We start from the raw sequence: 57,266 nt of genomic DNA on the forward strand, positions 1-57,266 counted from the left end.
GGGCAATATGGTCCCTGAAACCGCAGGCTGTCGCAACAAAAGCTGCATATGCCGGCTCCCAGGGGAAGATTTGAAGTACAGCAAGGCTTTGCTGCTGTCGAAGGCGTAATAACACGCGAAACAATGAGGTCTGCCGTCCCCATCCACACAGCAGATCGAAGCGCATGTTTGCCGCTCGATAAACCGAATGATCGACTCTTCCATATAGTTATTGTTTTAGCCACCCTGCTTCCCTGTACCAGCCGATGGCCTGCCTGAGACCTTCTTCCAGCCCAAAACAGGGCTTGAATCCGAGCTCTGTCATCTCCGGGCAACAGACGCTCCAGTTAAGCGCCTTGAAATCCCGGAGACGGTCCCGGTTCAGGAAGGTAGCCCTCCCTGTGATATACCCCATTGCCTCTGCGATACTTGCGACGCCTGATACCATCCAGGCCGGCAGTGCCACCGGGATGGCGCTCTTGTTCAGAACAGAGCCTGCGATATGGGCAAAACTCTTCTGCGTATACACACGGAGATCGGATATCAGGAATTGTTTGTGCAAAACCGGTGATTCCACGCATAAAAAAACTGCCTGGCAGAGATCATTCACATGCAGGAAACTAAGCAGTCGACCCTCATCCCTCAATCCGATATCAAGCCGCTGTTGTAAGCACTTCAGTACTGGTAAAAAGCCCGTGTCCCGCGGGCCGTACACGGCAGTGGGATTGATAATGACAAACGGAAAATCCCTGAGAGCGAAAAGAAACTGTTCGGCTTCCAGCTTGCTTTGCCCATATTTCGACACAGGGTTTCGCTCCTGGGCAAGAGAAATAGGCGTTCTCTTGACGCCAGGCCCGAACGAGGCCAGGCTGCTGAGGTAAACAAATTTACGGGGAATAAGGCCATTCCGCATCAGCGCATGGACCAAACGCCTCGTGTGCCCGCAATTCACCACGCGGTAATCAGCCGGGCGAACGGCTTTGGTTACACCAGCGGCATGAATGACCACGTCCAGTTTGTCATACCTATCCCTGAACCCTCGCAGGGCAAGATCCAGCGCCTCGTCGTCGCTAAGATCCAGTTCCAGGAAGCGGATACCGGGATGCGCCAGGTATTTGCGTCGGCTGCTGTTCCTTATTCCCGCAAAGGTATTGAAGCCTCTTTGGAGAGCTTCGTCCACTAAAGCGCTGCCGATAAAACCGCTTGCTCCCGTGATCAAAATATTACGCATGCTCGTTCAGGTATCTTATATAACAACGCCGCCGTTTATGCTGCGTGGCCTCATAGTGTTCCCAGATGGCGCGGATGTTGCGATTGGTTTCCAGTTCGGGGTTGGACTCGGCATAGGCAATGCCATTTGCGATGTACGATTTTGTGATCTCATGCATCAGCAAGGCAACGGCTCCCTTCCCTTGCCATGCTTTATCGACGGCTACCAGGTACAGGTCGGCGAGGTTGTTTTTTCTCAATGCCTTCAGGATATACGCAAACCCAAAAGGCAACAATCTCCCCTTTACCTTTTTCAGGGCGGCGGAGAGCGAAGGCATAGTGATCCCACACGCTATCAGTTTGCCGTTCTCATCGGTCACCAGCGGAACGAAATCGGTACGGATAAACGAAAAATACTGTTTGGTGTAATATGCGATCTGCTTTTCCGTCAGAGGGACTACTCCATATAGATGGGAATAGGTTTCATTGATCAGGTCGAAGATAGCATTTGCGTAAGGAAGGATGTCTTTGGGTCGGCGCGCCTTTATTACCTGCAATCTGAATCGCTGCCTAACAACGGCGGCCATCCTCTCCAGTTTCTCCGGCATTGTTGACGGCACCTTTATCTGGTATTCGACCCAATCGGCATCCTTTACATAGCCGGCCTTTTCCATCAGGGATGGGTAATAAGGATAATTGTAAATGGCAGCCAGTGTGCCCACCTGATCGAATCCATTCACTAGCATTCCTTCGCGGTCCAGGTCGGTAAAGCCCATCGGGCCGTGGACCGCGGTCATGCCTGTTTCACTGGCCCAGATCTCGACCTGGGCGAGCAAGGCAAGGCCGACGCTGTCATCATCTTCAAAATCGAACCAGCCAAAACGCATATACTTGCTGCCCCATTTGTCGATATAGGCCTGGTTAAGGATGCCCGCAATGCGCCCGACTATTCTCTCTTGCCGGTATGCCAGCCAATAGCGAGCTTCGCAATAGTCGAAAGCCGGGTTTTTGTCCTTCCGCAATGTGGCCATCTCGTCAAAACGCAAGGGAGGCACATAAAAAGGATCATTCTTGTACAACCGGTAGGGGAAGTCAATAAAATTCTTTAGCTGCCTTGGGGCCATCACCTCCCGGATCACGATGTCCATTGGATTTGTCATACGTTTATGCCTGTTTGATACCAAATAGTTGAAGTTCGCGGCTGACCTTTTCAAGCGCAGACAAGGCCATGTCGAGCTGCCGGCGGGTATGAGTGGCCATGACCGACATCCGCACCATAGCCGCATCGCTCCTGACCGCCGGGGACACTACCGGGTTCACAAATATGCCCCGGTCGAACAAACGTTGCGTAAATTCGAATGTGAGCCGGTTATCCCTGATGTAAATGGGTATGATGGGAGTCATGGAACAATGGGTATCGAACCCCAGCTGATCCAACATTTTCGCCATATAAGCGGTATTGTCCCGGAGGGCTTCCTGTCTCTCCGGTTCTGCCTGGATGATCTCCAGCGCAGCCATGGCGGCGGCGGCGGCGGAAGGTGGAATGCTGGCGCTGAAGATCAGCGCCCTGCTATGGTGCTTGAGATAGTTGATCATTTCCCGGGTGGACGCGACAAAACCGCCGACAGAAGCAAGCGACTTGCTGAAGGTGCCCATAATGATATCTACCTGGTCTGTCAGTCCGAAATGATCGGCCGTACCCCGGCCCGATTCTCCCAGCACGCCGATAGAATGGGCATCGTCTACCATGAGAAGCGCCTCGTATTTTGCAGCCAGCGCTGCGATCTCCGGCAGTTTGCAGATATCTCCCTCCATGCTGAATATGCCGTCCACAACGATCATCCTAATGCCTTCTCCTTCCACGGCACGCAGGATCCTTTCCAGGTCATTCATATCGTTGTGCGCGAATTTCAGGACCCGGGAAAATGAAAGCCGGCTGCCCTCTATGATAGAGGCGTGATCCGCCTCGTCCAATATCAACACGCCGTTCCTTCCCGTCAATGACGCCACGGTTCCCAGGTTTGCTTGGAAACCGGTAGTAAAAACCAACGCTGCCTCCTTCCCGACAAAATCAGCCAGCCTTTCTTCCAGCCGGATATGCAGCCGGGAAGTGCCGTTCAGAAATCTCGACCCCGAACAGCTGCTGCCGTATTTGTCGATCGCCTGTTTCGCAGCGGCGGTCACTTTCGGATGGTTGGTAAGCCCCATATAGCTGTTGGAACCGAACATCAGGAGTTTTTTACCCTGGATGACTATCTCCGTATCCTTGTTCTCGCCGATAGGCCTGAAATAAGGATAGATTCCGGCATTTTTTAATTCGTCGGGCGCCGTATACCCGGCTAATTTTTCAACTAACTTTCTTTGTATCATATTGTTCTTTACGCTGAAGTTTGCGGACTGATCTTTCGATACCGCTGAGAAGACGGTCTGCTTCATTCGGATCGAAATCGATATGGTTCTGTTTTTTAACGCCATGATCCCACAATTGGACATGAAGGGACGGGACTACGCCATGATTGCCCAGGCAAGCCCTGACACATGCAAGCGGGCAACCGTCGATAGCAACGATCTTCCTTCCGGACAATGCCTTTCGGACAAGGCTTTTCACATTGCCTCCGACACCCGCGATGCAGGACATCTCCGCCAACCCGTTCCTGTCCAGACGCAGCGCAAGGTAATTGGCCATCTGTGCAGCGCTGGAACAGCCGGAACAGGAATACACCAGTGGAATCTCCTCTATTTCAGTAGTATTTTTCATTGTGAAGCATTTCTCTATTTACCCCTGAACCTGGGGGATTAAACATTGATCCGGATTCGTTATCCTTTTTTCGGCGACCGCCTCCTTTACCGCTTTTCTGCGGGTAAGGACGAACCAAACCAACGGTATCACTCCCCCGCAAGTGAACACGGCGCCTCCTGCAATACGCATCCAGGTAAGGGTCTGGAAAACCGGGCCCTCGACAAAAGCCCCGCTGCGCGCGTACCAAAGACCGTTTTCCGTCACGGCGTTGAATTGGTAGATACCGGCCGGGAACAGATCAAGCAGGACCATCAGCAGCAAGCCGGTATTAATAGACCAGAAAATACCGGTAACGATCCGGGTATTCCAACGCTCGGGCTTGAAAAGGAGCTGGCAACAAAATAGAATGGCGGCCAGCGCAAGGTTACCGTATACGCCCATGAGCGCGGCATGCCCGTGGTTGACTGTTAGATAGGTTCCATGTTCATAGTAATTGGCGATCGGCAGGTTGATGATGAAGCCGAGTACGCCTGCACCGAAAAAATTCCAGAAATTGACCCCTAGCAGGAACAAAAATACTTCGCGGAATCCGAAGACTGTCTTTCCATTTCCATTCGTTCCGCCACCATTTTCCAGTATACGGGGCAGTTTGCTGAACCGGTACGCCTCCAGCGTAAGTAACACCAGCGGTATCACCTGCAATGTCGAAAAGACGGAGCCCAGCGCCATCGTAAACACTGGTTTCCCGTTCCAGTAAAAATTATGGGAGATGCCCAACAACCCTGAGCCCAGGAAAAGCAACGTGGCCAGGTAGATCACTCGGATGGCCGCCTGCTTGCTCACCAACCCCATCAATACCATGAAATAACCAATCAGCACGGTGGTGAACACCTCGAAAAATGCTTCTGCCCACATATGGATGACCATCCATCGCCAGAAATCGGCGATCACGAAGTTGGTCTTCGGCGTAGCGATGAACCCGGAGACGAGCAGCAGGATAATGCTCGCCGCGGCATATACCAGCCAGTTCGGCAATGCCCACGGCTGCCGAAGACTCATCACGGGGCGGACTCCCCTGTAGAGCACGATGAACCACAATACAAACACGGTGCCCAGCACTACTTCCCACAATTTACCCATCTCGATGTATTCCCAGCCCTGGTGACCTAGCCAATACCACTTATTACCGAGGATACCCTTCGGCCCCAGCAGAATACCCGCAAATGCACCGGCTACCAGCAAAGCGGTAAGCCAAAAGACAATACGGATCAGGCGCACCTGGCCCGCCGGCTGCACGGGCGAGACCAGCGACATCATAAAAAAAGACGCCCCGATCCAGCAGGCCGATATCCACAACAGGGATAGCTGTACGTGCCAGCTCCTGGTAACTGTCACCGGCAACACCTTGGAAAGGTCAACGCCGAAGAAATGAACAAAGCCTACAAAATCATGCACCGTCAGGATGCCGGCGAGCACCTGGATGCCGAATAGGATGACGGCCGTATAAAAGAAGGGGAAAGAGGCCCTTTGAACAGCATCGGGCCGGAATCTTCCGACCTCCTGCTTCGTCATGAACGACCGGGCATTCTTGGTGTATACCCTGTCATCCAGCTTTTCCAGTCTGCCATGATAATACAGCACCAACCCCAGGCCGAATATCAATCCCAGGGAGCCGAGGATACTCCATAAAATGATGGCCGGACTCGGCCGATTGCCCGCAGCCGGGTCGTATGGCCAGTTATGGGTATAGCTGTAGACCTTGCCCGGCCGTTCTACTCCGCACACCCAGGCTCCCCAGAAAAAGAAAGCGCTCAACGACCGTATCTCCTCACTATCGGTGAGATACCCGGCCGGTTTAAACGACTCAGGGCCGTGAGCTGCGAACTTTTGAAGCTGGAATTTCAATAGGTCCTCAGCGGCATAAGCCTGTGCGTCCGTCAACGTCACGGAGTTGGTGCCGGCGTTATATCGGTTATCCTTGATCTCCGACTTTACCTGCTCGCCGATCCCTCTATCGGCTAAAACGTCTTGCAGATCGGCCGGTCGTTTCGCGAGGTAGTACTGCTGCATGGACAAAGCAATGTGGTGAAGGGCCTCCGCGGTGAAATCGGGCCCCCTGTTGGCACCGTCACCGAACATGCTCCCGTAGTCCATCAACGCATATTTCTGGAAGATGGCCTGTCCGTTCAATATATCCGCTTTGCGGTAGATGATCGCTCCTTCCGCCGAAACATAGTCGGGGACAGGCGGCGCCTCTGTATACGTGTGGATACCGATCATCATGACCCCGGCGGCGCTGACGGTAAAGATCAACAGCAAGGGAAGCCACCAGTTCCGGGGGTTAAGCAGGTAATTGATAAAATTTTCTTTTGCCATAAAGCAGGGTTTATTTGGCAAATATAATAATTAAGGACAATTTTGTCCTTAATTATGTTACAGATCACAAAAATATTTCGTTTCGAAACGGCGCATGCCATACACGGATACCCCGGCCCGTGCAGCAACCTCCACGGGCATTCCTACCGACTGCACGTTACCGTAGCAAGGCAGCGCGACAATGATGGTCGCTTACCACCGACGGGGTTCATCATGGATTTCAAGCAGCTGAAACGCCTCGTGAATCATGGGATCGTCTCCCTGTTCGATCATCACACCATCCTGTCATCGGCCTACCTGGTCTGCCATCCTCCCGTCGCCGCGATTTCGAATCTATGGATATGGGAAACCGAGCCGACGGCAGAGAATATGCTGCTTTATATTCGCGATTCCCTGCAGCAACAGCTGCAGCCCGATGTGGTTCTGAGAAGACTCAGGCTCTTTGAGACCGACGACTCTTATGCCGAATGGGAGGAGGATAAAATGTGTTAAATTGCGCATCAAAACGTTCCATGTTCTCAAAAGCAACCGAATACGCCTTGCGGGCTGCTATTTTTATTGCCCAGAAGAGCAGCGAGGATAACAAGCTGGGCATCGATGAGATCGCCAGGGCCATCAATTCACCCCGGTCGTTCACGGCAAAGACTCTCCAGTTGCTCAGCGCAGACAATAAGATCGTGCATTCCACACGCGGCCCCAACGGCGGGTTTTATATGTCCGAAAAAGCCCGGAAGCTTCCCGCACGAGCCATCCTGGAAGCCATGCAGGAGGATGACTTGCTAGAAAAATGCGTCCTCGGCCTGAAACAGTGTTCCGAAGCAAAACCCTGCCCGATGCATTCGGAATACAAATCGATCAAGCTGCAATTGAAAACCCTTTTCGAAACCACCACTATCCAGCAGCTTGCCGATGAGTTGGGGAAGGGCGATAGCAAGACGAAGGCAGGAGTTACGATATTATACAAATAAAATAATTTATGGAACCGAAACCTGTCAAGCGAGATGAAAATATCCTGAAATTATCCAGGGATCATCACTTTGGCTTGCTGTTTTGCTGGAAGATCAGGCAGGGGTTGAAAAATGGGGCAAGCCCTGCCCGCATCGTTGCTTATATCCGGCATTTCTGGGAGAAACACCTCCGGGAACACTTTGAAGAGGAAGAGACTATTCTCTTCACGCCACGGAAGGACATCCTGGTGGAAAAAGCATTGGATGATCATCGGGATATCCGGCTCCATATCGAATCGCTTGCAGCAGACGCGAAACACGGGGAGCTCGACCTCTTAGCCGATAAAGTCGACAAGCACATCCGCTTTGAAGAACGGCAGCTTTTTCCACATCTGGAGAAGATATTGAGCAAGGAGCAGCTAAAAGATATAGGGGAGCGATTGGGAAAGAACCAAACTCCCCTGAAAGACGAATACGCGGATGAATTCTGGGCTATTCAGGATACCAAATAAATTCCCGAAGCTTTTTTTCGTCAATGATCCGGATATATTTGCCCTGGGTACTGACGATACCTTCACCGGACCACTTCGTGAACAGCCGGAAAACCGCTTCATAGGCCGTCCCCGCATAGCACGCGATATCCAGCCGGGTGATGGGAACGGAAATATACCCTTCTGCATTCAGTCCAAAAACCTCTTGGATAGTAAAAAGCGCTTCTGCGACCCTGCCCTTGACCGGCATGACCGCAAGGCTGCGCATCCGGCTTTCCGCTCTTTGCAGCTCCCCGGCATATAGTTGCATCATCGCATAAAGAAAAGATGGGTTGGTCTTGAAGGTACTTTCCAGGAACTCATTGCGGATAAAACAGATCCTGGTGTGATCGAGGGCCGTTGCCGATACCGGGAAGGCTGTTCCGTGGGTTTGACCACGATGCCCGAGTACGTCTCCAAGGGTTGCAAAACGAACGATGAAATCTTTATCACCACCCCAGTATTGGTGAATTTTAACCGCTCCATCATAAATGAAATAGATGCCCCTGACTTCCTCCCCCTCCCGAAAAATGGCTCGACCCTTCTTGAAGTAAAGGGTTTGTTTTTCGGTCGCTATCGCCCCGTTCCACTCCGGAAGACAATTCTGGCATAAAAAGCATCGGCTGAGGTCGCAGGTATCTCGGTCTGTCATCGGTCCGTTAATTGATCGTTGTGTTGTACAAGTCCTTTGATCGTCAGGGCGGCTGACACCGTCTGTGCTTCAACCCCATCCAGGATCTGTCGTATCCCACCACGCCGGTCTAAAATATAGATGGCATTGGAATGGCTGAAGTCGCCGTTTGCAAGCCGTTGGTATCTCACGTTCAGCGCCATGGACAATTCTCTTACCTGGCCGGCGTTGCCATGGAGCAGCACCCAGTGATCGTCCAGTTGTTGTTGTCCGGCGAACCGGCTCATCTGTACAGGATCGTCCCGCTGCACGTCGAACGACACCAGGACGAATCCGACCTCATTTTTTTCGGCCGTAGGCAAAGCTCTTTGTATGGCTTTCATGTCCGCCACCAGTCGGGGGCAAGCATACCTGCAATGCGTGAAAACCATCGCCACGACTTGCACTTTTCCCTTCAAATCCCATAAAGACAAGGAATGGTTGTGTTGATCCGTCCACAAGCCGGGCAATTGGTACACGGAAGCGTCGCCGGACAGCCGGGTTGTAAGAAGCGATACGGCGGCGGCATCTTCTTTTGCGCAGCAAGGCTTAGGAGCAACGACAGGTCTCCTGTTACAGGACAATACCAGGATGCAGCCAAGCAATAAGAAGATATGGAATTTCATGGCGAACAGTTGTAATTTGAATGATGGTGTGCATTGTCTTCAATATCCTGCGCGCACCGGAACCCCAGGCTTCCCACGGTATAAGCAGCCTGGAGGCTTCCGCGGAAGGCGTACCGCATATACGCAGCATAGTCTTCCTTATTGAAGGTGCCGAGCGAACCGGCCCCACAGGTGAAAGTATTGGCAGCCTTCCCTGCGCTCTGGATATTGATGCTGTTGAAATCGCTTACCCACTCCCAAACCAGGCCATGCATATCATAGACGCCAAAATGATTGAGGTAGATGGATTCTACTGGTGGCAGGACGGCAGGCGTGGGGCGGTCATACCATTCGAGGATGATCCTAAGCAAATTGTTCCCCTTTTTCATATTCTTCGGGAGCGCGCTTGCGGCATATTCCCATTCGGCAAGTGTCGGTAGCCGGGCTCCTCTCCACTTGCAATACGCGTCGGCGGCAAACCAGGACACATTGGTAACCGGGCTGTTGATGATCTTATCATTGCCAATGTCGAAATCCCCTGCCCACTGTTTAAGGTAATGATCATCCGCGAATATCCTCGACACCCTGGACCTCGACCATTGAGGGTTAGCCTTGACAAATAGCAGGAACTCCGCGTTGGTAACGGCATGTTTGTCCAGGTAAAAGGCGGGAACCTGGATTATTACAGGCTGATTGTCGGATTGAAGAAAGGGACGATAATAACCTCCCGGTATCTTTACCATTACGGCGGAGCCACCTTTTTTCCTGGCCGCGGAAGCTGTCTTGCTGCCTTGGGCCCGTTGGGTTCCGGGACTGGCAGCCAGCATAAACAACATCAGGATGGCGACTGTCTTCATATCGGTAGTTTACTGGGTCCTGACTTTTTTAACGTCTTTTACCTTTACCTGGGCGCTTTTATTACCCCAACTGTTCCGCACATAGGTCAAAATGTTCGCAATTTGATCGTCGGTCAGGGATAGCTGTGGCATCACACCTTGAAAGTGTTTCCCATTCACCGTTATGGACTCGTTGTTGATCCCATGGAGGAGCACTCCTATTCCCATATCCTGCCGGCCCATCAGGAAGTCCGATTTGGCCAGAGGAGGAAATGCTCCAGGCATACCCTGGCCCGTGGGTTGGTGACAAGAAGAGCAATTCAGTTGGAAAAGCGCCTGGCCGTTCTTGTAGCTGTCGGCAAACGAAAGCTCAGGGGATTCCGGCACTACCGGGTATTCATCTTCGGCAAGTTCTTCCTTACCCGGTTGATAGGGCTGGTCTTTGATCTTGCCGGAATAAATGTTCATATCGGCCGTCCCGGTGACCACCAGTTGGGCAAGTGCGCCTTTGTTGAAGGCCCTGAATATGGAATGGTCCACAATATTGAATATCCCCGGTTCCTTACAAGTAAATTCAACTATTGCCGCCCCCCCGGAAGGGATCAGTGTGGTGCCGACATTCTGGTGCACCTGGGAACCTCCCTCCCGGTAGACTTTGTCGAATATCTGGCCAATGACATGAAAGGAAGATACCAGGTTGGGGCCTCCATTACCAACATAGATCCGCACCCGGTCGCCAACTTTCGCCTGCAGAGCATGGTTCCCGGTGGCCGCCCCTACTGACCCATTGAACACGACGTATTCCGGCTCCTCTTTAATAGCTTTATCCAAATCGAAAGGCTGCAGTCCAGGCTCCCCGGTCCTACCCTTGGTGTAAAACTCGCCTTGCATGATATAGAACTCCCTATCGACCTTGGGTAGCCCGTCTTTGGGTTCTACCAGGATAAGCCCGTACATTCCATTGGCGATGTGCATCCCAACCGGCGCGGTAGCGCAATGATATACGTATAATCCCGGGTTCAGCGCGCGAAAGCTGAATATCGATGTATGCCCGGGTACGGTCATACTGGCTTCTGCCCCGCCCCCCGGGCCATTCACCGCATGCAGGTCGATATTATGGGGCATCTTATTATTAGGGTTATTGCTGAGGTGTAATTCTACCTCGTCGCTCTCATGGACTTTAATAAAAGGGCCAGGCACGGTTCCACCGAAGGTCCAAAAGGTATAATTAACCCCATCTGCCAGTTTCATTTCCTTTTCGACCACCTCGATACGAACAATGACTTTTTCGGGCGCCGCGAAATCGCGGCTTGCCGGCACGAACGGAGCATGTGTCAGCTGTGCCGGATATTCGCCGATGACAGCTGCGGTATCACTGATTGAACTGACGTCGGGATGCCCCGGATGACAGGCTGAAAGACAGATGATTAGAGATAAAATAATTGCCGAGTAGGGTGCAGGAGACGGAAGCTTCATCACTTTTGAATTTTTAGTAACAAACACGGGCCAAAAGTATATGGTGTTCCATTCTCACCGAATGATGCATCTCAACGCTAAACCTGAATTTTATCAGGTTTATTGGATCATCAAGAAACAAAAGAGAGAGGAGACCAGACTTCAGTCAGGTTCGACAGCCAAACACCGGTGAAGCCTTTTGCCTTCCGTCGTTCGCAGATCATCGTCTAACGATCTATCATAATTAGTCGGTAAATTCGTGGTAGTTCTTTGTGAAGCAAGTATTTACAATAACGCTTTGAGAATGCCAACGTCGATTTTCATTGCGGAGACTTTTTAAAGACCTGTAATACCCGGATCTCTTAAAACCCACTACAGATAAGGATTTGGATAGGTAGGTTCGATCCCCCTCTCCATCACCATTGTCCACGTGATAGGCCCCCTATAGCCTTTGCGCGACTCGCTCTTTTTGGTCATTTGTGTTGCTATGGCTCCAGTGAACGCTAACAGGCAAAACTTTGAACGAATTTTTAGCTAACAGAGAAATTCCCAATTGCTAAGGCGTATTTCGTGCATTATTGCTAGCCTCTTGACAATCAAACCTTATAACGTTTTGCAGTAAAAGCAGAATCGGAAATATTGCGCAAAAAACGAACTACGGATCAGAAGGTTTCAGGTTTGAATCCTGACGCGTTCACGATTTTACCTCCACTTTTGAAAACCCGCTCTGGCAGTGGGTTTTTCGGTTCGATATGTTGCGGAAAGAATTCTACCGAATACTGGAATACCAATTGCGAGACCTGTGAAGACTAATATCCATGACACCCGGGCACGTATCAACAGAAAAAAGATTGAATTTAACGTGTTGTTAAAATAGGTGATCTGTAACTAGCCCAGAAATAGCATCTAATATGAAGATCTGTTCCAACTTCGAAAATAAGAAGCCATCCGTGCCAGCATTTCAAGGTATCCCGCCTGGTCAAGCAGGGTCTTGACCTGCTTTGTGCCAATCAGTCCCTGCTCATCCCGCTGGTGATCCCAGACCGCATCCAGGTATTTTTTGAATAACTGCATATAGGTCTCCTGTTTGTCAATCTTGTACAGTTCAACATATCCTCTCATCAAAACAGCATTGAACCAGTAATTGCCGGGCAGGAGTCCGTCTTTGAAAAAATAACGCGCCGATTGCGCTGCAATGGATTTCGCTTGTGATAAATATTCTTCTTTCCCTGTTAATTGATACAACAAAACAGCACTCTGCAACATAGTACCTGTGTTGTACGTGTACTTCCGCTCATCAACCTTTCCGGAAGGTAATTTCAAAGCATCAAAATACAAACCATCGGGAGACTGCAGGTGTGCATTTACCCAGTTGTAAAGCAGGATGGCCGTATCGATGTATTTCTTTTCATGGGTTGATCTGTAGAGCTGCAGCGCCAGCAAAATGCCCGGGCCATTGGAACAGGTATTCTTGCTGTTGTTATGAAACTCCTGCCAATACATGCCTCCCCCTGAAACAGTATCATAACCCGTAAGCATGAACCGGTAAATTGTTCTAGCCATTTGCAGGTATGTTGGCTTTTTTGTTCGCTGATATGCATCCATATAGGCCAAGCCAATCCATTGGTTGTCATCGTAAAACCGGTCGCCTCCTCCATCTCCTGCTACATAAGAATCATAGCCTGCGCTGGGCGGCTTAGAAGGACTGTAATACTGTGCAATAGCCCGGTCTACCGGCCCCATATAATCAGTAACCTGATCTAATACTTCCATTTCATTGGCTGCCTGAACCAACGCGCACAAAGGCCACAAGTAGGAATAAGGTTTTTCATCTTTTCCCAATACTGTTTTTTCTTTGAACAGCTGTTTCGAACTGTCGTAAAACTGTTTGTAAATACGATCGTGCACTACCCTGGCACGTTGCAAGTATATGGCTGAGGGGTCTTGTGCATGAACGGAAGTCAGGCCTAATAAAACGATAAGCATCGCGAAGATGCTTATCGTTTTTAAAATGATTATTTGATTATTCCGCATCGGAAATATGCTATTTAATTTTTTGTTCCAGCATTTTCATGAAATAGCCGCCCACCACACTTCTCGCCTGGAAGCCTACCTGTTTGCCATTGGTGGTTTCATGCCAGTCGCTCAAGGGAACGCGAGTAGGACTTTCCGCTGCATAACGCAACAACGGAAGCATGAACTGTTCAAAATCGTGGCGGTTATTGGCCAGTGTAGCAGTCCACATGATCCAGTCCGACTTGGTATAGGTTCTGCGACTATCCAGTGGCAATCCATAGGTTTGTTGCTTGCCCAGGTAGTAACGTATTTCTTTTTCAAAAACCGATTCGGGGAAAATATGCATTCCCAATACCTTATCCCAAACCAGATTGTATTTCTGGCTCCAGGTGCCTTGCTTCTCAAAAGCCAACGTATAATGATCGCCGTCGTTGGCCAGTTGCATCCATCGTGGCGCCATGGCCAGTGCACTGTCGCGGAACCTGCGGGCCACATCGGGGTATCCCAGCTTTTCGGCCAGCATGGCATAGCCGGCGATGCCCAGTATGGCTTTCACCGAAAGATTCGCATTACGGGCCAGGTGTCCTGCAAAATCATCGGTACATAATTGTGTTGCAGGATCGAAGCCTTCTTTAAGCAAATAATTAGCCCAGGTGGTAAGGGTTGCCCAATGCTTTTTAGCATAATCGGCATTGCCTTCCATCTTGGCAATCGCTGTTGTTAACAAGAGCATGTTACCGCTTTCTTCTACCGGCATTCCTTCTCCGTATACTTGTCCGTTTGCCAACGGATAAGTGCCCAGGTCATGCGCAGCATAAGGTTTCGTGTATTTACCGCTTTCGCTGAAATAAAAGATACCATTCAGCATACCTTTCATCAATTCAGGATTATAGATCAGGAACAAAGGCGCTGAAGGATAGGTAACATCTACCGTATTGATACAACCGTTGCTGAAATTTTCTTTGGAAAAGAACAGGAGCTCACCTTGCGGACTTTTTACCAGCTTATGCGCAGCGATACTCTGGCGATAAGCGAGCTCACACAACTGTGCATAGGTTTCTCCGCCGGCTGCAACAGCATCGGCATGCAGCTGATCGTCGAACCTGGTACATTGCTCCAGTATTTTCTGATGATCGGCATATGCTTGTGTCAATTGTTTTTCGATGGTTTGTGAAGGATCATTCTTCCACCAGGGTTTCAGGTTGTCGTGAAAATACTGGATAGAATAAAGATCATCATAACCCAATAAAATCGTTTTTGTTTTAGCGGCACTGCCTACTTTTCCTAGTGATAATACCGTATTCAATACCAGGTTGGTGCCTGTAGTAACCGGAGTTGCTGTTTCTTTTTTGAGGAAAGAAGGTATGGCTGCTTTTGCAGTAGTAATATATTGTTTCGCGGCATCGGCTGCGGGTACTGCCACATACATATAACCCCAGTCGATGCGAAGGTCATCGCCTTTTTTCGCTAACACTGGTTGTGCTAAGCTACCTGCTTTCTGGAGAGATAATGAACCGGCATGATATTGTTCGGCTTTTACTTCCTGTGCAGGTGTGTTAACGGCGATATTGGTAGAAGCGCCGAAATACAATTCTGCGGTATGCGCTTTACCATCGTTCGATTGCACCGAAAAATCCACATAAGAAACCGGTCTTGCAAGCAGATCGAGGTTATTGAGTAAAAGCGGCGAAGTAAAACGAAGCGCCAGGTCAACCCCGCCACACTTGAAACGGTAAGCAGTCTGCGTTGCTTTTACTACAACGGATTGTTGTATGGCTTTGGCTATTGCAGCAGCGTTTGCAGGCGCCTGCTCGCGCACGATACCTGCATCCAGTGATTGTCCGCCTGCTGTGTTTTCAATATGAATGGCTAACACGTTTTTACCGGTTTGCAAAATATGCGCCGCTTCGCGGATAGGAATATAAATGTATTTGGCTGTCCATCCTTTGGTAGTGAATACCTGCTTGCCATTAAGATACACACTGATATTATCATCGTGCTGCAATTTCAGGAAGACATGCTCGAGAGAAGCTTTGTCGAGCGTAAATGTGCGACGCACCCACAAATCGCGGCTTACCCATTTTGTTTTGGCCACGCTGGGGTTATCGCCGAAAGCGCCGGTACCGGTTTTCCACTGGTGGTCGTCAAAACTGGCATTCATCCAATCCGCAGTAGGCGTTTCTTCGGTGTATTTGGAAGGGTAACTCTGTTCATCGGCTGTGGGAAGGATGGATTGGTAAGATTTGCCTTCGTTTCCCAGGAAACGATAGGCTTGTCCGTCTACTTTGATCATACCCAGTAACGGTTGCTCCGCTCCTGTCCAATGCCTGGTAGGGCCTCCATTCAGTGTATCGTTGGCTGACCATATACTGAAATAAGGATCATGCGTAATCAGGGGATAAGATGGTACTCGTTCATACTGGGCAAACATTGAACTATACACATTCAACAAACAAAAAAATAGGAATAGCTTTTTCATAATTATCTGACTAATTTACAGGCGAGCAATTTAGGAACAAGAAAAATACGGAAAACAACGTAAAAGGAGAGATAAAAAATGAAGGAACATCATTATACAACATCCGTTCAATGGACAGGCAATAATGGCTCCGGCACGGATCATTATCGCAATTATGAGCGAAGCCATACCATTAGTGTTGAAGGGAAGGCGGCCATTGCTGCTTCATCCGATCCTTCGTTCCGGGGTGATAAAACAAAATACAACCCGGAAGAATTATTAGTGGCGTCAATATCGTCCTGCCACATGTTGTGGTACCTTCACCTCTGTTCGGAAGCCGGGGTAATCGTAACAGATTATACAGATAATGCTACCGGCATCATGGCAGAAACAGCGGATGGCGGCGGGCATTTTGTTGAAGTTACACTGCACCCCACCGTAACAGTAAAAGAAGCATCCATGATTGACAAAGCGAACGGGTTGCATGAAAAGGCCCATAAGCTTTGCTTTATTGCCAATTCAGTCAACTTCCCTGTAAAACATCAACCGGTAACCAAAGTAGTATAGGATCCGCCAACAGTCCTTATTTCAAACTAAGCTCAATAACCGGTATCTCATAAGGAGGTTTGGCCTTGGGAAGTTTTAACACTAGATCCGTTGTATTACCTCCTGCTTTAAATGGCACTTCAGAATCATCATTCAGGAGCTGTGCATAGCTGATCTTCCCGTTATAATTGGGCAATACCAATTCCCCGTTATCGGGATAATGGAAAAGATGCAGGTATAATTTTTTTGTGTCGGGATTATAAGTCAACCGGTCATCCATCGATGCAGGTAAATTGTATTCGTCAGGCGGAAAAGTGCAATGATAAATAGACGGATGGTGTTCATGCATCCAATAGCCCAGGCTGTCTAACGCATGGGTGGCGCGGTAATCGAATTCGCCACGTGCAGTAGGACCTACATTCAAAATGAGGTTACCCCCGTTTGCAGCAGCAGTGATCAATAAGTCGAGCAATTGGCGCTGGTTTTTCCAGGAATGCTCATCGCGGTAATATCCCCATGAACCGGAAAATGTTTGGCAGGTTTCCCAATATTTTCCTTTGTATTTCAGCAGCTCGGCAGGTTTCACCTGTTCGGGAGTTTCAAAGTCGCCGCCATCTGCATAACCATCCTGGTCGAGTCCCAGCCTGTTATTGACCAGGATACCCGGTTGTAATTTCCTGACCATTTTGATCAGATCCACAGCACCCCAATCTTGCGGATGCTTGCCATGCTTAGCGCCTTTACCCCAGGTCCAATCCAGCCAGAGAATATCGATCTTACCATAGTTGGTCATCAGTTCAGCCACCTGGTTTTTCAGGTATTGTCTGTACCTGGCCATATCGCGGTTTTTATTGAAGCTGCTATATACCTCTTCTTTTTCTTTCTCTCCTAGGTTATCGGCGGGTCTTTGCGGATGCGCATCATCTACCGTATAATCCGGGTGATGCCAGTCGAGCAATGAATAATAGAACCCTACTTTAATTCCTTCTGCACGGAAGGCAGCTACAAATTCTTTTACCAGATCGCGATGCGCTTTTGTATTAGTGGCTTTATAATTTGTGTATTTTGAATCGAACAAACAAAACCCGTCGTGGTGCTTGGTAGTAAGCACTGCATATTGCATCCCGGCCTGTTTGGCTTCTTTCGCCCATTTTTTAGGATCGAACTCATCCGGGTTAAAGTGGTCGAAATATTTTTGGTATTGCTCGTTTGTAAGTCTTTCATTGTGTTTTACCCACTCGTGCCTGGCCGGCAGGGCATATATTCCCCAATGGATAAACATGCCAAAACGCGCATCGGTCCACCATTTGAGGCGTTCGGCTTTTTGTGTGGCCGTTTCATTGAATATTTTCTTTTCTTGTGAAAAGGCATGCTGAACCAAACAGTTTATCAGCAATAAAAACAAAAATGCTTTTTTCATTTAGCAAGTATTTGGCTTAAATATATTGAAAAGTACGCCTATCCCCGGTATTGCAACCGGGAAAAATAGTTTATCTTTAAGAAAGCACCTCTCATTATGACAGAAGCCGAAATATTCTTCACCAAACTGATTGAAAGAATAGGTACAGGTTGCATTCACCCATAAAAATAAATGGCAGCACTTGCCACAGACTCTGCTCAACTCGTAGCAACACTCGAGAAAAAACCGCCCAAGAAGAAAAAATAACAGGAATAAATACCTGATTTTGTTAAGGATAAGAGCATCAACTTAGCAAACTAAAATAAAAGCCAACTTTTCAGCAAGCTTTTGGCCACCCGAAGTGTATACCGTATCTTTACACGTAACAAATTATTACTACAATGGTCAAGCACAAACGCGGCATTAAGCCAGAACACCCAGGCGTCATTTTAAAAGAGCTCTTCCTGGACGAGTTGAATATTTCTGTTACAGAATTTGCCGACAAAATCGGCGTTACCCGAGTTACCGTAAGCCGATTAATCAACGGCCACCAGGGAATCACCGCCGAAATGGCCATCCGCCTCTCGAAAGCATTTCGCAACACTCCCGAACTGTGGCTTAACCTCCAGCGCAACTTCGACCTGTGGGAAGCTGAACATAACAAAGTGATCGAAGTTGAAGCCATTGCCTATTAAACACCCAATCTGATATCATGATCGTTTCTATACAGCACAAAGGTTTGAGGGATTTCTGGATGAAAGGCAATGGGGCCAGGCTGCCAACGGACCAACTACGCAAAATCAAGCTGATTCTGGATATCTTAGATGCAGCAGAAACGATAGAAGCTGTCGACTTCCCAGGCGCCCGACTGCATGCCCTGAAAGGTGATTTAAAAGGGTTCTGGTCCATTACGGTAAAAACAAACTGGAGGATCATTTTTCAATTCGAAGAGGGCAACGCTTACCTAGTTGATTACCTTGACTATCATTAACTCTACATCAGAACACCTCGCCTAAATTCAAGAATAATCCGCTTGACCCGTGCAAACCAAAGCCATAGTCGATACAGACATTTGTTCTCGAAAATTTATTGAATTTGATGCGTAACCCTGCGCCATAACCAGGTTGGAGCACTTCAAAACGGTTGGTGGTCATTTCTGAATAAGATTGCGCATTGGCAAACACTACCCCTCCTATTAATCCGTTGCGGCTAATACCAAAACGGTATTCGGCTTCAAGGTCTACCATATTACGGCTGCGGAAACGACTCTGGACATATCCCCTGCCTGTATTACTATAGGTATCCCAACCGGTACTGGGCAAGTCAAGATAAGGCGGATGTCCGCCCAGGGTAAACAGGTTGTACGACCAAAAAGCCAATGTGTTCCTGGAACCGCTGATAGGGTGAAGGTATTTACGCACATCGATCAGCAGGCTGTTGTAATTTTCATCACTTCCTATCCATTGCATATTCTGACGAAACACGATATTGCTATAAAAGCCGGGATCCGGATTGATAGAGTTCCTCCGCGTGTCGTATAAAAAATCGAGCGACAAGCCCGATGAACGGGAACTGGAAGCAAATCCATATCGCTGAAAATCGGTTATTACCCCCACAGGAGGTGTTAGTTCCTTGATATTATAATGATAATCGAGCTGGTAACCCAGCCCCGTATAGAGGTCATTCCCTATTTTCCGCAGGGCGAACTGGTAAAAACGGATATAATTATAATCCAATTTATAGCCATCTGCTGATTTTGTATTGCCTCCGAGTCCATAAGTATCTTCCGGGTATTTAAGGAATCGCCAGTCACCGATAAAATTATACAGGTTCCCTTTTGTCCATATACTCGATTGCAGCGGAACCACAAACTGCTGTTTCTGCGTGAACATCGGCGCTACCAGTATGGATGATATATTGGCGTCTGCCTGGTCGGTGGTATAGAACGCAATATTACCCGTTACATTAAAAGACAAACCCGTTTGCAGCGAATATTCTATTGCCGGGGACCCAGACAGGTGCAATTTGCCACTGTGCTTCTCACCGGTAGGTCCGCGTTTCGATGCATCTTTTTTCAATACACCCAGAATAATATCGATCACATCTTTTTCAGCCACCGTATCGGCTCTTCGATTGATATTTTGAATGGTATTCTGTGCTCTAAGTGGGTTATTGACTGCCAAACAGATAAAAACAAACAATAAAAGGAAGAAAGGATAATGTGATTTAATGCTGATTTGCTTCAAGGGTACCGGGCTTTACTTAAGAAATCTGTTATTAACGCCAATAAAAATAGCTTAAATTGCCACACAAACAAGAATGCTTCCCAGCACAATATGGCCGACCAGGTTACGATAAAAGATATCGCGCGATTGCTGAATATCTCACCTTCCACGGTGTCCAGGGCATTGAAATCGAGCCATGAGATCAACAAGGAAACACAAAGACTGGTGAAAGAAACAGCCGAGCGGCTTCATTACCGTCCGAATATGGCTGCTCTAAGCCTGGTCAAAGCCAAGACCAAAACCATCGGTGTCATTGTTCCCAACCTGGGGTATTATGTTTTTTCCACCGCATTACAGGGCATCGAAGACGCCGCTTCCAAAAGAGGCTATACGGTGATCGCCTGCCAGTCGATGGAACAATATGAACGCGAGATCAAGAATACACAGGATATGATGCGCAGCAGTGTGGACGGCATCATTTTATCGCTGGCGCAGCACACCAAAGACTACCAGCATATACTGGAATTGCAGCAAAGCGGCATGCCTGTGGTGTTGTTTGATCGCATTGCCGATGAATTGAACACTTCAAAAGTGATCGTTGATAATATGGCCGGCTCTTTCGGCGCCGTTGAACACCTCATTAAAATGGGTTGCCGCCGCATTGCTTATATCGGAGGCCCTTCGGAATTATCCATCAGCAGCCGCCGAAAAGAAGGTTACCGGCTGGCATTGGTGAAATACCATATTCCCATCGATGAACAATTGGTGGTGTATTGCGAATTCAACCACGAGAAAAGTGTGAAAGCAATAACACAACTGCTCAAGCTGAAAAACCCGCCCGATGGTATTTTCACTTGCAGCGACCGGCAGGCCATTGCAGCCATGGTGGCAGCGCAGGCAAAGAAACTGCGTATTCCGGAAGACATTGCTATTGTGGGATTCAATGATGAACCGGTAGTGTCTATCATGTCTCCTGCCCTTTCGAGTGTACGGCAGCCGGCTTTTGAAATGGGACAAATGGCTGCAGGGCTACTGATCGACCAAATTGAACAAGGTAAATCATTCACCCCGCAAACCAAATTGTACACTACCAAACTTGTTAAGCGGGCTTCCTCGAAAAGGAAATAACGCTTAGCGGAGATTTTTTACTTCCAGTTTATCCATATCGGTATAATCCTGGTTCTCTCCCGCCATTCCCCATATAAATGAATAGGATGCCGTTCCGGCTCCCGCATGTATGCTCCACTCGGGCGATACAACGGCCTGGTGATTGTGCATGAATAAATGTCTTGTTTCTGTGGGCTCTCCCATCAGGTGCAATACCACCTGCTCTTCCGGCACGTCGAAATAGAAATACACTTCGTTTCGTCGCAAATGTGTATGCGGCGGGATGGAGTTCCATACGCTGCCGTTCAATAACTCCGTGAATCCCATCACCAACTGGCAGCTTTGTACGCGGCCCGGTAAAATATACTGGTAAATATTGCGGTAATTGGAAGTCAGCGCATCGCCCAGTGTCAGCGGCGTGATGTCTGCTTTACGGATATGTGTTGTAGGATAAGCTGCAGCAGCCAATGCCGAATTGATATAGAACAAAGCGGGCGCTTGTGCATCTGCACTTGCAAATACAACGGACTGCTTGCCTTTACCTATATAAAGACAATCTTTATTGTCCAGTTGATATGATTCGCCATCAACAGTTACCGTTCCTTTGCCGCCTACATTGATGATGCCGACCTCTCTTCTTTCAAGAAAATAATCGGCCTTGGTGAGTTCATAAAAAGCAGGCAGACTCAGTTTTTCCTGAACAGGTTTTACACCCAGTACAATAAAACGGTCCTGCATGGAATAAGTAGCAGTGATGGTATCTTTCTCAAATACTTTCTCCACAAGGAAAGCATTCCGCAACTGTGCGGTATCCATTTTTTTCACTTCCTCGGCGCTGCGGGAAGTCTGGTAACGAAACGAATGTGACATACCGCAAAGTACACCAATAAACCAGATTCGCACCCATTCAGATACCGCAAACGTTTCCGGTGCCAATAACCCGGCGGGTTGTACCTTTAGTCCATGCATTTGCTCTCCGTATCTTCCCTCAATAAGCAACAAGGCAGTTTTGCATTAAAGGATATTTCTTTTCAGCAATTACCCTTCCAAAAGATCGCTATCGCCGGAGAAACGGGTTCCGGTAAAAGCACACTGCTTAAAATCATAGCGGGACTGGTACAGCCCGATGCCGGGCAGGTATTGTTTGAAGGAAAACGTGTAACAGGTCCTCTTGAGCAACTGGTTCCGGGTCACCCCGGCATTGCTTATCTCTCGCAGCATTATGAGTTGCGCAACAACTACCGCATGGAAGAGTTGCTCGAATATGCCAACAAGTTACCGGAAGAAAAAGCACAAGCATTGTACCGGCTCTGCCGCATCGATCACCTGCTGAAAAGAAAGAATGATCAATTATCGGGCGGAGAGAAACAACGCATTGCATTGGCAAAGCTGCTGACCCAAACGCCCAGGTTGTTGTTACTCGATGAACCCTTCTCCAACCTCGACCCCATTCACAAAAACATATTGAAGCGCGTGCTGGAAGATATCGGCAAAGAATGGCAAATCACCTGCCTGCTCACTTCTCACGATCCGCTCGACACCTTATCCTGGGCCGATGAGATCATTGCCATGAAAGATGGACAGATCATACAACAAGCACCCGCACAAGAAATATACCGTAACCCTGTAAACGATTATGTAGCCGGGCTCTTTGGCAGTTACAACAGATTCGACAAGACCGATGTTGTACTGTTCCCTTCATTAAGCACCTTGCCTATGAACGGGAAACCCCTTTACCTGCGCCCCGAACAATTCCGCGTAGTAACTGCTGCTGATGCTAATGCTGTGAAAGGTGCCATACAACAGATCAGTTTTTGGGGAAGTTATTATGAGATACAGGTGCTCATAGGTCACAAGCAGGTAGTAGTAAAAACCATGCAGCCACCAGAGCCGCAACAGGAATGGCTTTACCTCTCGTTTTGAGTTTTTAATTTGTTCAGTATCTCCAGCATGCGGCTGGCTTCCTGCCAATCGTATTGCAAACCATCGGCTTTTTCAGTAGCGAGTTGCTGGTAATAACGCACCTGTTCCTGCAAATCTTTTTTCAATGAAGCCGTTACTTTCTGAATCAGCCGCTCATCACCGGCGCGATAGCATGCATCGAGGAAATACATCGACTGCCGATTGTGGTCGTTCCCCCTCGACACCATTCCGTAAGGAAAATTGTGTTCATCTATCAAAACATCTGCCCTTTCCAATATTTTGATGGCATCCTGTTTCCGGTTTTTCCCGCAGAGGTCGATGGCCAGCTCTGCCATGGTACGACGAAGTAAGTTGAGCTGAAGACGGTTTGGTTCATCAAAATAAACACCGGGTATTTGCGCATTGCCCGAACTGAAATGATGCAAAACAATATCCATGGAACGGTCTGTATTGATGGGTGACTGAAGCACCGGCACCAATTGATACACCATGCCTTCTTTGCGCAAATTATTGCCAAAGCCCAGGTCGTCGTAAGGTCCGGAAAAACAGATGGGTCGCTTCCATTGGTTGGCGGCAATGATATTCAATATGGCCAGATCGTTCTTGTACAGGTATCGCTTTGTGATCTCAAAACGCATCTCTTTTTGTACACTGTCCGTTGCATTCACTGTTCCATTCGCACGCACCAATTGTTCATTAACCGGAACGGAAAAACGGGTCACCGGTAAATTAACATACCCTCTGTTATCGAGGTGACTATCATCTCCTAAATAATTTTTCATTACATCATACAGATCATAATACCTGTCTTGCGGAAAGCCTGGCTGTGGCTGGCAAATGGCTATACTGCGTTTATCACCCAGTATCTGGTCTTTGGTCCAGATCACATCCACCGGTGCGCTTTGATTAATTTTGTAGCGCAACTGGTTGATGCACCAGTCGGCAGCAATCAGCGTAGTGATCACTACCCTTACATCGGGCCGTATGCCTTCCACTTCCTGTGCATACCATAGTGGATAGGTATCGTTATCAGCAAAAGTGAATAAGATGGCATTGGGCGGACAACTCTCCAGGTAATTACGCGCCATATCGCGCGCCAGTTGCTTTTGGCTCCTGTCGTGATCGTCCCATTCCTGTTGCGCCATCAACGCTGGAATACCCAGCAGTAATAAAATGGCGCCCAACGCAAGCGATTTACCATAACGTTGTTGCTTCAGTGCTTTATCGGTAAAATACAAAACTCCCAATCCTATCCAGATGGCAAATGCATAGAATGAACCCACATAAGCATAATCCCTTTCGCGCGGTTGCATGCCCGATTGGTTGATGTACAATACAATGCCTATCCCGGTAACCACGAAAAGCATCATTACAACAATAGCATGTTCACTGTTCTTTTTAAAATGATAGAGCATGCCTATCAATCCTAATATCAACGGCAGGGCGAATAATTTGTTATTGGCTTTGTTGTGTTTCAGGCTATCGGGCAGTGCAGACTGGTCTCCATAAAAAATATGGTCAATGAAAGGTATGCCGGTGATCCAGTTGCCATCGCGCACATTGTCTGTAAACAACCCCTGTGCATCATTTTGCCGGCCGCTGAAGTTCCAAAGGAAATAACGCCAGTACATATAGTAATTCTGATAGCGGAGAAAAAAAGAAAGATTGTCTGCAAAACCAGGACTGCTATCGTAACTGCCGTCTTTCAGTTTGCGTGCCCCCATGAACTGGGCATAATAATCTGCATGCGACTGTTCGTTGCTCATATCCCACATGCGCGGAAAGATCATCTGGTCTTCCTGTGCAAATACAGGATATTCATTCTTGCCCACTTCTACATATTGCCCATGATTACCCTTGCCGTATTTTGTTGATCCCACTTTGTAATCGATGGGACGGGCAGTGAATTTTTGTCCGTATAAAAGCGGAAAATCTCCGTATTGCTCTCTTCCCAGGTAACCATACAGGTTCATAGGGTTATCTACATTGAACATATCCACACCGGGATCTGCATTGCTGCGTATCATGGTGGTAACATAAGGACTGTAGCCAAACAATATAAACACCATACACCAGAGTCCCAGGTTGAGCATAGGCCATTTCTTTTTATTGGCATAACGCAAAGCTGCCCATACGCCTGCTGCTACCAGTATGAAGAAAAAAGTAAATCCCGAAAAGAACGGCAATCTCAGTGAATTCACAAAGAACAGATCGAAACTGCCGGCAGCTTTGATGGAATACTGAATAACGCCTATCTGTACAAACAATTCCACTGCACAGCTTAGCAACAGGAAAACATACACGCTGCCAAAAAAGGCTTTTTGTTTTTTGCCTATCCATTCTGCCAGGTACAGGCCTGCGATTACCAACAACGTGCCGAGAAAAAACAAACCGGCTACCGTTCCATCGAATGATTGTCCGTCCGGTGTGTCACGCTGCGCCATGAACAAAGCGCCCAGTGTGGCCACTATGCCACCTATGCATACGACCCACAGAAAATATTTTTTAACCAGGCGATATTCAAACCGGTCTTTCCTTCTGAAATAATAGACCATCACAATGGCTGGTATGTCGAGTATACTCAACAGGTGTACACCGATGGACATACCAATAAGAAAAAAAATAAAAACGATCCACCTGTCGGCCTGCGGCTCATCGGCTCTCTCTTCCCATTTGCAAATACACCAGAACACAATGGCGGTAAAAAAAGAACTCATGGCATACACTTCCCCTTCCACGGCGCTGAACCAGAACGAATCGGAAAAAGTAAAAGCCAGGGCGCCCACTGCACCTGCGCCCATAATGGAAATGATCTGCGTGTTGTTAAGTGTTGGAGCATTACGCAACAGTAATCTTTTGGCCATATGTGTGATGGTCCAGAATAAAAAAAGGATGGTAAACCCGCTCGCCAGGGCACTCATGCAGTTGACGGCTTTGGCAGCATTGAGCGGATGATCTCCGAATGCCACAATGAACAACCTGCCCAAGAGCACGAACAGCGGCGCGCCCGGCGGATGCGGTATCTGCACTTTGAAACAGCAGCTTACAAATTCGCCGCAATCCCAAAAACTACCCCCTGCTTCTATTGTAAGCAGGTACACCGTACAGGCGATCAGGCACACGACCCACCCTGTGATATTATTCACTGTTTTAAAATTCATCCCGGATTTTGTTTGGATTAAAGAAACCGCTGTTTAATGCACCCTGTTTATGATTTTTTCTTGTTTGATGAGGGTTTGGTCTTTTGCTTTCTGATCGTATCCGTTTCCCTGCGCCAATCTTACCTGTTGTATACCGGCATTCGCAATATGAATGGCTATTTCAACAGCAAAACGTTGCGGCGAAAGCGTGGTATCGATCGTGAACCGGATGGCATTACCGGGTAAGTTGGCATATCCGTGTTGTTCCAATAATGTCCTGAGCCTGTCTTTTTCTTTACTCATCAATCCCAGGCTCAACGCAGCGCCAGGTTTGAGCAGGCAATTCCGTTGATCTTCTTTGACGATGGCTTCCACACGCGCATCATTGATACGATAAGTGAGTGATGATAAATTGTATGGTTCACCATCCGCTTTTTTGATGCTGTGCTTACCTGATGTTTGCCCGAAAGCGACTGCCAGCATCACGATCAGGGGCAGTACCACAGCGAATTTTAGCAGGTGAACACCGGCCGTACGGTCGCGGTTCATCATTTCAATTCTTTTTTTCAATGAAGGGAAGAGAAAGGGACTGGCCAGTTGAAATCCCTGGTCTTCCCTGGCTACTTTTAAAAGCAGGTACTGGTAACCCTTCCGGTTATGTCCTTCCTGCAACACCTGCTCGTCTGCAATGAATTCCAGGTTCTGCTTGGCCGCCTGCCTGATGAGCCATGCGAATGGGTTGAACCAGTTGATAATGCATACCCATTCCATCAGCAGTACGTCTATCGTATGCTTTTGTTGTACATGCACCAGTTCGTGGCGGATGATCTTTTCAAATTCTTCTTCATTATACAAATGCCTGTTCAGGTAAACATGGTTGCCGAATGAAAAGGGCGACTGTTCATTGGGTAACTGGTAAAATGCATATTGCCTTTCATGCAGTAACGGCGCAGAGCGGCGCAATTTTTTCAATGAAGTCAATTGCATCAGCATCCGCACCAGCATAACCAGTGATCCCACCAGGAATACCGGCAGCAATACCTGCCATAAAGCCATGCGTTCCGGCGCAGTTGATGCGATTGCGGCCTGGTCTTTCTCCAGTGAAAACTGCCTGATGAATGTAACTGCCGCCGAAGGCTGGTCAGACATCAGCGCATCCACCGGTAACAATGGGATAATAAAAGCCAGCGAAGTGGCCAGCAAAAGAAAATACCGGTTCCATGCATAGTACGTCAGCGGACGCAGCAACCAATAATAAAACAGGTACACCACACCCAAACAGAGTGAGGCTTTGATCAGGTAATCAAACAACTGTGACATAATCGCTGTTTTGATTTTTGATTTTATTTCTTCTCAATCATTTCAATGAGTTCCTGTAATTCTTTTGGTTTGAGCTTTTTTTGTTTGATGAAAAAACTGACCATGTCCTTATAGGAATTATTGAAATAGTTTTTCGCAAAACCCTGCATGAGCTTTTGCTTATATACTTCTTCTGATACCTGCGGAGTGTAGAGATAAGTATTCCCCATCAGCCGGCTGCCTACATACCCTTTCTTCTCCAGGTTCTTAATGGTGGAAGCCAGGGTAGTATACGGCGGCTTAGGATCTGGCATGTATTCGAGGAACGCTTTGGTCGTATTCTCGCCTGCGCTCCAGATAGCCTGCATCACGTCTTCTTCCTGTTTGGTTAATTTTTCCATACCCTGCAAATTACGATTGTTTCGTAAATCTACGAAGTTTTCGTAAATATCAGAATCTTTTTAACTTTCTTTTCACCCGTCATCCTGAGCGAGCGAAGAACGTCATCCTGAGCGAGCGAAGCGAGTCGAAGGACCTGCTGAACAATCGGGCAGATCCCTCGGCTGCGCTCGGGATGACGAACGCAAGACGCTCGGGATGACGGACGAGAAGCGCTCGGGATGACGATGGGTTTTAGTATTTTCGTGTCAGACAGACTGTAGACCTATGGACGTTAAAATTGAGCCCAGTTGGAAGGAGGTATTGAAACAGGAATTCACCAAGCCTTATTTCCTGCAGGTAACCACCCACCTGAAAACAGAAAGAGCCACCGGCGCGGTGATCTATCCGCCCGGCTCACTCATTTTCAATGCGTTCGAACAAACACCTTTCGATCAGCTTAAAGTAGTAATACTGGGACAGGACCCTTATCATGGTCCGGGGCAGGCACATGGCCTGAGCTTCTCTGTTCCCGATGGCGTTCATCCCCCGCCTTCGCTGGTCAATATTTATAAAGAGTTGAACCGAGACATCGGCATGCCCATTCCTTCCACCGGCAATCTTACCAAATGGGCAAAACAGGGCGTATTATTATTGAACGCGGTATTAACGGTGCGAGCCAATGAACCTGCCAGTCATTCCAAGATCGGGTGGATGGATTTTACCGATGCAGTCATCCGTAAAATATCACAGGAGAAAGAAGGCGTTGTATTTTTATTATGGGGCCGCTTTGCACAGGAAAAACAGGTATTGATCGATGAGACCAAACACTCCGTACTCAAGGCAGCCCACCCCTCTCCATTCAGCGCCGACAAAGGTTTTTTTGGCTGCAAACATTTCAGCAGAACCAATGAAATATTGACCAAAGAAGGACTGGAACCTATTGACTGGAATCCCGCCTAATGATCTTATCGTAATATTGTCATTCATGAGTACGCATTCAAAGAAAAACAGGTATCCGTTTTACATACAGGTATTCGCCCGCATCTGGGCCACCTGGGCATTGGTATTGTTTATCATCACCATGTTCATCGCCATGGTTTTTTATCTTCCCTGTTTTTTCCTGCCAGAACCGCTCAAAGCCAGGTGGCACAGGCGTGTATCCAGGGGATGGATGCGTGTATTCCTGTTTTTGATCGGCTGTCCTTTGAAAGTAAAAGGAAAATCACAATTTCAGAAGGGCCAGAACTATATCGTGGTATGCAACCACAACAGCCTCATGGATGTACCGGTAAGCACGCCGTTTATGCCACAGGCCAATAAAACGATTGCTAAAAAAAGTTTTGCGCGCATTCCTGTATTCGGATGGATCTATTCTTTCGGTAGCGTGCTGGTAGACCGAAGCAACGATGAGAGCCGCCGCAAAAGTTATGAAGCCATGAAGCAGGTGTTGCAAACCGGTCTCGATATGGTCATTTACCCCGAAGGCACACGCAACAAAACAGGGCAACCGCTGAAGAGCTTTTATGATGGCGCTTTCAAACTATCTGCCGACACCGGCAAACCCATCATCCCTGCCATACTCCTCTATACGGGGAAAGTATTACCCGCAGATCAATTTTTCTTCCTCCTGCCCCATCACCTGGAAATGCATTTTCTGCCTCCCATACAACCTGCAAACAATGATGCAAAAGCATTGAAAGAACAGGTATTTCAACAGATGTGGCAATACCTCGAATCGCAAGGAAATCAATAACTGGAGAAACTACGGCTGCGGTTGATGCGCAGATCGCGCAGGATGCCCGACTTGGGATTGAGGGTAATATTGAAAGAACGGTACAATCCGATGGGCGTTACGTTGATAGACATTTGCCAGCAGTGCATTTCACGGCTGATGAACATGCTGAACTGTTGCAACTTGGCAGTAGAGAAATCATAATAACCTGTGGTGCCCATTTTCCATTTCTCTGTAAGGCTGAAATCGCCATTGAAGTTGGCGCTGGAATAGGTCTTGGTCTCAAATCCCGAATAATCGCTCTTCAACACATTGTTGAATGTGAGTGAATAAGACAATGAAAGCGTCCATGGAATATCGAAGTCGGTGAATTCTGCCGGATTGGCCCTGGCAAACTGTAACTGCCGCTGCTGTTCATCGGGCGTCATGAAAGGATCCACCGGAATGTTTTTATCTTTTTCTTTGGGATCCTTTCCATCTCTCGTTTTACTCTGGAACTGTGTAGAGATAGCCAGGTTACCCGATGTAAGCCTGCCGAATTTCAATTTCGTAGGATCCAGTATCAGTCGGTTAACACGATAGCCCCTGTTGTCTATAGCATAAGGATCGAGGATGGCGCCTGCCGTTACATTGATCTTTTCAAACAGAGTGCTTCTCGCATAAATATTGATATTGCTCAGCGCAAAACTATCTGCCATCAGGTTATAGGAAGAATTGAAACCGAAACCATCAATGAGTTTTACTTTACGCGTTGCCTTACCTGTACTGTCTTTTTTATCCTTCACTTTCATCTCCAGCAGGTTATCCACACCAAAAGATAGACCTCCGAATGTTCCCTCCCCAAATGGCCCTATGATGCCACCATCGAATTGCGAAACGCGTATCTGCCTGCCCGATGAATCGATCCGCAGGTTATAAAAATATTTCGAAGCCATATCGGGCTTATAGTTCAGTGAAATAGTGGGCCTGATCTCGTGCCGGATGCCTACTACATTGCTATGAGGTCCGAACTTGTACGTACCAAAGATGCGGGTGCTGGCACTCAATCCGAAACTCATTTGCCTTGCCGTATACAGTCCTTTTTGTATCGTGGTATCTACCTTCTGCCTGGAAGTATCCCAATGGCGCAGGATGCGCTGGCCATACCATCTTTCTTCATACGATACACTGGGACTGATCGTTACAGGTCCCAATGAAGGCAATGATAAACTGATGGGCAGGGTATGCTGCGCACCCCATTGCAGGGTATCGAGCATGCGCCTGAAATTGAAATTGGTATCGTAAAAAGATAATTGGTTGATGAAGTTGCCACTGTAACCGATACCTATTTTCTCATACCATTTTCCGGAGCCTATCTGGTCTTTTTTCTGGAAGGGATAAAAAGTAACTACGTTCACGTTGGCCGTAGGCAGGTTGAGGTTCACCAGCCGCGTTACACTGTTCTGGTTATGATTGGCATTGAGCGAAATGTTCACTTTTCCATTCCAGTCTTTCGAATAACTGATAGAAGAGTTCAATTGGTTCTGGAAATTCTGGAAAGGATTGTTCAGCAATGTCTGGTTAAAGCGTGTACTACCGAAGTTCACATTGGCGCTGAACGAAGTTCCCGGCCGCGCCCGGCTATCGCGCGAATGGCTCCAGTTGATCATGAATGAATGTGAAGAACTGAATTCGTCCTTACTGCTACCAGACCGGTTCAGGCTCTTCGTATTCTGAAAAGTGAGGTTCACACTCCCCGTAAAATGGTATCGCTGGATGTATTTGGAATTCAGGTTCAGGTTCCACCCCCCATACGAATACAGGTTGGCCCTGGTGGTGAGGTCTACATAATCGTTGATCACTTTATAATAACCCAGTCCTTCCAATCCCAATCCAAAATCTTCACTTGCCGTAAACGCCGGCGCCAATATACCCGAATGACGCCCCCTATATAAGGGGAAGAGGCCAAAGGGAATACCAATGGGCACCGGCACGCCTTCGAATTCTGCAAATGCAGGTCCGGATACACCCAGTTTGTTGTTGATGATCTTCATCTTCCTTGTACGGAACGCAAAATGTGGTGTATCGAGGTTACAGGTGGTGAGGCGGGCCCAGCCGGCAAATGCCTCGTCGGGACTCACCTTTTTCAGCACCCGCGCATTCACATACAATTCTCCTTCCTGCAAAAAAGTATTCTTAACCTGTCCCTTTCCTGTTTTAAGGTTGAAAAAAATGGAATCGCTCACCGTTTTCATGTCACTCTGCAGGAAAAGCGGTTTACTGAGCGGGTTACCAGTGCTGTCGAGCGAGCCGAATGCTTTCACTGTCTGCGTTTGCTGGTCAAACCCAATGGTGGCCGCTTCCAACTGCATGTCTTTATAATCGGTCTTGGCCTTCCCATACAAATAGAAAGCTTTGGTGTCTACCACCAGCACACCTGAATCTTCTGCACTGTATTTGACGGGCGCATCCAGCGAATCTTTGGATATCTTCAGTGTATCTATGTGGCGGGCGGTACTATCTGTTTTTTTCCTGATGGTTGTATCGGCAATACCCTTTGTGGTATCAGGCCGGGGCGCGGTCGTATCGGCATTCCAAAAAAGTTGGTGAATGGCAGCAGGGCCTCCCGATACAGGCTGAATAAATATTAATATGAGCAAATATCCGGCTACAACAATAGACAGCCAGGTTTTTACGTTAATTTTACAGCGTTTGCACATATTCACGTGGGCAAAAATAGTGTCAAATTGGTGGAAATAGAATTCTAAAAAAAATCCTTTAACGTATTGATATGATGCGTAGTAGATATGCTGCTTTGGTTTTGTTAAGTTTCGGTGCACTGTTGTTATCTTCTTTTTCTCTCTCCAATGGTAGTAAACCCTACCAGAAACAGGTTTTAAGAAGAATTGTGATTGATCCGGGTCATGGGGGGCATGATAACGGCGCCCGCGGCCGCTATTCCAATGAGAAAGACATTGCCCTGGCCGTTGCCCTCAAGCTGGAGCAGGCATTGCATGATGAATTGCCCGATGTGGATGTAGTGCTCACGCGCCGGTCCGATGTTTATCATTCCGTGGTAACCAAAGCCAGTATTGCCAACCAGGCCAAAGGCGATCTGTTCGTATGTATCCATGCCAATTCTGCCGACCCCATCACACACAAGGAATTGGAAGGCCATAAAACCGAAACCTACTATAAAGGCAAGGGCAAGAAAAGAAAAAAATACACCCGCAGAGTACCCGTATATCATTACTGGCATACCCCCAGTCCGGTAAAAGGCACAGAGACCTTTATTTACGGAGTAGGTAAAACCGAGCAACGAAAAGAAGCTGCCAGTGAAGGTTTGGATGAATCACTGGATAGCATTTCACTCAAAGAGATCAAAGCCCTGGAAGAGCAGGATGCCAATGATCCCACCAAACGCATGCTGGCTTCCGTGATGACCCAGCAGTATTTCCAGCGCAGTGCCAAGCTGGCCCTCACCATTGAAAATCAATTCCAGCAAGTTGGCCGCATCAGCCGCGAAGCGAAGCAAAGACAAAAAGGTATCTGGGTATTACAAGCAGTTTCCATGCCCGCCGTGCTGGTAGAAACAGGGTTTATTTCCAATCCGGAAGAAGAAGATTACCTGAACAGCGCTACAGGACAACAGGAGATCGCAGACGTTATCACCCGGTCTATCAAAATTTATAAATCCTCACTGGAAAAGCAGTTGCGATCATCGGGCAGCAACAGTACGCAGCAGAAATAGGGCACTTACGGAAGAACCCTTAGTTTTGCATGATATGAAGATATCGAATGAAACCAAGGTGGGTGCCCTGACCGCTATCGCCATCACCTTATTGATCCTTGGCTTTAACTTCCTCAAAGGCAAGACCCTGTTCAAGACCGGCAATCTCATCTATGCCAAATACACCGATACCAAGGGCATTATGGTATCCAACCCCGTTTTCGTCAATGGCTACCAGGTAGGATCGGTTTATGATATTGAAAATGCCGATGAAAACCTTTCCTCCATCATTGTTGCCATCAAGCTGAAAAGCAGTTATAATATTCCCACCAACTCTGTTGCTTCTATCAAAGACAACCCGCTGGGCCCCGCCAGTATCAACATCAAGCTGGGAGATGCCCACCAATACCTGCATTCGGGGGATACAGTGCTGACTGCCTCTTCGGCGGGATTATTGGGTGATGTAATGACCAAACTGGGTCCCGTGAGCGAACAGATCAAGAGCACTGTTCATTCGCTCGATAGTGTACTCAAGAACATCAATGCCATCTTCGACCCCAATACCAAACATAACCTGCAGGAGGTGATCGCCAACATTAACAAAACCACAGCAAGCCTGGTGGTATCTTCAGCGTCTATTCAATCCATGCTCAACCAGCAATCTGGTTCTATTGCGGCATCTATGAACAATGTAAACAGCTTCACCAAAAACCTGGCCGATAACAACGACAAAGTCACCCACCTGCTGGGCAATATGGAGAAGACTACCGATAACCTGGCCAAAGCAGATATCAGCGGTACGGTAGATAAGCTCAAAACTTCTGTTGAAAACCTCAACAGTATTCTCACCAAGATCAATTCGGCAGACGGTTCATTTGGTAAATTGATGAACGATAAAGCGCTGTATAATAACCTCACCAATACCGTGCGGAGCGCCAATATTTTGCTGGATGATCTGCGCTCGCATCCCAAACGCTATGTAAACATTTCCGTTTTCGGAAAGAAAGATAAATCCGGACCACTGACTGCTCCCCTGCCCATTGATTCTTCAAGGCAACAACCATGAGCAGTGCACGATATATCATCATTGGCTTTCTACTATCATGCTCCCTGATAGCCGGCGCACAGCGTACTACAACCACTGATACTGCTGCCGTGGGCACCACGCTGGTGATATTAAAAGCCGACCGGTACAATTATATCAAGAAAGATACGGCGAATGCTTTTGCTTCCCTGGGCGGACATGTGGAAGTGAAACAGGATAAAACATTATTTTATGCAGATAGTGCCGTGATCAACCTGCTCAATAATACCATGGAAGCTTTCGGCAATGTGCACATCAATGATGCCGATAGCGTGCATACCTATGCCCAGTACATGCGTTACCAGGGCAAGGAACGCAAAGCCTTCCTGCAGAAAAAAGTAAGGCTCACCGATAGTAAAAGCACGCTGACCACCGATGAATTAGAGTATGATGCGGCCGTTAAGATCGGCACCTATCTCAAAAGCGGTAAACTGGTGAATAAAAAAACAGTACTCACCAGTACGGAAGGATATTATTATGGCGATACCAAAGATGTGATCTTCAAAAGGAATGTGGTGCTCATTGATCCGGAATACAAAGTCTATACCGATACGCTGCAATACAATACCAATACCGAGATCTCAACGTTTACGAGTCCTACTACTATTTACAATGAAAAGCGGATCATCAAAACACGGAATGGTATTTTCGACAAGAAGAATAAAAAGAGCACCCTTTATGAGCGTTCTTTCATAGACGACAGCACCTATACCGCCACTGCCGATGATATGGCTTTCGATGATTCTACCGGTATGGGAGAATTGAGAGGGAATGCAGTATTGCGCGGCAAAGATTCAACCGAAGGAGCCGATATCATTGCCAACAATATCAAGATCAACAAGAAAAACAATTCGGCGTTGGCCACGGAGAAACCTTTATTGCTGCTCAAACAAAAACGCGATACCATTTTTGTAAGCGCCACCCTTTTGTACACCGCACGCCTCTCCGACCTGATCAAGACCCGCCCGGTACCACCGGTGCGTGACAGCACGGCGCCTTTAATGGTTGCCGGCAAACCTGATAGCAGCAGCGATAAATTCTTTGAAGCGTACAACAACGTGAAGATATTTTCCGATTCGTTGCAGGCGGTAGGCGACAGTCTTTTTTATTCGTTGCAGGATTCGGTGTTCCGGCTTTTCAAAGAGCCCATTGTGTGGGCTAAAGAGAACCAAATCACCGGTGATACGATCTATCTCTACCTCAAAAATAAAAAGCCGGAGCGTTTGTATGTGTTCAACAACGGCATGGCCCTGAGCCGGGTAGACAGTACCGAGTATTATCAGCAGATCAAAGGATACACCATCAATGCGCTGTTCGAAGATGGAAAAATTAATTTTTTGCAAGCCAAAGATTATGCAGAGAATGTCTATTACGCGCAGGACGATCAACATCGCCTGGCTGGTGTGAACAAAAGCAGTTCTGATATGATCAAGGCTTATTTCTCAGATGGCAAACTGAAGCAGGTAAAACTGTTGAATAAGGTGGAAGGAACCATGTACCCGATGTTGCAGGTGAATCACGATCAACTCAAGCTGCGCAATTTCCATTGGTACGATACCAAACGCCCCAAGAGTAAATTCGATATCTTAGCGAATTAATCCTAAGTATACGTGCTGGCCAAACTCATTCATCCTTTCCTTAAATTCGTGAACGATAGCCGCGCTATCGGTATTACATTATTGGCCTGCACAGCTATATCGCTCATAGCTGCCAACTGTGGCTTCTGGAGCAGTGGTTATGTTGATGGGTGGTCCGCCGGCTTCGACGGCTCCGCTGGGCATCACCTGCACATAGGCTTTTTATCCCTGCCCAATTCTCCCCTGCTCGTGATCAATGATGCACTCATGGCTTTGTTCTTTTTCCTGGCCGGGATGGAGATCAAACGAGAACTGGTATGCGGGGAACTGGCATCCATCAAAAAATCACTCTTGCCAGTGTTCGGTGCCGTGGGTGGTATGTTGGTGCCCGCGTTATGCTTTGCTCTTTTTAATAAAGGAACCAGTTTCATCAATGGCTGGGCCATTCCTACAGCAACAGATATTGCGTTTACATTGGGTATTGCATCATTGCTGGGCAAGCGGGTACCGGTAGCATTGAAAATATTCCTGACCGCGCTGGCCATCATCGATGACCTGGGCGCCATTATTGTGATCGCCATTTTTTATGGAGGCCAGCTACAGGCCGGATACCTGTTGATCTGCCTGTTGACAGTGGGTCTTTTATGGTTGCTCAATTACCAGAAAATACCTTTCGGTTGGATGCATTGGATATTGGGTATCCTGCTCTGGTATGCCATGTTCAATTCGGGCATTCACGCTACCGTGGCCGGTGTTGTTTTGGCATTGCTGGTTCCCGTGAAACAATTAGAACGGTTGGAGTTGAAATTTCACCTGCCCGTTTATTTTATTGTGATGCCGCTATTTGCGCTGGCTAATACAGCAATAAGGCTTCCCGATAATAGCTTGCATGCTTTATCGGGAAGCCTTAGCTGGGGTATCATTACCGGCCTTTGCATTGGCAAACCATTGGGCATTTGCACTGCCTGTTATTTGCTGGTGCGAAAAAAATGGGCGGTACTACCTTCTTCAACCAACTGGTATCAACTGGCGGGAGGATCTATGCTGGCAGGCATAGGCTTTACCATGAGCATTTTCATCGCTACACTCGCATTTGATGACAATAACGTTCAGGACATTGCTAAAATATCCGTCCTCATCGCATCACTGCTGGCAATGGTTGTTGGATATGTTTGGCTTTTTAATTCTCCTCCTTCTCCTGCATCAGGTAAGCTTTGATGAATCCATCCAACTCCCCGTCCATCACGGGTCCAACATTACCTACTTCGTAGTCGGTACGATGGTCTTTGATCATTTTATAAGGATGGAATACATAGCTTCGTATCTGGCTGCCCCATTCGATCTTCTTTTTGCCGGCGTTGGCTGCATCTACAGCTTCCTGGCGTTTGCGCAGTTCTTCTTCGTATAAGCGGCTCTTGAGCATTTTCAAAGCCAGTTCGCGGTTCTCTCCTTGTGTACGTGCCTGCTGACATTCTACAATGATGCCGCTGGGTATGTGCTTCAGCCGGACAGCTGTTTCAACTTTGTTAACGTTTTGTCCGCCGCTGCCACCACTGCGATAAAAAGCCCATTCGAGGTCTCCGGGGTTCACATTGATCTCGATGCTGTCGTCTATCAACGGGTAAACGAATACAGAAGCGAAAGAAGTATGTCTCCTGGCATTGCTGTCGAATGGAGATATGCGTACGAGGCGATGTACGCCACTCTCTGCTTTCAAGAATCCATAAGCAAAATCGCCGTCGAATTGCAAGGTGGCGCTTTTGATACCGGCGCCATCGCCTTCCTGCAAATCCAGCTCTGTAACTTTCCAGCCTTGTTTTTCTCCGTACATCAGGTACATGCGCATGAGCATCTGTGCCCAATCCTGGCTTTCGGTACCACCTGCGCCGGGGTTGATCTGCAGGATAGCAGGCAATTCGTCTTCCGGCCTGTTGAGTGTACTTTTGAATTCAGCCTCTTCAATTCTTTCCAGTGCTGTTTCATAAGCCAGTTTGGTTTCTTCTTCACTGGCATCTCCTCCCTTCCAGAAATCGAATAATACGGCAAAATCCTCCACAGCAGTTTCTACCTGCTTATAGAGTTTTAACCAGTATTCATTTACCTTGATCTCTTTCATGATGGCCGTGGCCCTGGCGTTATCATCCCAAAAGCCCGGCGAAAGGGAAAGCTGTCGATCTGTTTCTACTTTGTAGGTGCGGTTCTCGACGTCAAAGAAACCTCCTCAGGACAAGCACGCGGTCCCTCATAAGTTTAATCTGTTCTTGTGTCATGCGGCGAAGATAATGAAACTTTAAGCAGATCCTTCGACTCGCTTCGCTCGCTCAGGATGACGACCAACATAAAACCACTTGCCTCGTAAGCCGGATTCTGTTTCTAAACCATCATTTATCTGGCCGCAACATTACTGTTGCGATCTTGCTGCCTACCCTGGAACTCAGACGGGCCGTCTTCAAACGTTCCTATACATGGCATTACAGCACCCAAGGTTTACCCTCTCATACTGTTACCAGCATGGGATGTGAGCTCTTACCTCACATTTTCACCTTTACTCCGTTTGAATGGAGCAGTTATTTTCTGTGGCACTGTCTCTTCCCGTTCTGCAACGGGAGCCGGCTGTTCACCGGTGGGTTGCCCTTCGCTGTCCGGACTTTCCTTCCCGTATATACGAGACGATGGTTCGGGCAAGTGGAACTACAAAGGTACAGAATCTAATATTGAAAGAATATTTCAGTGGCTCCGTAACCGAAACGGGGGTCGTACTGGTTGATGAAATGTTTTACTTCCCGCCTGCTCTTCAGCAGGTCGTGTATCTCATCGCGCAGCTTGCCGGTACCTACGCCATGTATAATGATCAGTGAAGGTTGCCGGTGCGCTATGGCCAGCTCATACCATTTTTCAAATTCTTTTAACTGAATGGTGATGATCTCAAAGTTGCTGAGCTGTTTCCAGTCATTCGTGAGCTTTTCTATGTGCAGGTCAACCACCGAACGCGCGGGCGGCAGGTGCTGGCGCACTTTCGAAGCATCATACACTTTATAACCCTTGGCTGCTAAGCTGCTCCATTCGGGTTTATCGTCTTCCACCTGGTCGGGATAAGTATCGAATAAAGGATAAGAAATCACCGGCTCATTCTTTTCTTTCAGCTCTTCTATTTTCCGGAACAGTTGCTTGGTCTTGAGTTTGAGCTGCGTTTCAAAATGCGATGCTTTTCTTTTCTCAGGCTTTGCAAGGGAAAAATCTATGCTGAAAGAAGGACTGTCATTCACCGCTTCGAAAGGAATATCGTGCAGGTAAAAATCATGGAAAGCCAGTACTTCATTTTCCAGTTCAAAATTCGTTTCGTTGAAGAACTGCTGCTTGTAAACAAAACGATAGGCTTTGTCCGTTCTGTTCACCAGGTATATTTTCAGCAGTTCCACTACTTCGTCGTTGAAATCGTCCAGCGCGAATTTGGGAACCAATGTGAGCCATACGCCGTTGGCCACTTGTATCTGGTTGGGTTGCGGCTTTTCTTTGGGTACCTGGTCGATATAAGTTTTGGGTGCCTGCTTTTTTTCCGGTACCAGTTTTTTTTCCGTGAACCTTTTAAAATAGGGGAAATCGATCTGGTCCATATAAGCAGGGAATTTCACGCCCCTTACTTCAATGAGCACCATCTTATCATTCATGACCTCTATCACTTTTCCTTCCTCGTTCGAGTGAAGCACAATGATCTCGTCGCCTACCTGGTATTTCATGCTGCAAAAATAAAGAATCTACCCCTGCTGCGCAGCAAGCACGCTGTTGCGACGTCCGTAAAAGAAATAAATGAGCAGCCCCAGTCCCATCCAGGCAAAAAAACATTCCCAGCTTACAACAGGTATCTCTATCATCAGGTACAGGCAGGATAACACCCCCATGATGGGAATGAATGAATAGTTCCTGATGAAAGTAAGCACGGCGAGTATTACTGCGATCAATAGAAATACAAGGAATAGTATTTCCTGGTAGCTTTCCTCTCCGATGTGTTGAATGGAACTGAAAAACCGGTCACGGAAAAGATATACGAAAAGAGCCAGCAATAAAGGGATCAGGAATTTGCCATTGATATAGGGCAGTTTGAATTTGCCTGTTCCTTCCGTTTGCGGAGGTAATAACAGTACACCACCGGAAACGAGTACAAATGCGAACAAAGTGCCGATGCTGGTAAGGTTGGTCATCAGCTCCGATTCAGCGAACAGGGCTCCGGTACCCACCATCAACCCGGAAACGATGGTTGCGAATGAAGGGGTTTGGTATTTGGGGTGTATTTTCTGAAAACGTTTGGGCAGCAATCCATCGCGGCTCATGGTCATCCATATCCTGGGCTGTCCCAGTTGAAACACCAGCAACACAGAGGTAGTAGCCACCACAGCGCTTACCGATACGATCTTCTCAATCCAGGGTGCGCGGTGTTTGAATACAAAAGCCAACGGGTCGCTCACACCCATGAAATGATCGTAATGTTCCATCCCCGTTAACACCATGGCAATGAGGATATACAATACGGTACAAATGATGAGTGAATAGATCATACCCCTGGGTATATCACGTTGCGGATCCTTACATTCTTCCGCCGTTGTAGAGATAGCATCGAAGCCGATGTACGCATAAAACACAGCCGATACTCCTTTCAAAACGCCGGTGAAACCATTGGGCATAAAGGGCTTCCAGTTATTGGTATCTACAAAGAAAGCGCCCGCAATGATCACAAAGATGATCACCGCTACTTTAAAGATCACCATGTAGTTGGCAGACTCCTTGCTTTCTTTGATGCCTATATAGGTAAGCCAGGTAATGAAACCCACTACAAAGAAAGCAGGCAGGTTGAAAAATATATGCCAGCCGCCCAATACCGGTGCGTTGTTATATGCCTGTACAGCGAATTGATAACTCTTCAGTTGGTCCGGCGTAAGTGTTGCGCCGGATGCAAGTGCTTGCGAAGCCGTATGAAAAGCGGTATTGGCCGTTTTAGGATCCACCAATAACCAGTCGGGCAAATGGATATGAAAAACATTCACCAGCAGGTTATTGAAATAACCGCTCCAGGAAATAGCCACCACCACGTTACCAATGGCATATTCCAGTATCAGTGCCCAGCCAATGATCCATGCCACCAGTTCTCCGAAAGTCACATAAGAATAAGTATAGGCACTCCCGGCAACAGGTACACGGCTCGCAAATTCGGCATAACACAAGGCAGAGAAGCCACAAGTGACAGCTGTAATGACGAACAGAAGAGAAATACCCGGTCCTCCATTATAAGCTGCCCCACCAATGGTAGAGAATACACCAGCCCCGACCACGGCGGCAATACCCAGGAAAGTAAGGTCCTTCACCCCTAGCACTTTTTTCAGGTGGCCACTGTGGCCATCACCTTCACCGGCATTGACCTCGGCCATGATCTTGCTGATCGATTTTTTTCTGAATAAAGAATTCGGCATAAGCAGTCTATGATTTGAATGAAGTGTTAATGTTCGCGGTGGATAAGAAATTCGGCCAGGTCATGCAAAGGTTTTTTACGGGCGCTTACCACCGCAATGGCATCGAGGTGATGCAGGGCGGTTTGCAGGTATTGGTCTTTGAGTTTTGTGGCCCATGCATCTACATTACAAGCCCTGAAAAGTTGCAGTACCTGCTGCACTTTATCGGGCGGGTTCTCCTGCATCAGTTGTTGCAGCTGTTTCCGTTGTTCGGGCGAAGCTGTTTCCAATGCATACAGCAACAGGAATGTTTTTTTGTTTTGCCTGATATCACCTCCCACTTCTTTACCAAACTTTTCAGGATCGCCAAACGCGTCGAGGTAATCATCCTGTACCTGGAAGGCGATGCCCAGGTTTTTACCGAACTCATATATATGCTGGCAATTGCCTTCACTGGCACCTCCCAAAACAGCGCCTGTTTGCAGGCTGGCGGCCAGCAACACCGAAGTCTTCAGGGTGATCATGTGGATATAATCGTCAAGCGGCACCGATGGCGCTTTTTCAAAATCCATATCGAGTTGCTGTCCTTCGCATACTTCCCTGGCGGTTTTATTGAACAGTTGCAATATCCTTGGCAGGTACTGCGCCTGCACATTGCTCAATTGTTCATAAGCCCTGATCATCATCACATCACCCGCCAGCAAAGCCGTGCTCTCACCGTATTTGACGTGTACGGTTTCCATTCCCCTGCGCAAGGGGGCGGCGTCCATAATATCATCGTGTATGAGTGTGAAATTATGGAAGAGCTCAATGGCAGTGGCCACTGCCCAGCTGTCAGGTTGTATGGCGTCAAATAACTCATTGCCCATCAGGCACATCACCGGTCTGATGCGTTTCCCCCCGCGGGATAGAAAATATTCTCCCGGCTCATAGAGTGTAGCAGGTGCGGGCGGAAAATGCTTCCTGGTAAAAAAAGTCTCAAAAGAATCAACCAGTTCCTTGAATGTATGCATGGCGCAAACCTAACTATAATAACTTAAAATGGTTAATACATTAATTTTTATCAAACTATAAATACATATTGCATTTTGGCATGATTTTGTATGCTACCTAAAAAACAAGTTATGAAGAAATTATTATTGGCAGTAGCAGTGCTATTTGCGGCAGTAGCTGTACATGCACAAAGTGAGGGTTCCACGTATAGAACAGCTTTAGGTTTGAAGGTATATCCTGGCGCCGTAACGATTAAACATTTTATACAGAATAACAGGGCACTGGAAGGTCTGGGTTACTTCAACAATGATGGTTTCCGCCTTACCGGTCTCTACGAAGTACATGGCGATTTCAATGGAGCGCCCGGATTGAAATGGTACATTGGAGGCGGTGGCCACGTTGGTTTCTGGAGTGATAGCTGGAAGCAGGCTTATCCTTACCGTAACAGCGGTACCGCCATTGGTGTGGATGGTGTACTGGGTGTTGACTATAAGATTACCGGCGCGCCCATTAACCTTAGCTTCGACTGGCAACCATCTTTCAACTTCATCGGTTACAATTATTTTGAAGGCGGATGGGGAGGATTGGCAGTGAGGTATACTTTCTAACAATAAACAACAGCTTACACTAAAATAAAAGGCAGCGTTTGTTTAGCGCTGCCTTTTATTTTTTCATAGAAGTATGTATCAGCCAAGGTTAAAAAGGCTGTCTACAAATTCGTGTTTATCGAAGATGATGAGGTCATCTATCTTTTCTCCTACACCAATGTATTTGACCGGTATTTTAAATTGGTTGGCAATGGCCAGTACCACGCCCCCTTTAGCCGTGCCATCGAGTTTGGTAATGGAAATAGCCGATACGTCTGTAGTAGCAGTGAATTGCCTGGCTTGTTCTACAGCGTTTTGTCCGGTTGAACCATCCAGCACCAGCATCACTTCGTGCGGCGCCTGCGGAATGAGTTTTTGAATCACCCTTCTGATCTTACTCAACTCGTCCATAAGATGGGCTTTGTTGTGTAATCGTCCTGCTGTATCAATGATGGCTACGTCTGCATTTTTGGCGATGGCACTTTGGACGGTGTCGTATGCAACAGCGCTGGGATCTGAGCCCATGGCTTGTTTTACAATGGGTACGCCTACCCTTTCACTCCAGATGGTGAGCTGGTCTACGGCTGCGGCCCTGAAAGTATCGGCAGCGCCCAGGATCACTTGTTTACCGGCCTTTTTGTAATTGTGGGCCAGTTTACCAATGGTGGTGGTTTTGCCCACTCCGTTCACGCCTACTACCAGTATCACATAAGGTTTCTTGCCTTCGGGGATATCGAAATCTTTGTAGTTCTGTTCGGGTGCGTCTACCAGTATGGCTTCTATTTCCTGTTGCAGCAGGTTGTTGAGTTCAGCGGTATTTACATATTTATCCTGCTTTACCCTTTTTTCAATGCGTTCGATGATTTGTACGGTGGTTTCAATACCTACATCGGCGCTGACCAGCGCTTCTTCCAGGTTATCGAGCACTTCTTCATCTACCGTGCTTTTACCTGCAATGGCTTTGGTGATCCTGGAGAAGAAACCTTCCTTGGTCTTTTGAAGACCCTGGTCGAGGCTTTCTTTTTCTTTTTTACCGAATAGTTTTCCGAGTAAACTCATATAGTTGTCAGTTGATTCGCAACTAAATACAAAAAGCCTTCCGCTGGCCGGAAAGCTTTTAATATCGTTGATACCCGATCAATTATTTTGATGACAGGAAATCTTTTACTTTGTCTTTGTGGACGATTGTCTCTTTAAAAGTATAAGCACCTGATTTTGGGCTGCGGATAGCCTTGATCACTTTAGTCCAGTTCTTAGCTTCAGCGGCTGCCTTCTGGTCTTTTACTTTCGCGTTTTTAGAAGCTGCTTTTGCCATGGTTATTTGATTTCTTTATGAACGGTTACTTTTTTCAGAATGGGGTTGAACTTTTTCAGCTCCAGGCGCTCCGGAGTGTTCTTTTTGTTTTTAACGGTGATGTAACGGCTTGTACCGGGCTGACCGCTGGTCTTGTGCTCTGTACATTCCAGGATTACCTGCACCCTATTACCTTTCTTTGCCATTGTAGGTAGTTTACTTTGTTAATTGTTAGATTTTAGCTCCCTGGGCTCTCATTTCTTTGATCACCGTAGCCAAACCATTTTTGTTGATCGTTCTCAAAGCATCAGTTGAAACCTTAAGGGTAACCCAACGGTCTTCCTCAGCAAAAAAGAAACGTTTTTTCTGTAAATTAGGTAAGAACCGGCGCTTGGTCTTAATGTTTGAGTGAGAAACAGTGTGACCACCAATCGGCTTCTTTCCGGTAACCTGACATACTCTTGCCATGACTCTATTTTTTTCGGGACGGCAAAGGTAATGAAATACCCCAGATTTTCAATAGAAAAAGTTCCTTTTTTTAATATTTTCTCAACAGGATGGTATAAACCCCATTTGGAAAATCTGTCAACAGTTGGTTATCCACATTTTTTGCCGCCGCAAAAATAGATCATAGATGGCAAATCCGGAATATTTTATTGATTCTGAATGTTTTAGCATGGTACAGCAAAAGCTTGTCCTTTCTTCAGTTGCAATTTGGCTACCCGCGGGTCTACATCTACTGCGTCATGTTCGAAATTGAGCCTGATCCGCCACTTCTGCAAAGTAGCCGCACCAATGATCGACTCTTCGCTCAATCCGGGAACTACTAGGAATTCATCACTGAGGAGTACGTCGTGGATATAAAAATCCAACCTGACTACCTCTGATATCTCCATAAAATGTCCCTCACTGGCCGTTGCAAGCCTTCTCTTCACGCCCAAAGGGCTTGCCTTTTCCACTCCCGTCAGCACTTCAGAACTAATACATGAAAGGTTTGCTCCACTATCGAATAAAGTATAGAGCCTACGTTCTCCCAATGTTCCAACATAAAGTAAAGGCAACCGGATTACAGACATACTATTTAGTTTTAGTTCCCATAAAACTAAGCTATCATTCAACAAAAAAGCCACTTCACAGCGGCTTTGGGAAAATTTTCGGCAAATACTTAACACTTTCCTATCAGGAAGTATACATTTCCTCACGCAATTCTTTCACACGCTTGTCATCCAGGTACTCATCGAAGGTCATTAGCCTGTCGATAATACCCTTCGGTGTGAGTTCAATCACACGGTTAGCCACCGTTTGCATGAAAGTATGGTCGTGCGAAGTAAGCAATACCACACCGGGGAAAGTATTACATCCATCGTTGAAGCTCTGGATGCTTTCCAGGTCGAGGTGGTTGGTAGGCTGGTCAAGCGTAACCACATTGGGATTCTGCAGCATCATACGGCTCACCATACAACGCACTTTCTCTCCCCCGCTCAGTACATTGGTCTTTTTCATGATGTCGTCTCCGCTGAACAGCATCTTGCCCAGGAAACCACGGATGAACGGCTCATCGGCATCGGTTACATGCGCAGGCACAAACTGGCGCAGCCAGTCCATCAGGTTCAGCCCCTGCGTGAAGAACTCATTGTTCTCCAACGGCAGGTAAGCCCTGGTAATGGTGGTTCCCCACTCATATTTTCCGGCATCTGCTTTTGCATTGTCGTTGATGATCTCAAAGAAACTGGTAACCGCCAGCGGGTCGCGGCTCAGGAAAGCGATCTTATCGCCTTTGTTGATATCAAAAGTTACTTTATCGAACAACACCCTGCCATCCACTGTCTTCTTCAGGTTCTCTACATTCAGTATCTGGTTGCCCACTTCACGCAGTGGCTGGAAAATGATACCGGGATATTTACGGTTGGATGGTTCGATCTCTTCAATAGTAAGTTTCTCCAAAGCCTTCTTACGCGAAGTAGCCTGTTTACTCTTCGAAGCATTGGCCGAGAATCGGGCAATGAAGTCGAGCAATGCCTGGCGTTTCTCCTCTGTTTTCTTGTTTTTGTCGTTGATCTGGCGACTCATCAGTTGCGATGATTCGTACCAGAAAGTATAGTTACCGGTAAACACTTTGATCTTGGAGCGGTCCACATCGGCCACATGGGTACACACCGTATCTAAAAAGTGACGGTCGTGGCTCACTACCAGTACAATATTTTCATAATCGGCCAGGAAATTCTCCAGCCAGCCGATGGTTTCTATGTCCAGTCCGTTCGTAGGCTCATCGAGCAGCAAAATATCGGGGTTACCGAACAACGACTGTGCCAACAGCACCCGCACTTTCATGTTGGAAGGAATATCTTTCATCAGGCTGCCGTGCATCTCGTCTTTGATACCCAGGCTGCTCAGCAAGGTGGCGGCATCGCTCTCTGCCGTGTACCCGCCCATTTCACCAAATTCCGCTTCCAGCTCACCTGCGCGGATACCATCTTCCTCCGAAAAATCGGCTTTGGCATAAATGGCTTCCCGCTCATGCATCACTTCCCACATTTTTTTGTGGCCCATCAGTACGGTATTCAATACGGTGTAGTCATCGAACTCGAAATGGTTCTGCTTCAGGAATGACATCCTTTCTCCCGGTGTGATCTCAACAGACCCCTTGTTAGGCTCTATCTCCCCGCTCAGTATCTTCAAAAAAGTAGATTTACCGGCCCCGTTGGCTCCTATCACTCCATAACAGTTGCCCTTGGTGAAATTGATGTTCACCTCATCGAACAATACCCTTTTACCATAAGCCAGGGTGATATTTCTTGCGCTGATCATTGCTTGCTTGATTTTTCCGGCGGCAAAATTAAGGGTTCACGGCCATAATCAATATCTTTAGCCATAACTTAACCTGTCATGAAAACGATTGCTCACCTGTGCCTGCTGGCGCTTTGCCTCAGCCTGATGGCCTGCCGCAACAACCAGCCCGGTCAACGCCTCGCCAAAGCCAGTCGCGAAAACAAAAACGGATGGATCTATGTACACCTGGAAGGTAGTCCCGCCGATATCGGCTACCAGCACGGTTATTTATTAAGTGATGATATTGATACCACCATACAGGCTGTCAGTTACCTGCTGGCGCACGATACACAAAAGGACTGGAATTTCTACCGCAGCTGCGCCAGGGATTTTCTCTGGCCCCGTCTCGACCGAGAATACAAAGACGAGATCAACGGCATCGTGGAAGGCTTGCAGGCCCAGCACAAAAACTACGACAGTCTTGACATCACCGCATTGAATGCCGTTGAAGAACTGGCTTTTTATTATGTTCCCTCTTTGATGGAACAGGCGAAAGCCGGCAGCGGCAACAACAAAGCCCCCGGTAATTGCAGCGCTTTTATTGCTACCGGCAGCTATACCAAGGATGGCAAAATCGTTATAGGGCATAACAACTGGACCGAATACATCATGGGTCAACACTGGAATGTGATTGCCGATATTGTTCCTGCCAAAGGCAACCATATACTGATGGATTGCATGCCTGGTTTCATCCACAGCGGCGACGATTTCCTCATCACCAACAACGGGTTACTCATCACGGAGACCACCATCACCCAGTTCAAAGGCTTTGACACCACTGCCATTCCCGAATTCATGCGGGCGCGTAAAGCGGCTCAATACAGCAACAGCATCGACGATGTGGTGCGGATATTCACTACCGGTAACAATGGCGGGTACGCGAACGACTGGCTTATTGGCGATACCAAGACCAATGAAGTGGCCAAACTGGAGCTGGGATTGAAACATTACCGTGTATGGCGCTCAAAAGATACGGCCATCATCGGTTCCAATTTTCCCAGCGATGAGCAGTTGATCAAAGACGAAACCACATTCAACGTGAACGACCCAACCACTTCACCCAATGGCCGCAAATTACGCATGGAACAATTGGTGCTCGACCTCAAAGGCAAGCTCGACATCGGTACCGCCCAAACACTGGAAGCCGACCACTTCGATGCCACACAGGGAAAACAGGCTAGTAACAAGTGCGTGGTATGCGGACATATCGATGAAGATGCCAAAGGTTGCAGCGAATGGGACCTTGCTCCTTACTATCCCATGGGCGCTGTACAAGGAAAAGTGACCACCGCCGCCTTGGCAGGCAAGATGCAACTCTGGGCGCACATGGGACATCCATGCGGACAGGACTTCATCGGCGAAACCTTTTACAAAGCGCACCCCGAATACGCATGGCAATCGAAATACCTGAAAAACATGCGCGCTTATCCCTGGACTTTATTCTCTGCAAAATGACCAAAGACTGCTCTATGACAAAAACGCTTTTTACTACCTTCTGCCTGGGGCTGGCTACACTTGTGCAATCACAGCCATTATCAAGTACGGCTATTGATAGCCTAGTGCAACGTTCCATGAAAGCCTTCAACGTGCCGGGCATTGCCGTATCGGTGATCAAAGACGGCAAAGTGATCCATTGCAAAGGTTATGGCGTTCGTTCGCTGAACACCATGCAAAAAGTAGATGAGAACACCCTGTTCGGCATTGCTTCCAACAGCAAAGCATTCACTGCCGCTGCATTGGGCATATTGATTGACGAGAAAAAATTGAAATGGGATGATAAAGTGCGCGATTATATTCCCGAATTCAAATTGTATAGTCCCTTCGTAACCGAAGAATTCACCATACGCGACCTGCTCACGCACCGGAGCGGAATGGGACTCGGCGCCGGCGACCTGATGTTCTTTCCCGATTCCAGTGATTTTACCCTGAAAGATATTTTATACAATCTCCGTTTTCTCAAACCCGTTTCCAGCTTCCGTACCAAATACGATTACGATAACAACCTGTACATCGTTGCAGGTGAAGTGGTGCACCGGGTGAGTGGCAAAAGCTGGGACGATTTTGTAACCGAACGCATATTAACGCCCCTGGGTATGACACATACGGCTACTTCGTTTGAAAGGCTCCAAGACAAATCGAATGTGATCGATGGCCATGCACCGGTAGACGGCAAAGTGCAGGTGATCGCGCGCAACACCATTAGAGAAAGCCATGCCGCGGGCGGCATCAATTCCAGCGTTGCAGACCTGAATAAATGGGTATTAACGCAACTCTCACATGGCAAATATGGCGACCAACAATTGTTTTCAGATATGGTGCATGAAGAAATGTGGACGCCGCAAACCATCATCCCGGTTCGCAATCCCGGCCCCTATAACACGCATTTTGCCGCTTATGGATTGGGATTCTTCATCAGCGATGTAAAAGGATACAAACAGCTGAGTCACACCGGCGGACTCGAAGGCATGGTTACACAAATTACCATGATCCCCGAACTGAATCTCGGCATTATTGTATTGACCAACCAACAGGAAGGTGGCGCTTTCTCATCTATTACCAACCAGATCAAAGATGCTTATTTCAATATCAGCGGAACCGACCGCGTGAAAGAATACGCTGCTTCGCGGAACCAGATGCTTGCTTCGGCCAATCACCTCACCGATTCCATCTGGCATGAGATTGAAGCTGCACAAAAAGGGAGTAATGGAAAGATGGATTTCAATCAGTATGCCGGCACTTACCGCGATGTATGGTTTGGTGATGTGATGATATCTGTTAAGAATGGCAAATACTGGTTCGATTCCAAATGCTCTCCTAAATTAACCGGAGAGCTCTTCCCTTATAAAGGCAACAGTTTTGTAGTGAAGTGGCGCGATAGGAGTATGGATGCGGATGCTTTTGTAAACTTCGGTCTCGATATCAACGGAAAAGGCGCTACTATTACCATGCGCCCCATATCGCCATTAACGGATTTCAGTTTTGATTTCCAGGACCTGGAGTTTCATAAGATTAATTAATTCGCTCGCTCAGGATGACGGTCAGGGCATTACCACTCTGCTCTTGCTGAGGGGCTCGCTTCCAAACCAGTGAATTGAGATGCCTGGTACTTGTAATACGCAGTGATGGCAATCATCGCTGCATTATCGGTGCAGTATTCGAATTTAGGAATGAAGGTTTGCCATTTGTATTTAACGCCCAGCTCCTGCAAAGCAGTCCGCAGGCCGCTGTTGGCGCTTACACCACCCGCAATGCATACTTGCTTTACGCCGGTTTCCTGCACCGCTTTTTTTACCTTCTTCAATAAAATATGGATGATGGTATGTTGCACAGAAGCGCAGAGATCATGCAGGTTTTGTTCTATGAAGCCCGGCTCCTGCTTTTGCAGAAAGTATAATACCGATGTTTTGAGTCCGCTGAAACTAAAATCCAGTTCCGGTATCTGCGGCTCGGCAAATTTGAAACGCAGCGGGTCTCCCAGCTTGGCATATTTATCTATCAATGGGCCGCCAGGATATGGAAGTCCCAACAGTTTGGCTGTTTTATCGAACGCTTCTCCTGCTGCATCATCGATCGTCTCACCAATCACTTCCAGTTCCAGCGGACTTTTCGCCAATACGATCTGTGTATGTCCGCCGCTCACCGTAAGACACAAAAAAGGAAAAGACGGCCGGTTCTCATCTATCAGGTTGGCCAGTACATGTGCCTGCATGTGGTGCACACCAATCAATGGTTTATTCAGCGATAAAGCCAGCGACTTGGCAAATTGGGTACCAACCAGCAGGCTGCCAATCAGGCCAGGCGCCTGGGTAAAAGCAACAGCATCTATACTGGTTAAGTCAGGCGCACCAGGAAAAGCAGTTTGCAAGGCCGAATGCACAACGGGTACGATATTCTGCATGTGCGCGCGGCTGGCCAGTTCCGGCACTACCCCACCGTATTTTTCGTGTACGGTTTGATTGGCAATATGATTGGACAATATCTTTCCATCCACACATATTGCGGCAGATGTTTCATCGCAGGAAGATTCTATGGCGAGTATGGTAACCGGGCGCATGAAAAGTTAAAAGTTAAAACGCAAAAGTAATAAATGCCTGTTCATCCTGTGCATAAAACAGGGATCGCATTAACTTGCAGGTTATATGAACCAGCTGCGCATACATTACTTACAGCATGTGCCTTTTGAAGGACCCGGTTATATTGAAACTTGGGCAAACAGCCATCATCATACACTTAGCTCCACACATTTGTTTGAAGATTTTCATTTCCCTTCATTGGATGCGTTCGACTGGCTTATCATTATGGGTGGTCCGATGGGTGTTTATGAAGAAGCTACATTCTCCTGGCTAAAAAAAGAAAAAGAATGGATACTGACTGCTATTGAAGCAGGCAAAACGGTGATCGGCATTTGCCTGGGCGCACAATTGATTGCAGCGGCCCTGGGCGCCAAAGTTTATCCGAACAAACAAAAAGAGATTGGGTGGTTCCCTGTTTCATTAACAGCAGCCGCGCAAACCCATGCGTTGTTCAAAGACTTCCCGCATTCATTTACGGTCTTTCATTGGCATGGCGATACATTCAACCTGCCTCACCAGGCGCTGCACCTGATGCAAACAAGCGCTTGTGTCAACCAGGCATTCATTTATCAAAACAAAGTGATCGGATTGCAATTTCACCTGGAAGCCATGCCCCGCAACCTGCGGCACATGATCGATCATGGAAGGGATGAACTTGTGCCAGGCGATTTTGTGCAGACCGGCGATGATATCCTTCATAAAGCCGATCAATGCAATTTGCCCAATCAATTATTGGCAAATTTGCTGGATAAATTAGCTGCTGATTTCCCGCTTACTTAGTCCGGATGGCCACCACCGCATCCATGCGCGCTGCAATAGACGCCGGGATGATGCCGGAAATAATACCCAAAATGATACAAATGCTCAGGGCAAGCGCAATAATATTGGGTGCGATATAAATAGGAAAAGGAAGAATACTGCTCAACACCAGCGACAACACCCACACCAGCCCCAACCCAATCAATCCGCCGATGATGCACAAAAAGGCGCTCTCTAACAGGAATTCAGTGAGTATGGTACTGCGTTTGGCACCGATGGCTTTTTTCAGTCCAATCTGGCTGGTCCTTTCCCGAACGGTTACAAACATAATATTGGCCACACCAAATGCTCCTACGATCAGGCTAAGACCCGCAATGGCCCATCCGCCGGCGCTAACCTGGCCGAAGAATCCTTTTACCTGTTCGCTGAATGTGGCCACATCGTTACAAGAGAAATTATCCTCATCGGCTGGGCTCAACTTTCGTATCTGCCGCATCACTCCTACCAGTTCATCTGCCAGGGCCGAAGAAACCACATTGTCTTTCCCCTGCACCATGATGAACGGGTTGCTGTTATTGGGATTATACACGCTGGTAAAATAGCGGTATGAAACAATAAATGCCTTGTCATAGTCGAACCCGCCCACAAAGCTCTGACCCTGTTTTTTGATCACCCCTACCACGGTAACCCTCTTGCCGTTATAAGAAATTTCGGCCCCTACTGCTTTTTCAGGGTTATGAAAGAGCTCTTCAGCCACCTGGTACCCTACAACAGTAGTAGGTGTGCCGCGCAGGAACTCCGCATCGTTCAGGTAACGGCCATAGGCGATATCGATGGTTTGGATATTGGTGAATTCCTCGGTTACACCGTAGATGTTTACGCTGTTTAATTGTTCGTCCTGGTACAATACGGTTACATTATTCGAAACGAACATGGCGGCATTGGCCGCCAGCCGGCTTTTGACCTTGATGAATTTCATCTCTTCGATCTTCGGAGGCGGGCGCTTGATGTATTTCCACCAGGGATAAGCGCCACCTTCGCCGCCGCCATAATTCCACTTGTCTATATAAATGGTATTACTGCCAAAAGATTTGATGTCGTTCTGCACCTTGCGTTCCAGGCTGTCTACCGTAGCCAGCACGCCGATGATGCAGAAAATACCAATGGTGATCCCGAACAGCGAAAGGAAGGTACGGAGCTTGTTCACCCGCAATTCCTGCATGGCCATGCGGAAACTATTCCATAAGATGCTTAATAATTTAAACATATTCCAAATGTAACCCGCTAATATTATTTGTGGAACTATTTTTATGTGGACGGTTTCTGTTTCTGACTTACTTTTGCACCGATTACTTCAAACACAAACTAGCAGTATGACCTGGAAACAAGTCTTCACCTCTTCCATCGGAAAGAAACTGGTCATGGGTTTCACCGGTATTTTCCTCATCCTTTTCCTGATTGTTCACGTTGGATTGAATGCCACCATTTGGGCGAATGACGATGGCGAAATGTTTAACAAAGCGGCCCATTTTATGGGCGCCACCGTGGTTCCGAGGGTATTGGAAGTAGGGCTTTTTCTTGGCTTCTTTTTACATATTATTCAGGGATTTATGCTTACTGCCCAGAACAAAAGCAAGCGCCCGGTGGGTTATGCGGTAGATTACGGCAATAACGGCAGCAAATGGTACAGCCGCAGCATGGGCATCCTCGGTACCCTGGTGTTGTTGTTCCTGATCATGCACATTTATCATTTCTGGACACCCAGCCGCCTGGGAGGCATTGCACAGATCCACGAACTAACCACTGTTACCTACAATGGCAAAGAATACCACAATCTTTTTAACGAAATGAAGCTAGTGTTCACCAACCCGCTGATCGTGGTATTGTATATACTCGGTTGTTTGTCCCTGGCCTATCACCTGGCACATGGTTTCCAGAGCGCCTTCAGAACCCTGGGTGTACACAACAAACGATACAACAACATGCTCACCGGCATCGGTTATGGTTTCTCCATCATCGTGCCCCTGGCTTTTGCCATGATGCCTGTTAGTTTTTATTTCAACTGGATCTGATGACGGGCCAGGACCTGTGAGCCCTTCACATATAGACAGCAACTGATTAAACCAATAAACTCTCTCGTATGTTTGATGCGAAAATTCCGGCCGGCACTTTAGATGAAAAATGGAGCGATTACAAAGGCCATTGTAAATTGGTGAACCCTGCCAACAAACGCAAGTTGGAAATCATTGTTATTGGTACCGGGCTGGCCGGCGCATCTGCCGCCGCATCGCTCGGTGAAATGGGTTATAAAGTAAAAGCATTCTGCTTCCAGGATTCTCCCCGCCGTGCGCACTCTATTGCTGCACAGGGAGGTATCAATGCAGCCAAGAACTACCAGAACGACGGAGACAGTGTATTCCGTCTTTTTTATGATACGATCAAAGGTGGCGACTACCGCTCCCGCGAAGCCAATGTACACCGCCTCGCCGAAGTGAGCGTCAATATCATTGACCAGTGTGTGGCACAGGGCGTACCCTTTGCACGCGAATATGGCGGATTGCTGAGCAACCGTTCATTTGGTGGTACACAGGTACAGCGTACTTTCTACGCAGCCGGACAAACTGGCCAGCAATTGCTGATTGGCGCTTACCAGGCGCTCGAAAGACAAGTGGCATTGGGTACGGTGAAAATGTACAGTCGCCATGAAATGCTGGAGATCGTGAAGATCGACGGCAAAGCCCGCGGCATCATTGCCCGCGACCTGGTAACCGGTAAACTGGAAAGGCATTTCGGTCACGCTGTATTGCTTTGCTCCGGTGGTTATGGCAACGTTTTCTATTTATCTACCAATGCCATGGGCAGCAACGTGACTGCCGCATGGAAAGCACATAAACAGGGGGCTTTGTTCGGCAACCCCTGCTTCACACAAATACACCCTACCTGTATACCGGTGAGCGGCGACCACCAGTCGAAACTGACCCTCATGTCTGAATCACTGCGTAACGATGGCCGTATCTGGGTGCCCAAAGAAAAAGGCGATAACCGCAAACCCAGCGATATCCCCGAAGATCAAAGAGATTATTACCTGGAGAGAAAATACCCTGCCTTTGGTAACCTGGTTCCGCGCGACGTGGCATCGAGGGCTGCCAAAGAAAGATGTGATGAAGGATATGGTGTAGGTTCTTCCAAACAAGCCGTGTACCTCGATTTCGCTTCAGCCATTGAACGCTATGGCCGCACCGAAGCCAACAAACATGGCGATGACCATGCCAGCCTGGAGCACATCATTGCATTGGGTAAAGAAGTAGTGAAAGAAAAATACGGCAACCTTTTCGACATGTACGAAAAGATCACCGGTGAAAACCCTTATGAAGTGCCGATGCGTATTTACCCTGCGGTACACTATACCATGGGTGGATTGTGGGTTGACTATGAACTGCAGACTTCAGTACCCGGCTTGTATGCTTTGGGAGAAGCCAATTTCAGCGACCACGGCGCTAACCGCCTGGGTGCATCAGCGCTGATGCAGGGTCTGGCAGATGGCTATTTTGTTATTCCTTATACCATTGGTAATTACCTGGCCGATGAGATTTACAGCAAAGCGGTAGGTACCGATCACCCTGCATTCGTAGAAGCAGAGAAAACAGTATCGGATCGTATTCACCAGTTGATGAATATCAAAGGAAAGCAGTCTGTTGAAAGCTTCCACAAGCGCCTGGGTAAGATCATGTGGGAGAAATGCGGTATGGCGCGCAACAGCCAGGGATTAACAGAAGCCATCAGCGAAATACAGGCGCTGAAGAAAGAATTCTGGAGCGACCTGCGTGTTCCCGGTGATATTAATGAAATGAACCCCGAGCTGGACAAAGCCAACCGTGTAGCAGATTTCATTGAGCTGGGCGAACTGATGTGTAAAGATGCTTTGCTACGGAATGAAAGCTGCGGCGGCCATTTCCGTGAAGAGTACCAGACACCCGATGGAGAAGCGCTGCGCGATGATGTCAACTACATGTATGTAGCGGCATGGGAATACAAAGGCGATCATAACTGGGAGCTCCACAAAGAGCCACTCCATTATGAAGTGATCAAACCGACTCAAAGAAACTATAAATAACCTTCAAATATTTTTTACGCATGGAACATTATAGTATGAATCTGAACCTGAAGGTTTGGAGACAAAAGAACAACAGCGAGAAAGGCGGTTTTAAGATGTACCGGGTGGAAAACATTTCTTCTGAAATGAGTTTTTTGGAAATGTTCGACGTGCTGAACGAGCAACTGGTTCATGGCGGCGAAGAGCCTATTGCATTCGATCATGACTGCCGCGAAGGTATTTGTGGTAGCTGTTCTATGTATATCAACGGTAAGCCGCACGGTCCCTGGCAGGCCAATACTACCTGTCAGTTGCACATGCGCGCTTTCAAAGACGGCGATACCATTGTAGTGGAGCCCTGGCGTGCAGGCGCTTTCCCCGTGATCAAAGATTTGATGGTTGACCGCAGCGCTTTCGACCGCATCATACAAGCCGGTGGTTATATCAGTGTGAATACCGGTAATGCCGTAGATGGCAATGCCATTCCTATTGCCAAAGACAAAGCCGATGCTTCTTTTGCAGCAGCCATGTGTATTGGTTGCGGAGCTTGTGTGGCTGCTTGTAAAAACAGTTCGGCCATGTTGTTCCTCAGCGCTAAAGTATCGCACCTGGCGCTTCTGCCACAGGGAGAACCGGAGCGCAGGAGCCGTGTACTGGATATGGTGGCACAGATGGATAAAGAAGGATTCGGCGCTTGTACCAACACCGGCGCTTGTGAAGCGACTTGTCCGAAAGAGATTTCGCTTAGCAATATCGCGCGCCTCAACCAGGAGTACCTGGTGGCAAGCCTCACAGCGAACAAATAAATGGCTAATACTTATTTCGGTTTCAAGGAATTTATGGTTTACCAGGAGCACTGTGCTATGAAAGTATGCACCGATGCGTGTTTATTCGGTGCATGGCTGGCCGATAAAGTACAGAATGGCGCCCTTGGCGAAATCAAGAGCGCGCTGGACATTGGCCTCGGAACAGGTGTGTTGAGCCTGATGCTGGCACAGAAATGTGACGCCGTTATTGACGGGGTGGAGATAGACGAACTTACCATCCGGCAAGCGCTGAGTAATTTTCGTACCAGCCCCTGGGAAAAAAGGCTGAATGTTTTCCATCAAACCATACAACGGTTTATGCCGGCGCAATCGTATAACCTGGTATTCTCCAATCCTCCTTTCTTTGAACAACACCTGAAAAGCAGCGACGATAAAAGAAACCTTGCGTTACACAGTGAAGAACTGAAGCTGGATGAATTGGCTGCCT

Annotated in this window: 53 protein-coding genes and 1 other RNA gene (2 of these 54 running past the window's edge); 22 read left to right on the plus strand and 32 right to left on the minus strand. The window is 47.7% G+C overall.

Going from position 1 to position 57,266, the window contains the following annotated elements:
* The 6 genes in view from SEDOR53_RS18915 to SEDOR53_RS18025 are tightly spaced (at most 18 nt apart) and all read right to left on the minus strand, a layout consistent with a single transcriptional unit that may run on beyond the window.
* A protein-coding gene (locus SEDOR53_RS18915) for a pyridoxamine 5'-phosphate oxidase family protein (RefSeq protein ID WP_084220434.1) crosses the window boundary here: on the minus strand, positions 1-204 show its 5' portion. Its footprint begins 198 nt before the window's first position; 204 of the gene's 402 nt are visible here — the first part of the coding sequence; its start codon is at positions 202-204; the stop codon falls past the left edge of the window.
* 4 nt (positions 205-208) lie between these two features.
* Positions 209-1,210 carry an NAD(P)-dependent oxidoreductase gene (locus SEDOR53_RS0113420; RefSeq protein WP_026770192.1) on the minus strand — a complete coding sequence of 334 codons (1,002 nt, stop codon included), beginning with the start codon at positions 1,208-1,210 and terminating at the stop codon, positions 209-211.
* On the minus strand, positions 1,203-2,336 hold the full coding sequence (locus SEDOR53_RS0113425) for a hypothetical protein (RefSeq protein WP_026770193.1): 1,134 nt from the start codon (positions 2,334-2,336) through the stop codon (positions 1,203-1,205). The genes SEDOR53_RS0113420 and SEDOR53_RS0113425 overlap by 8 nt, the downstream gene beginning before the upstream one ends.
* Before the next feature lie 16 nt (positions 2,337-2,352).
* On the minus strand, positions 2,353-3,558 hold the full coding sequence (locus tag SEDOR53_RS0113430; RefSeq protein WP_037361310.1) for an aminotransferase class I/II-fold pyridoxal phosphate-dependent enzyme: 1,206 nt from the start codon (positions 3,556-3,558) through the stop codon (positions 2,353-2,355).
* Positions 3,536-3,946, minus strand: coding sequence for a putative zinc-binding protein (locus SEDOR53_RS18020; RefSeq protein ID WP_051347765.1), 411 nt, complete (start codon positions 3,944-3,946; stop codon positions 3,536-3,538). Before SEDOR53_RS18020 ends, SEDOR53_RS0113430 begins: the two co-directional genes overlap by 23 nt.
* Positions 3,947-3,964: 18 nt before the next feature.
* The gene (locus SEDOR53_RS18025; RefSeq protein ID WP_037361312.1) at positions 3,965-6,304 is read right to left on the minus strand and encodes a nitric-oxide reductase large subunit; all 2,340 of its coding nucleotides are present in this window, start codon (positions 6,302-6,304) and stop codon (positions 3,965-3,967) included.
* Between the two features lie 54 nt (positions 6,305-6,358).
* Between SEDOR53_RS18025 and SEDOR53_RS0113445 the strand changes: the two genes are divergently transcribed.
* From SEDOR53_RS0113445 to SEDOR53_RS0113455, 3 genes are read left to right on the plus strand one after another with little or no spacing between them, the layout of a single operon-like run.
* Positions 6,359-6,796 (plus strand): 6-carboxytetrahydropterin synthase, encoded by a 438-nt coding sequence (locus SEDOR53_RS0113445; RefSeq protein WP_026770195.1) that lies wholly within the window; start codon positions 6,359-6,361, stop codon positions 6,794-6,796.
* A gap of 20 nt (positions 6,797-6,816) precedes the next feature.
* On the plus strand, positions 6,817-7,272 hold the full coding sequence (locus tag SEDOR53_RS18030) for an Rrf2 family transcriptional regulator (RefSeq protein ID WP_026773095.1): 456 nt from the start codon (positions 6,817-6,819) through the stop codon (positions 7,270-7,272).
* Between the two features lie 8 nt (positions 7,273-7,280).
* Positions 7,281-7,763 carry a hemerythrin domain-containing protein gene (locus SEDOR53_RS0113455; RefSeq protein WP_026770196.1) on the plus strand — a complete coding sequence of 161 codons (483 nt, stop codon included), beginning with the start codon at positions 7,281-7,283 and terminating at the stop codon, positions 7,761-7,763.
* On the opposite strand, the gene SEDOR53_RS0113460 is transcribed toward SEDOR53_RS0113455, so the two are convergent.
* The 6 genes from SEDOR53_RS0113460 to SEDOR53_RS0113485 all read right to left on the minus strand — a co-directional run bounded on the left by SEDOR53_RS0113460 (position 7,744) and on the right by SEDOR53_RS0113485 (position 15,842).
* A complete protein-coding gene (locus tag SEDOR53_RS0113460) occupies positions 7,744-8,433 on the minus strand; it encodes a Crp/Fnr family transcriptional regulator (protein ID WP_026770197.1) in 690 nt (229 codons plus the stop codon). The two genes, SEDOR53_RS0113455 and SEDOR53_RS0113460, sit on opposite strands and share 20 nt — an antisense overlap.
* Positions 8,430-9,077 (minus strand): SCO family protein, encoded by a 648-nt coding sequence (locus SEDOR53_RS18035; protein WP_051416651.1) that lies wholly within the window; start codon positions 9,075-9,077, stop codon positions 8,430-8,432. Before SEDOR53_RS18035 ends, SEDOR53_RS0113460 begins: the two co-directional genes overlap by 4 nt.
* Entirely contained in the window at positions 9,074-9,913 is an 840-nt protein-coding gene (locus SEDOR53_RS18040) for a formylglycine-generating enzyme family protein (protein WP_051416652.1), read from the minus strand. Before SEDOR53_RS18040 ends, SEDOR53_RS18035 begins: the two co-directional genes overlap by 4 nt.
* A gap of 9 nt (positions 9,914-9,922) precedes the next feature.
* Positions 9,923-11,212 (minus strand): copper-containing nitrite reductase, encoded by a 1,290-nt coding sequence (nirK, locus tag SEDOR53_RS0113475; protein ID WP_198018943.1) that lies wholly within the window; start codon positions 11,210-11,212, stop codon positions 9,923-9,925.
* Positions 11,213-12,253: 1,041 nt separating this feature from the next.
* A complete protein-coding gene (locus SEDOR53_RS18045; protein WP_157576821.1) occupies positions 12,254-13,333 on the minus strand; it encodes a glycoside hydrolase family 76 protein in 1,080 nt (359 codons plus the stop codon).
* Positions 13,334-13,391: 58 nt separating this feature from the next.
* Positions 13,392-15,842: a glutaminase family protein gene (locus SEDOR53_RS0113485; RefSeq protein ID WP_026770199.1), complete on the minus strand. Its 2,451-nt coding sequence runs from the start codon at positions 15,840-15,842 to the stop codon at positions 13,392-13,394.
* 78 nt (positions 15,843-15,920) lie between these two features.
* Between SEDOR53_RS0113485 and SEDOR53_RS0113490 the strand changes: the two genes are divergently transcribed.
* The gene (locus SEDOR53_RS0113490; protein WP_026770200.1) at positions 15,921-16,388 is read left to right on the plus strand and encodes an OsmC family protein; all 468 of its coding nucleotides are present in this window, start codon (positions 15,921-15,923) and stop codon (positions 16,386-16,388) included.
* A 16-nt stretch (positions 16,389-16,404) separates the two neighbouring features.
* Here SEDOR53_RS0113490 and SEDOR53_RS0113495 read toward each other — a convergent pair whose 3' ends face one another.
* Positions 16,405-17,787 carry an alpha-L-fucosidase gene (locus SEDOR53_RS0113495; RefSeq protein WP_026770201.1) on the minus strand — a complete coding sequence of 461 codons (1,383 nt, stop codon included), beginning with the start codon at positions 17,785-17,787 and terminating at the stop codon, positions 16,405-16,407.
* 380 nt (positions 17,788-18,167) lie between these two features.
* Here SEDOR53_RS0113495 and SEDOR53_RS0113500 point away from each other — a divergent pair, with 380 nt between their 5' ends.
* Both SEDOR53_RS0113500 and SEDOR53_RS0113505 read left to right on the plus strand, forming a co-directional pair.
* Positions 18,168-18,461 carry a HigA family addiction module antitoxin gene (locus SEDOR53_RS0113500; protein ID WP_026770202.1) on the plus strand — a complete coding sequence of 98 codons (294 nt, stop codon included), beginning with the start codon at positions 18,168-18,170 and terminating at the stop codon, positions 18,459-18,461.
* A 17-nt stretch (positions 18,462-18,478) separates the two neighbouring features.
* Positions 18,479-18,757 (plus strand): type II toxin-antitoxin system RelE/ParE family toxin, encoded by a 279-nt coding sequence (locus SEDOR53_RS0113505; protein ID WP_026770203.1) that lies wholly within the window; start codon positions 18,479-18,481, stop codon positions 18,755-18,757.
* A gap of 7 nt (positions 18,758-18,764) precedes the next feature.
* Here SEDOR53_RS0113505 and SEDOR53_RS0113510 read toward each other — a convergent pair whose 3' ends face one another.
* On the minus strand, positions 18,765-20,012 hold the full coding sequence (locus tag SEDOR53_RS0113510) for a BamA/TamA family outer membrane protein (protein WP_051416653.1): 1,248 nt from the start codon (positions 20,010-20,012) through the stop codon (positions 18,765-18,767).
* A 90-nt stretch (positions 20,013-20,102) separates the two neighbouring features.
* On the opposite strand from SEDOR53_RS0113510, the gene SEDOR53_RS0113515 reads away from it, so the two are divergent.
* Positions 20,103-21,119, plus strand: coding sequence for a LacI family DNA-binding transcriptional regulator (locus SEDOR53_RS0113515; protein WP_026770205.1), 1,017 nt, complete (start codon positions 20,103-20,105; stop codon positions 21,117-21,119).
* Between the two features lie 3 nt (positions 21,120-21,122).
* Here SEDOR53_RS0113515 and kduI read toward each other — a convergent pair whose 3' ends face one another.
* Positions 21,123-21,968: a 5-dehydro-4-deoxy-D-glucuronate isomerase gene (gene kduI, locus SEDOR53_RS0113520; RefSeq protein ID WP_051416767.1), complete on the minus strand. Its 846-nt coding sequence runs from the start codon at positions 21,966-21,968 to the stop codon at positions 21,123-21,125.
* A gap of 93 nt (positions 21,969-22,061) precedes the next feature.
* Between kduI and SEDOR53_RS0113525 the strand changes: the two genes are divergently transcribed.
* On the plus strand, positions 22,062-23,021 hold the full coding sequence (locus tag SEDOR53_RS0113525) for an ABC transporter ATP-binding protein (protein ID WP_026770207.1): 960 nt from the start codon (positions 22,062-22,064) through the stop codon (positions 23,019-23,021).
* On the opposite strand, the gene SEDOR53_RS18050 is transcribed toward SEDOR53_RS0113525, so the two are convergent.
* From SEDOR53_RS18050 to SEDOR53_RS0113540, 3 genes are read right to left on the minus strand one after another with little or no spacing between them, the layout of a single operon-like run.
* Positions 23,006-26,182: an MFS transporter gene (locus SEDOR53_RS18050; protein WP_051416654.1), complete on the minus strand. Its 3,177-nt coding sequence runs from the start codon at positions 26,180-26,182 to the stop codon at positions 23,006-23,008. The genes SEDOR53_RS0113525 and SEDOR53_RS18050 overlap by 16 nt on opposite strands.
* 33 nt (positions 26,183-26,215) lie before the next feature.
* On the minus strand, positions 26,216-27,481 hold the full coding sequence (locus SEDOR53_RS18055; RefSeq protein WP_037361323.1) for a M56 family metallopeptidase: 1,266 nt from the start codon (positions 27,479-27,481) through the stop codon (positions 26,216-26,218).
* 23 nt (positions 27,482-27,504) lie between these two features.
* Positions 27,505-27,861 (minus strand): BlaI/MecI/CopY family transcriptional regulator, encoded by a 357-nt coding sequence (locus SEDOR53_RS0113540; protein ID WP_026770208.1) that lies wholly within the window; start codon positions 27,859-27,861, stop codon positions 27,505-27,507.
* Positions 27,862-28,126: 265 nt separating this feature from the next.
* Between SEDOR53_RS0113540 and ung the strand changes: the two genes are divergently transcribed.
* Positions 28,127-28,801, plus strand: a complete 675-nt coding sequence (gene ung, locus SEDOR53_RS0113545; protein ID WP_026770209.1) for a uracil-DNA glycosylase — start codon at positions 28,127-28,129, stop codon at positions 28,799-28,801.
* A gap of 25 nt (positions 28,802-28,826) precedes the next feature.
* Positions 28,827-29,594, plus strand: a complete 768-nt coding sequence (locus SEDOR53_RS0113550; protein WP_026770210.1) for a 1-acyl-sn-glycerol-3-phosphate acyltransferase — start codon at positions 28,827-28,829, stop codon at positions 29,592-29,594.
* Here the strand turns inward: SEDOR53_RS0113550 and SEDOR53_RS0113555 are convergent.
* On the minus strand, positions 29,588-32,212 hold the full coding sequence (locus SEDOR53_RS0113555; protein ID WP_157576823.1) for a putative LPS assembly protein LptD: 2,625 nt from the start codon (positions 32,210-32,212) through the stop codon (positions 29,588-29,590). The two genes, SEDOR53_RS0113550 and SEDOR53_RS0113555, sit on opposite strands and share 7 nt — an antisense overlap.
* A 131-nt stretch (positions 32,213-32,343) precedes the next feature.
* Between SEDOR53_RS0113555 and SEDOR53_RS18060 the strand changes: the two genes are divergently transcribed.
* Genes SEDOR53_RS18060 through nhaA form a run of 4 tightly spaced genes read left to right on the plus strand, consistent with a single transcriptional unit; the run spans position 32,344 to position 37,161 of the window.
* On the plus strand, positions 32,344-33,303 hold the full coding sequence (locus SEDOR53_RS18060) for an N-acetylmuramoyl-L-alanine amidase (RefSeq protein ID WP_051416655.1): 960 nt from the start codon (positions 32,344-32,346) through the stop codon (positions 33,301-33,303).
* Between the two features lie 34 nt (positions 33,304-33,337).
* Positions 33,338-34,348 (plus strand): MlaD family protein, encoded by a 1,011-nt coding sequence (locus tag SEDOR53_RS0113565; protein WP_026770212.1) that lies wholly within the window; start codon positions 33,338-33,340, stop codon positions 34,346-34,348.
* Positions 34,345-35,964: an OstA-like protein gene (locus tag SEDOR53_RS0113570; protein WP_026770213.1), complete on the plus strand. Its 1,620-nt coding sequence runs from the start codon at positions 34,345-34,347 to the stop codon at positions 35,962-35,964. The genes SEDOR53_RS0113565 and SEDOR53_RS0113570 overlap by 4 nt, the downstream gene beginning before the upstream one ends.
* Before the next feature lie 12 nt (positions 35,965-35,976).
* Positions 35,977-37,161: a Na+/H+ antiporter NhaA gene (gene nhaA / locus SEDOR53_RS0113575; protein WP_026770214.1), complete on the plus strand. Its 1,185-nt coding sequence runs from the start codon at positions 35,977-35,979 to the stop codon at positions 37,159-37,161.
* Here nhaA and prfB read toward each other — a convergent pair.
* The 5 genes from prfB to SEDOR53_RS0113595 form a co-directional block, all read right to left on the minus strand.
* A protein-coding gene (gene prfB / locus SEDOR53_RS18065; protein ID WP_369751307.1) for a peptide chain release factor 2 occupies positions 37,124-38,213 on the minus strand; the annotation gives its coding sequence in 2 pieces (ribosomal slippage) (positions 37,124-38,164 and positions 38,166-38,213; 1,089 coding nt in all). The genes nhaA and prfB overlap by 38 nt on opposite strands.
* Positions 38,214-38,283: 70 nt before the next feature.
* Positions 38,284-38,632: RNase P RNA component class A (gene rnpB / locus SEDOR53_RS18745), an RNA gene on the minus strand.
* Positions 38,633-38,651: 19 nt separating this feature from the next.
* Complete coding sequence (locus SEDOR53_RS0113585) at positions 38,652-39,680, minus strand: Smr/MutS family protein (RefSeq protein WP_026770216.1); 1,029 nt, start codon at positions 39,678-39,680, stop codon at positions 38,652-38,654.
* Positions 39,681-39,698: 18 nt separating this feature from the next.
* Positions 39,699-41,405, minus strand: coding sequence for an amino acid permease (locus tag SEDOR53_RS0113590; RefSeq protein WP_026770217.1), 1,707 nt, complete (start codon positions 41,403-41,405; stop codon positions 39,699-39,701).
* Between the two features lie 26 nt (positions 41,406-41,431).
* Positions 41,432-42,397, minus strand: coding sequence for a polyprenyl synthetase family protein (locus SEDOR53_RS0113595; RefSeq protein WP_026770218.1), 966 nt, complete (start codon positions 42,395-42,397; stop codon positions 41,432-41,434).
* A 111-nt stretch (positions 42,398-42,508) separates the two neighbouring features.
* On the opposite strand from SEDOR53_RS0113595, the gene SEDOR53_RS0113600 reads away from it, so the two are divergent.
* Positions 42,509-42,985: a hypothetical protein gene (locus SEDOR53_RS0113600; protein WP_026770219.1), complete on the plus strand. Its 477-nt coding sequence runs from the start codon at positions 42,509-42,511 to the stop codon at positions 42,983-42,985.
* Between the two features lie 78 nt (positions 42,986-43,063).
* On the opposite strand, the gene ftsY is transcribed toward SEDOR53_RS0113600, so the two are convergent.
* From ftsY to SEDOR53_RS0113630, 6 genes are all read right to left on the minus strand, one after another.
* Positions 43,064-44,023, minus strand: coding sequence for a signal recognition particle-docking protein FtsY (gene ftsY / locus SEDOR53_RS0113605; RefSeq protein WP_026770220.1), 960 nt, complete (start codon positions 44,021-44,023; stop codon positions 43,064-43,066).
* A gap of 82 nt (positions 44,024-44,105) precedes the next feature.
* The gene (locus SEDOR53_RS18920) at positions 44,106-44,279 is read right to left on the minus strand and encodes a DUF4295 family protein (RefSeq protein ID WP_084220435.1); all 174 of its coding nucleotides are present in this window, start codon (positions 44,277-44,279) and stop codon (positions 44,106-44,108) included.
* A gap of 2 nt (positions 44,280-44,281) precedes the next feature.
* Positions 44,282-44,464, minus strand: coding sequence for a 50S ribosomal protein L33 (rpmG, locus tag SEDOR53_RS0113615; RefSeq protein ID WP_026770221.1), 183 nt, complete (start codon positions 44,462-44,464; stop codon positions 44,282-44,284).
* A gap of 25 nt (positions 44,465-44,489) precedes the next feature.
* Positions 44,490-44,726 (minus strand): 50S ribosomal protein L28, encoded by a 237-nt coding sequence (gene rpmB / locus SEDOR53_RS0113620; RefSeq protein WP_026770222.1) that lies wholly within the window; start codon positions 44,724-44,726, stop codon positions 44,490-44,492.
* A gap of 203 nt (positions 44,727-44,929) precedes the next feature.
* Positions 44,930-45,334, minus strand: coding sequence for a retropepsin-like aspartic protease (locus SEDOR53_RS0113625; RefSeq protein ID WP_026770223.1), 405 nt, complete (start codon positions 45,332-45,334; stop codon positions 44,930-44,932).
* A gap of 103 nt (positions 45,335-45,437) precedes the next feature.
* Positions 45,438-47,066 (minus strand): ABC-F family ATP-binding cassette domain-containing protein, encoded by a 1,629-nt coding sequence (locus SEDOR53_RS0113630; protein ID WP_026770224.1) that lies wholly within the window; start codon positions 47,064-47,066, stop codon positions 45,438-45,440.
* 78 nt (positions 47,067-47,144) lie between these two features.
* On the opposite strand from SEDOR53_RS0113630, the gene SEDOR53_RS0113635 reads away from it, so the two are divergent.
* Both SEDOR53_RS0113635 and SEDOR53_RS0113640 read left to right on the plus strand, forming a co-directional pair.
* The gene (locus tag SEDOR53_RS0113635; protein ID WP_026770225.1) at positions 47,145-48,542 is read left to right on the plus strand and encodes a C45 family peptidase; all 1,398 of its coding nucleotides are present in this window, start codon (positions 47,145-47,147) and stop codon (positions 48,540-48,542) included.
* 14 nt (positions 48,543-48,556) lie between these two features.
* A complete protein-coding gene (locus SEDOR53_RS0113640) occupies positions 48,557-50,104 on the plus strand; it encodes a serine hydrolase (RefSeq protein ID WP_037361328.1) in 1,548 nt (515 codons plus the stop codon).
* Between the two features lie 29 nt (positions 50,105-50,133).
* Here the strand turns inward: SEDOR53_RS0113640 and tsaD are convergent, their stop codons facing one another.
* The gene (gene tsaD / locus SEDOR53_RS0113645) at positions 50,134-51,141 is read right to left on the minus strand and encodes a tRNA (adenosine(37)-N6)-threonylcarbamoyltransferase complex transferase subunit TsaD (protein WP_026770227.1); all 1,008 of its coding nucleotides are present in this window, start codon (positions 51,139-51,141) and stop codon (positions 50,134-50,136) included.
* Between the two features lie 85 nt (positions 51,142-51,226).
* Between tsaD and SEDOR53_RS0113650 the strand changes: the two genes are divergently transcribed.
* The gene (locus SEDOR53_RS0113650) at positions 51,227-51,940 is read left to right on the plus strand and encodes a type 1 glutamine amidotransferase (protein ID WP_198018945.1); all 714 of its coding nucleotides are present in this window, start codon (positions 51,227-51,229) and stop codon (positions 51,938-51,940) included.
* Here the strand turns inward: SEDOR53_RS0113650 and SEDOR53_RS0113655 are convergent.
* Positions 51,933-53,186 carry an ABC transporter permease gene (locus SEDOR53_RS0113655; protein WP_026770229.1) on the minus strand — a complete coding sequence of 418 codons (1,254 nt, stop codon included), beginning with the start codon at positions 53,184-53,186 and terminating at the stop codon, positions 51,933-51,935. The two genes, SEDOR53_RS0113650 and SEDOR53_RS0113655, sit on opposite strands and share 8 nt — an antisense overlap.
* 106 nt (positions 53,187-53,292) lie before the next feature.
* On the opposite strand from SEDOR53_RS0113655, the gene SEDOR53_RS0113660 reads away from it, so the two are divergent.
* The 4 genes from SEDOR53_RS0113660 to SEDOR53_RS0113675 all read left to right on the plus strand — a co-directional run.
* The gene (locus SEDOR53_RS0113660) at positions 53,293-53,991 is read left to right on the plus strand and encodes a succinate dehydrogenase cytochrome b subunit (RefSeq protein WP_026770230.1); all 699 of its coding nucleotides are present in this window, start codon (positions 53,293-53,295) and stop codon (positions 53,989-53,991) included.
* Positions 53,992-54,059: 68 nt separating this feature from the next.
* Entirely contained in the window at positions 54,060-56,033 is a 1,974-nt protein-coding gene (locus SEDOR53_RS0113665) for a fumarate reductase/succinate dehydrogenase flavoprotein subunit (protein WP_026770231.1), read from the plus strand.
* 20 nt (positions 56,034-56,053) lie between these two features.
* Positions 56,054-56,818, plus strand: coding sequence for a succinate dehydrogenase/fumarate reductase iron-sulfur subunit (locus SEDOR53_RS0113670; protein ID WP_026770232.1), 765 nt, complete (start codon positions 56,054-56,056; stop codon positions 56,816-56,818).
* On the plus strand, positions 56,819-57,266 hold the 5' portion of the coding sequence (locus SEDOR53_RS0113675; protein ID WP_026770233.1) for a tRNA1(Val) (adenine(37)-N6)-methyltransferase. 278 nt of this gene lie beyond the right edge of the window; the window shows 448 of its 726 coding nt (coding positions 1-448); the start codon lies at positions 56,819-56,821; its stop codon lies off the right edge, out of view. It begins immediately after the preceding gene.

It is taken from the genome of Asinibacterium sp. OR53 (assembly GCF_000515315.1).
Classification (GTDB): Bacteria; Bacteroidota; Bacteroidia; order Chitinophagales; family Chitinophagaceae; genus Sediminibacterium.

What these genes read in the sequence shown, in the direction of transcription:
- SEDOR53_RS0113600 (WP_026770219.1), top strand. Translation starts at nt 42,509, where the DNA reads ATGAAGAAATTATTATTGGCAGTAGCAGTGCTATTTGCGGCAGTAGCT.
- SEDOR53_RS18055 (WP_037361323.1), bottom strand. Translation starts at nt 27,481, where the DNA reads ATGTCACAGTTGTTTGATTACCTGATCAAAGCCTCACTCTGTTTGGGT.
- SEDOR53_RS0113445 (WP_026770195.1), top strand. Translation starts at nt 6,359, where the DNA reads ATGTTACAGATCACAAAAATATTTCGTTTCGAAACGGCGCATGCCATA.
- rpmG (WP_026770221.1), bottom strand. Translation starts at nt 44,464, where the DNA reads ATGGCAAAGAAAGGTAATAGGGTGCAGGTAATCCTGGAATGTACAGAG.
- SEDOR53_RS18920 (WP_084220435.1), bottom strand. Translation starts at nt 44,279, where the DNA reads ATGGCAAAAGCAGCTTCTAAAAACGCGAAAGTAAAAGACCAGAAGGCA.
- SEDOR53_RS0113660 (WP_026770230.1), top strand. Translation starts at nt 53,293, where the DNA reads ATGACCTGGAAACAAGTCTTCACCTCTTCCATCGGAAAGAAACTGGTC.
- SEDOR53_RS0113670 (WP_026770232.1), top strand. Translation starts at nt 56,054, where the DNA reads ATGGAACATTATAGTATGAATCTGAACCTGAAGGTTTGGAGACAAAAG.
- SEDOR53_RS0113590 (WP_026770217.1), bottom strand. Translation starts at nt 41,405, where the DNA reads ATGCCGAATTCTTTATTCAGAAAAAAATCGATCAGCAAGATCATGGCC.
- SEDOR53_RS0113430 (WP_037361310.1), bottom strand. Translation starts at nt 3,558, where the DNA reads ATGATACAAAGAAAGTTAGTTGAAAAATTAGCCGGGTATACGGCGCCC.
- SEDOR53_RS0113655 (WP_026770229.1), bottom strand. Translation starts at nt 53,186, where the DNA reads ATGTTTAAATTATTAAGCATCTTATGGAATAGTTTCCGCATGGCCATG.
- SEDOR53_RS0113460 (WP_026770197.1), bottom strand. Translation starts at nt 8,433, where the DNA reads ATGACAGACCGAGATACCTGCGACCTCAGCCGATGCTTTTTATGCCAG.
- SEDOR53_RS0113630 (WP_026770224.1), bottom strand. Translation starts at nt 47,066, where the DNA reads ATGATCAGCGCAAGAAATATCACCCTGGCTTATGGTAAAAGGGTATTG.
- SEDOR53_RS0113640 (WP_037361328.1), top strand. Translation starts at nt 48,557, where the DNA reads ATGACAAAAACGCTTTTTACTACCTTCTGCCTGGGGCTGGCTACACTT.
- SEDOR53_RS0113515 (WP_026770205.1), top strand. Translation starts at nt 20,103, where the DNA reads ATGGCCGACCAGGTTACGATAAAAGATATCGCGCGATTGCTGAATATC.
- SEDOR53_RS18030 (WP_026773095.1), top strand. Translation starts at nt 6,817, where the DNA reads ATGTTCTCAAAAGCAACCGAATACGCCTTGCGGGCTGCTATTTTTATT.
- SEDOR53_RS0113490 (WP_026770200.1), top strand. Translation starts at nt 15,921, where the DNA reads ATGAAGGAACATCATTATACAACATCCGTTCAATGGACAGGCAATAAT.
- SEDOR53_RS0113585 (WP_026770216.1), bottom strand. Translation starts at nt 39,680, where the DNA reads ATGAAATACCAGGTAGGCGACGAGATCATTGTGCTTCACTCGAACGAG.
- kduI (WP_051416767.1), bottom strand. Translation starts at nt 21,968, where the DNA reads ATGTCACATTCGTTTCGTTACCAGACTTCCCGCAGCGCCGAGGAAGTG.
- SEDOR53_RS0113595 (WP_026770218.1), bottom strand. Translation starts at nt 42,397, where the DNA reads ATGCATACATTCAAGGAACTGGTTGATTCTTTTGAGACTTTTTTTACC.
- SEDOR53_RS18025 (WP_037361312.1), bottom strand. Translation starts at nt 6,304, where the DNA reads ATGGCAAAAGAAAATTTTATCAATTACCTGCTTAACCCCCGGAACTGG.
- SEDOR53_RS0113570 (WP_026770213.1), top strand. Translation starts at nt 34,345, where the DNA reads ATGAGCAGTGCACGATATATCATCATTGGCTTTCTACTATCATGCTCC.
- SEDOR53_RS0113565 (WP_026770212.1), top strand. Translation starts at nt 33,338, where the DNA reads ATGAAGATATCGAATGAAACCAAGGTGGGTGCCCTGACCGCTATCGCC.
- SEDOR53_RS18035 (WP_051416651.1), bottom strand. Translation starts at nt 9,077, where the DNA reads ATGAAATTCCATATCTTCTTATTGCTTGGCTGCATCCTGGTATTGTCC.
- SEDOR53_RS0113665 (WP_026770231.1), top strand. Translation starts at nt 54,060, where the DNA reads ATGTTTGATGCGAAAATTCCGGCCGGCACTTTAGATGAAAAATGGAGC.
- SEDOR53_RS18050 (WP_051416654.1), bottom strand. Translation starts at nt 26,182, where the DNA reads ATGAATTTTAAAACAGTGAATAATATCACAGGGTGGGTCGTGTGCCTG.
- SEDOR53_RS0113500 (WP_026770202.1), top strand. Translation starts at nt 18,168, where the DNA reads ATGGTCAAGCACAAACGCGGCATTAAGCCAGAACACCCAGGCGTCATT.
- SEDOR53_RS18060 (WP_051416655.1), top strand. Translation starts at nt 32,344, where the DNA reads ATGATGCGTAGTAGATATGCTGCTTTGGTTTTGTTAAGTTTCGGTGCA.
- SEDOR53_RS18040 (WP_051416652.1), bottom strand. Translation starts at nt 9,913, where the DNA reads ATGAAGACAGTCGCCATCCTGATGTTGTTTATGCTGGCTGCCAGTCCC.
- SEDOR53_RS0113505 (WP_026770203.1), top strand. Translation starts at nt 18,479, where the DNA reads ATGATCGTTTCTATACAGCACAAAGGTTTGAGGGATTTCTGGATGAAA.
- rpmB (WP_026770222.1), bottom strand. Translation starts at nt 44,726, where the DNA reads ATGGCAAGAGTATGTCAGGTTACCGGAAAGAAGCCGATTGGTGGTCAC.
- SEDOR53_RS0113525 (WP_026770207.1), top strand. Translation starts at nt 22,062, where the DNA reads ATGCATTTGCTCTCCGTATCTTCCCTCAATAAGCAACAAGGCAGTTTT.
- SEDOR53_RS0113425 (WP_026770193.1), bottom strand. Translation starts at nt 2,336, where the DNA reads ATGGACATCGTGATCCGGGAGGTGATGGCCCCAAGGCAGCTAAAGAAT.
- SEDOR53_RS0113455 (WP_026770196.1), top strand. Translation starts at nt 7,281, where the DNA reads ATGGAACCGAAACCTGTCAAGCGAGATGAAAATATCCTGAAATTATCC.
- SEDOR53_RS18045 (WP_157576821.1), bottom strand. Translation starts at nt 13,333, where the DNA reads ATGCTTATCGTTTTATTAGGCCTGACTTCCGTTCATGCACAAGACCCC.
- ung (WP_026770209.1), top strand. Translation starts at nt 28,127, where the DNA reads ATGGACGTTAAAATTGAGCCCAGTTGGAAGGAGGTATTGAAACAGGAA.
- SEDOR53_RS0113635 (WP_026770225.1), top strand. Translation starts at nt 47,145, where the DNA reads ATGAAAACGATTGCTCACCTGTGCCTGCTGGCGCTTTGCCTCAGCCTG.
- tsaD (WP_026770227.1), bottom strand. Translation starts at nt 51,141, where the DNA reads ATGCGCCCGGTTACCATACTCGCCATAGAATCTTCCTGCGATGAAACA.
- SEDOR53_RS0113625 (WP_026770223.1), bottom strand. Translation starts at nt 45,334, where the DNA reads ATGTCTGTAATCCGGTTGCCTTTACTTTATGTTGGAACATTGGGAGAA.
- SEDOR53_RS0113485 (WP_026770199.1), bottom strand. Translation starts at nt 15,842, where the DNA reads ATGAAAAAGCTATTCCTATTTTTTTGTTTGTTGAATGTGTATAGTTCA.
- SEDOR53_RS0113550 (WP_026770210.1), top strand. Translation starts at nt 28,827, where the DNA reads ATGAGTACGCATTCAAAGAAAAACAGGTATCCGTTTTACATACAGGTA.
- SEDOR53_RS18020 (WP_051347765.1), bottom strand. Translation starts at nt 3,946, where the DNA reads ATGAAAAATACTACTGAAATAGAGGAGATTCCACTGGTGTATTCCTGT.
- SEDOR53_RS0113540 (WP_026770208.1), bottom strand. Translation starts at nt 27,861, where the DNA reads ATGGAAAAATTAACCAAACAGGAAGAAGACGTGATGCAGGCTATCTGG.
- ftsY (WP_026770220.1), bottom strand. Translation starts at nt 44,023, where the DNA reads ATGAGTTTACTCGGAAAACTATTCGGTAAAAAAGAAAAAGAAAGCCTC.
- SEDOR53_RS0113650 (WP_198018945.1), top strand. Translation starts at nt 51,227, where the DNA reads ATGAACCAGCTGCGCATACATTACTTACAGCATGTGCCTTTTGAAGGA.
- SEDOR53_RS0113420 (WP_026770192.1), bottom strand. Translation starts at nt 1,210, where the DNA reads ATGCGTAATATTTTGATCACGGGAGCAAGCGGTTTTATCGGCAGCGCT.
- SEDOR53_RS0113495 (WP_026770201.1), bottom strand. Translation starts at nt 17,787, where the DNA reads ATGAAAAAAGCATTTTTGTTTTTATTGCTGATAAACTGTTTGGTTCAG.